The following is a 55,574-nucleotide window of genomic DNA, read 5'->3' as shown; positions in this document are numbered from 1 at the left end:
CAAAATACACAGTTATAATGATTCATTTCTTTGTGAACCCCAGCAATACCGTTTACGGTGTGCAAACCCAACAATATCTCTCAACCGAAGATATTTCTAAACTCAACTGGCTCTTTGGAAACGCTAAGAAACTTGATGATCAAACCCTTAGCAACTGCTATGTGGGGCCTCGCGCAGCGATGATCACCCCGTGGAGCACCAACGCCGTTGAGATCACGCAAAATATGGGTATCGAAGGCATTCTACGCATCGAAGAGTTTCAGCCGGTTTCGGAGGATTTTACGGATTTCGACCCTATGATTTCGCAGAAGTACACCGCTTTAACACAAGAGATGTACACAATTAACATCGACCCCGAACCTATTCTGGAGGTCGACGATATTGCTGCGTACAACCAGCAGGAGGGGCTGGCACTTAGTACCGAGGAAGTTGAATACCTGAATAACTTGTCGGCAAAACTCGGGCGTAAATTGACGGATTCCGAGGTGTTTGCTTTTTCACAGGCAAATTCCGAGCATTGCCGGCATAAGATCTTTAACGGCACGTTTGTCATCGACGGACAGGAACAGCCTACCTCCCTTTTTAAGCTCATCAAAAAAACGTCAGAAACCAATCCAAACGAGATTGTTTCGGCCTATAAAGACAACGTGGCTTTTATAGCCGGACCGGAAGTCGTACAGTTTGCGCCGCAGTCGGCCGACAAACCCGATTTTTATACCGAGAAGCCTTTTCAATCTGTCATTTCGCTCAAGGCGGAGACGCACAACTTCCCGACCACGGTCGAGCCTTTCTCGGGCGCGGCGACGGGTTCTGGAGGAGAGATCCGCGATCGCCTTGCGGGTGGTCAGGGAGCCCTTCCTTTAGCAGGAACAGCTGTCTACATGACAGCTTACTCGCGCTTGTTACAGGACCGTCCGTGGGAAACGGCTATGGAAGAACGCGATTGGCTGTACCAAACACCAATGGACATCCTGATCAAGGCGTCCAATGGAGCGTCCGACTTCGGCAACAAGTTTGGACAACCTCTCATAGCGGGCTCCGTACTTACGTTTGAACATGAAGAGCATGGCCGACGGTTGGGCTACGACAAAGTAATTATGCAGGCCGGCGGTGTGGGCTATGGAAAGCTCGACCAAGCAAAAAAACAAGAACCAAAAGTGGGCGACAAGATTGTCGTTCTCGGCGGAGAGAACTACCGTATCGGTATGGGAGGGGCAGCCGTGTCTTCGGCAGACACTGGAGCTTTCGGTTCGGGTATCGAGCTCAACGCGATCCAGCGCTCCAACCCCGAGATGCAAAAACGGGCGGCGAATGCTATCCGTGCTTTTGTAGAGTCAGACCACAACCCTATTGTATCTATACACGACCATGGTGCCGGCGGACACCTTAATTGTCTGTCCGAACTCGTAGAATCTACGGGCGGACTGATTGATCTGGATAAACTACCAGTTGGCGACCCCACACTTTCTGCAAAGGAAATTATAGGAAACGAGTCGCAAGAACGGATGGGACTTGTTATTGCGGATAAAGATATTGCACAGCTGCAACGGGTGGCTGAACGCGAACGCGCGCCTATGTATACCGTCGGCGACGTCACCGGCGACCATCGCTTCACCTTCGCCTCTAAAACGACAGGTGTAAAACCGATGGACTACGATCTAGCCGACTTCTTCGGTTCGTCGCCGAAGACGATCATGAACGACAAGACGGTAGCGCGTAGCTATGCCGATCTGTCGTACGACGTGCAACAAGTGCCTACCTACCTAAATCAGGTTATACAGCTGGAAGCCGTAGCCTCAAAAGACTGGCTGACCAACAAGGTGGACCGTTGTGTTGGCGGTCGGGTGGCAAAGCAACAGTGCGCAGGACCATTACAGCTACCTTTAAACAACGTCGGTGTCATGGCGCTCGACTATAGTTCTACGGAAGGCATCGCAACTACCGTCGGCCACTCTCCTCTAACAGCGTTGGTAGATCCGGTAGCAGGTTCGAGAAACGCTATTGCAGAAGCACTTTCAAACCTCGTCTTCGCTCCTATAAAAAATGGATTGGCAGGCGTGTCGCTTTCGGCAAACTGGATGTGGCCCTGCAACAATGAGGGCGAAGATGCGCGCCTATACCAAGCCGTTCAGGGCTGTTCGGAGTTTGCCATTGAACTCGGTATAAACATCCCGACCGGAAAGGACTCGTTGTCCATGAAACAAAAGTATCCGGACGGTAAAGATGTCCTCGCTCCCGGAACATTGATTATCTCTGCTGCAGGGAACTGTACAGATATAAACAAGGTTGTGGAACCGGTGCTTTCGAAAAACGCCGGATCAATTTACTATATAAACCTTTCCAAAGACAGCTTCAAACTGGGGGGGTCGTCTTTTGCGCAGATCAATAACAAGATCGGCCCCGAGGTTCCTACTGTTCGGGACGCGGCCTACTTCAAAAAAGCATTCAACGCCATCCAGCAGCTTATTGCAGCAGAATTGATTGCTGCGGGACATGATATCGGCTCCGGCGGGTTAATCACGACGCTTTTGGAACTGACCTTTGCGGATGTAAATCTCGGCGCTCGCTACGACCTCAGTGGACTGAAAGAAGCGGATACCGTGAAGGCCCTATTCAACGAAAATATTGCTGTCATTCTTCAGGCGCGTGACGATGCCTCATTCGAAGCAGCGGCAGTATCTGCCGGATTGGAGGCCATAAAGATCGGTCATCCCACGGATACAGCCGAGGTGATTGTGAAAAACAATGCCGACACCTTCGCATTCGACGTGATGGAAACCCGCGACATGTGGTTCAAAACGTCTTATTTGTTAGATCAGAAACAGTCTAAAAACGGTATGGCGGCGGAACGGTACCGCAACTATAAAAACCAGCCGCTGTCTTACACGTTTCCTGCGCATTTTACGGGGAGGAAACCCGACGTTTCGGGCCTGCAGAAGCGTCCGAAAGCTGCTATTATCCGCGAGAAAGGATCGAACTCGGAGAGGGAAATGGCCAACGCCATGTACTTGGCCGGTTTCGACGTGAAGGACGTTCACATGACCGACCTAATCGCCGGAAGGGAGACGTTGGAGGACATCCAATTTATCGGTGCGGTAGGCGGGTTCTCCAATTCAGACGTGCTCGGCTCTGCCAAAGGTTGGGCGGGGGCTTTCCTCTACAACGAAAAAGCGAAAAAAGCGTTGGACAACTTTTTTGCGCGTCCCGACACATTATCGGTGGGCATCTGTAATGGATGCCAGCTGTTTATGGAACTGGAACTGATTAACCCTGAACATGAGGTTCACGGCAAGATGCTACATAACGTTTCTGAGAAGCACGAGTCAAACTTCGTTTCTGTCGCGATACAGGAAAACAACTCGGTAATGCTGTCGACCTTGGCAGGTAGCACATTAGGTGTGTGGATATCGCACGGAGAAGGGAAATTCAATTTACCATACGGTGAAGAGCAGTACAACATCGTTGCAAAATATGCTTATGAACAGTATCCCCACAATCCGAACGGATCGGACTTCAACACAGCCATGATGTGCGATAGAACGGGCCGCCATCTAGTGACTATGCCGCATATTGAACGCTCGACATTTCAGTGGAACTGGGCACACTATCCCGCGGGCAGAAAAGACGAGGTGAGCCCTTGGCTCGAAGCTTTCGTCAATGCGCGTAAGTGGATTGAGCAACAAAGCATATAGGCGTATTCTTAGCCGTGCCGAGCCCTAAGGGCAAAGAGGTATCGTTGCTCTACAGCGTCAGCCGGTTTACGGCACGAAAAAGTCCGACGGACAGATCTATATAATCCCCTTTTTTGCAGAGAGCTCCAGCTCGGGCAGCACTGCAAAAAAAGGGTTTTTTTCATTCCCTATCCTTAGGCTTCACGAAGGCATTCGCTTTTGCTGTTGTTATATCCGTCTCTACCTTTATAGGGTGACATTTCGCCATCGCGTATGACGTCAAAGGCAGGAACAGGAAGACAAATAGCCCCAGCCACCAGCCTAACAGCTGCGCGACAAGCACGCTGCAAAGTAGAACGAAAAGCGGGTACGTCAGCAGGAGGACGCTGAATAACAACGAGTCAAAAAATATAGTTCCTTCTGTTTTTTTCCGGATATAATCCCGCCACATGCGGTAAAACCATCTTTGGCTATAACGGCCAAGCGGAGCCAATAGCTGCCAAAACTGTTGCCCCTTTTCATTAGAAGGCTGCGGCACCAAGGGTCTTTCGCTCATAGCCCGTTTCAATGCTTGACGGAGTTCACGGATGACGGCTGCCGCATCGACCTGCCCCGCCTCAATATGATCTGTACTGTCAATCGGAGGCAGCGCGCGGAGGCTAACAGCTTTAGGCACAAAACGAAATGAGCTGTAGTCGATGGTATACGGTTGTACCTGCACGGGGATGTCTGCTTTATACGATCTTTCTAACAAAGACGTAAGTCCGCCGTTCATCAGGGGTTGTAACGTCCATAGGTTCAGCGACCTTCCCTCAGGAAAGATTAGAATGTGCTTCCCCTCTTTCAGTTCGCGTATACACTCATCGTAAGTAAAGTCGTTCTTCACAGCATACTCTTCGTCGTCGCCCCGTTTATATATGGGGAGCATGAACAACGATCGGAGCACGATGCTGACAAGCGGTGCTTTAAAGATATCCCCCCGCGCCAGATACCGTAATTCAACGGGAGCGTGGACAGCAAGAACCAGCGCATCAAACAATGAGTTTGGATGATTGGAAACGACGATGGTGGGCGCTGTAAATGCAGCCAACTGCAGTTCTGCTGTCCTCAGGTCAGGAACGTACCATCGCAACCCTAGCCGCACAAACTGTCTTAATAATGAATAAAACATGGATATTACAATTACAACTATCTTCTATATATGGATCTGCGTTAATATGTCCCGTAACCACCACGTACCATCGGGATATCCGTTTAACAACGATCTATAGATGGAAGCCATCTAGCAAAAAACAGACCTTTTTTTTCCGGCAACGGTCGCCTCTATACTTTGTTAAACTCCCTCGGGGAAAATAAGCCATCCCGTATATTGTGTGTTTTTCATTTTTTATTCCGGGAATTTCCTTGTTATTTTGATTTATGAGAATAATCGGAATTATCCCCGCTCGATATGCGTCGTCCCGTTTTCCTGGAAAACCATTGGCCGATATAGGTGGAAAATCGATGATTCAACGTGTCTACGAACAGGTGAAAGGTTGTGCGAGCTTGTCAGAAGTCGTAGTGGCCACAGACGACAGCCGCATAGAAGACCATATCCGGTCGTTCGCAGGAAACGTTGTCATGACGTCGGCATCCCACCAGTCAGGTACCGACCGCTGCGCAGAGGTCGTGAACAAAATCAGTGGTTTTGACGTAGCTATCAACATCCAGGGCGACGAACCGTTCATCAACCCCCTGCAGATCGAGTTATTATGCTCGCTTTTTACAGATCCCGACACACAGATAGGAACCCTGGTGAAGCGCATAGACCACAGCGACGACCTTTTTAGCGAGAACACGCCCAAAGTGGTCTTCGACAAACACGGAAAAGCGCTCTACTTCTCCCGTCAGACTATACCGTTTTATAGAGGCACCGACGAGCAACAATGGCTCAGTGATAGGCGCTACTATAAACATATCGGCATTTATGGCTATCGAACGCCGATACTACAGGAGATAACACAGCTCCCCCTATCCGGCTTAGAGGAGACAGAAGGGCTGGAGCAGCTTAGGTGGCTTGAAAACGGCTATGACATCCGTATCGCCGAAACAGAACATGACACTATAGCCGTCGATCGGCCAGAAGACATAGCAGTAATAAAAAGGAAATTTTTTAATGGATAGAGTGCGTGTGGAACAGACACAGGCGAGTAGTCGGGATATGCCCGAGTTACTTCAGTTCAATTATTTCATGTCCGACAACAGCGAATATACTGTTATCCGCCCGCTTTCGCATCATATATAGGCCCGTCCACCGGCCAAACGCCGGAAGCGTTAAAACCCTGCCTTCCAAATAAAAGCAGGGAAATCTAAAGTACTGTCTCGCCGTTGTGGCCACCTCACAGCCGGGGTGTATATGCCCTACAAGGTTATAGATAGGCGGTTTTAATCCCATCAACGGCTTATGCGAAAGGACAAGCCCCTCGGGCAGCACGATGTATTCTTTACAGTCAATAGCCGACGCCTCCCATAATTCGTCCTGTATTATATCATGGTTTCCGCGCGTGAGGGAGAAGCGAATCTTCGGGTAACGGCTGAGAAATTGCTGAAGCGCCACCCCCTCCATGTTCCATGAAGAATGAAAAAGATCGCCAAGGAAAACAACCCAGTTAACGGGAAGCTCCTCTAATAGAACGGCGAGCCTTCCGAAATCTTCTTCAAGCTGCATAGGCGGGACAAAAAGACCTTCCTTCCGAAAATGGCCGAGTTTGCCGACATGCCAATCGGATAGAATCAGCAGGCTATGCGCTGGAATAAAGATTGCTTTCTGCGGCAGCAGAAACACATCCAACCCATTTAGCACAAGCTTTTTCACTATTATCCGATCTTTCCTTCCAATTGCAATTTTAGCAGTTCCAATCGACTTTGCCAATCTTCGTTGCTATATTTTTCCCGGAAAGATTCTGAAAAAATCGGAAACGAAAAAGGTGTAAGCTGTTGCGGACAGGACAGAATGATGGTGTGGTTGGCAATACGCTCAAAAGCGAGTTGCATCCTGCCCTCTTCGAGCTGAAAATCGAACACCTCGTCGTAGGCCTCCCGAAGCAGCAGATTCGTTGGGTCATAGTCTTCAAAGACAGAAAAAAAAAGCCCGGCATTTGCCTGAAGATGGCGTGTTTTAACCGCTTTGCCGGGATACCCCTGAAACACCAGTCCGGCGATACCAGCTATATCTCTGAAACGTCTGCGCGCCATTTCCCGCACGTTAATGCCAGACGTTATATCTTCATGGAGATGATCTGGAGACAGCAGTGCTTTTATCATGCCGTCGTTTACCTCATAGCGGGTTGAAGACAAGAGCTCAAATCCATATTCATTGCTTGCGATACTAAAGCTGGCCGGCTGTATCTTTCCTAAGCGATACGCCAGTACCTGAGCCATCCCCTCGTGTACCAGCTTCCCGTCGAAAGGATAAACAAACAGATGGTAACCGTATTTCGTTGCTATATATTCGACCAGGAGTTCCTCTTCCTGAGGAAGTGCCGATCTCACTTTCTGCTCTTCGAATAGAGGCCTCAGAAAGGACAGTTCCGGACTGCCAACGCGGGCTTTATGAATATTTCTGAAGCTATGCCGGATAGCAGTTCCAAGATCCGGCGAGATGGAAAAGCGTCCTCCCATCCACGATGGCACCACGCCCTTTGCTTTTGTCGTAGGACGCACGATAACCTCCATGTTGCGGACATGCTGCAACTCGAGCTGCCGTCCCGAAAACCAGAAAACATCTCCGGTATTCAGCTTCGAGATAAAAGATTCTTCGATAGAACCGAGGAATTTGCCATTCATAAGTTTTACGCGCATCATGGCATCCGACACGATCGCTCCGATACTTAGCCGATGGCGCATAGCTAATCTACGCGACTCAACCCGATATAATCCATCCGCCAGCACCAGTCGTCGAAAATCGTCGTATGCCTGTAAGGTCTTTCCTCCATGGGTCAACATGGCTAGACATTCATCGTACTCCTGACGGCTTATAGAGGCGAAACAATGGGTAGATTTAATCTCGTCAAACGTTCGATCTGCCGGAAAGCCGTCGCCAACTGCCAAGGTCATCAAATATTGAAGCAGCACGTCGAAGCTGCGGATATACGGGATACGCTGTTCTATGATGCCTTCTTTTAGTGCATACTTCAATGAATCGCCTTCTATAATTTCCAACGAGTTTGTCGGTACATAGTAGATATAGGAAATTTCGTGCGGCCGATGGCCCGAGCGTCCAGCCCGCTGCAAAAAGCGCGCTACCCCTTTTGGCGAACCTATCTGCACCACACAGTCGACCGGACGAAAGTCGACCCCCAGATCGAGGCTGCTCGTACAGACAACAGCTTTTAGCTTTCCCCGATGCAACGCGTCTTCTACCCAGAGACGGACTTCGTCGCTAAGGGAGCCGTGATGTACCGCTAAGATTCCTGCAAACTCAGGATAGTGGGATATAAGCTGTTGGTACCATATTTCACATTGAGAACGTGTGTTGGTAAAAATAAGGGTAGAGCCGTGTTGCCGTATAATGGCCACGACTTTATCTAATAGATGGATTCCGAGATGTCCTGCCCAGGGAAACCGCTCCAGGCTGTCAGGCAATACGGTTTCCACTTTGATCTTTTTCTTAAGCGTGGCCCGAATCATCACCCCTTGATGTCCCTTCCCCAGCAAGATCTCCTGTGCTTCGCTTAGGTTTCCGATCGTCGCTGATATGCCCCAGATCTTAAGTTTAGGGTTTATGGCCTTGAGCCGGCTCAGCGCTAGCTCGACCAAGACGCCACGCTTGCTGCCCAGCAGTTCGTGCCATTCGTCAACAACAACGAACGCCAATTGGCCAAAATAGTCGGCAGCGCCTTTCGACGCAAGGAGGAGATGCACGCTCTCCGGCGTTGTAATTAAGGCCTGTGGAGGTTTGGTACGCTGGTTCTTCCTTTCGCTCAAACTCGTGTCGCCCGTCCGGAGTTCTATTTTGTAATCAAGATCCAGGTCGGTGCTGACCTGGGATACGGCTTTGTGAATCTCTTTTGACAAGGCGCGTAGTGGTGTAATCCAAATGGCATGGAGTGCCGCCTGTTTACCTTTACGTTGCCGGTAATCCTGATACTGGTAGTAATGCGCTAAAATACCAAACCATATGGCGAAGGTCTTTCCAAATCCCGTGGGAGCATTCAATAAGCCCGAATGGCCTTTTTCAATAGCACGCCATGCCTGCCGCTGAAAACTGTGGGGTTCCCATCCTTGATTAAAAAACCAAACGCTCGCGAATTGATTCATTTCGTGGTCTTTGCGATAAACAATCCATCAATATATAGCAAACTTAGATAAATTGCCGTTTAGATGCCTAATAATTGCGTTTATATAAAGGCAATTTATCGATCGCTCCTCTGCCATCAAGAACTTTCTTATAGCGGAAAATATAGCACTTTTGCTCAAATAGGCTAACGGGCAGTGCTATTACCCGAACCGGCCTTAACAAGAAACTGTTCCAGGTCTTCCCTGGTGTTGGCCTCGCTGGCTGGTTTATCCTGTCGCCATCGTAAGATGCGCGGGAACCGCAGGGCTACACCGGACTTATGACGGGTACTTCGCTGGATCCCTTCGAAAGCCAATTCGAACACCAATATAGGTTTGACACTTCTGACTGGTCCAAATTTCTCTATAGTATTCTGCTTAATCCATCGGTCTATCTGGAGCAGCTCCTTATCCGTCAAGCCGGAATATGCCTTCGCGAAAGGAACCAGTTCTCCCTGATCCCATACGGCAAACGTATAGTCGGTAAACAAGTTTGCCCGACGGCCGTGTCCCGACTGGGCATAGATCAGGACCGCATCAATTGTCATGGGGTCCGTCTTCCATTTCCACCACCCGCCGCGTTTACGTCCCACCTCATAATGGCTATCTTTACGCTTCAACATAATTCCCTCCGCCAGGTACCGCCTTGCTTCCCTCCGGTATGCTGCGGCAGCAGACCAATCATCAAAAGCGAGCTGCTGCGACAGCTTCAGCACATCCGAAACAGGAAAATCGGCCAGCAAGGTGATCAGCTTCCCCCGCCTTTCCCAAAGCGGCTTCGTTCGGATATCTTCTCCGTCCCACTCCAATAGATCATAACATACCATGACCAATGGGGCCGACTCCAGCGCTTTCTTCGATATATTTTTCCGTCCTATGCGCGTCTGCATCACGGCAAAGTCGAGGGGCGCCCCATTTTTCCAGGGGATAATTTCGCCGTCGATGACTGTGCCCGGAGGAAGAATATCCTTCAACGGCTGAAATTCGACAAACTTGTCCGTCATCAGGTCTTCGCCACGGCTCCAGACAAAGAGCTCTCCTGCCCGCAGCACCAGCTGCCCGCGGATACCGTCTAATTTAGGCTCCAATATCCATTCATCGATGGGCCCCAGGGCGTCAACATCGTCTTCCAAAGGATAAGCCAGATAAAAGGGATAGGGTAAAAAGTGCTTCTGGCTCTGTAGGTCCGGATTAAATAGTGATTCCATCGACTCCTCAAACGGATTCCATTTTCCCATGAGACGATGTTCAACAGTCGCTTCGTCCAAAGCTGTATACTTCGCTACAGCACGGACGACCAGCTTTCGCGAGACGCCGACACGGAAGTTTCCGGTGAGGAACTTATTGAACACAAACAAAGCAGTGCTGTCCAGCATTTGCCAATAGCGTAAGACGATATCCTGCTGTTCATCAGGGGAGGCCAGGCGCATATGGCTGACATCTGTAAATACTTGAAAAAGGGAAAGATCAACAGGGATAGCAGTCACCTTTCGCGGAGGCATCACGTGTGTCAATGTCTCGGCCAAGTCGCCCACGATATAATAACTTTCTTCCAACAGCCATAAAGGAATACCCGCTGCTGCGGCCGCCCACAGCCGTAGGTCCGCTGTTTTCACCGGCCTTTTGGGTTTATTACCCATCAGAATGGCGATCGCCCACACCTTATCCTCTTCGCGTGCCAGGGTAAGATATGTCAGGACTGCGTCGACTTTCGCGGAGGTCTTGGTCGTGGTATCAATAGCCTCAAACATACGAACAAAGTCTATCATAGCTCTTCCTCCTCCTGATCGCTGTATAAGGTTTTGAAGACCACGGCCTGTAAGCCGTGTTTTTCCCGTACCCATCTGCTAAAGGCTTGTTCATACCCGTGGGTGACGTAAATATTTCTGGCTTTCGTTTGCACGATGGCCTGGTTTAGCTGCTGCCAGTCGCAGTGGTCGGATAATACAAAGCCGCGGTCTACGCCCCGACGCCGCCGGGCGCCGCGTAGCTGCATCCAGCCGCTGCACATGGCAATACGGTAGGGCGTCCATGTCCGTAGCCAGGGTGTCGCCAAAGCTGACGGTGGAGCGACGATCAACGCGCCCCGAACCTCGTGTCGTCTAAGGCCGTCGCTGATTCTGCGTCCCGCGAATGAATAGCCAACGTCGATCAAAGCATCGTTGACGTTGGCCACCGCGCCGTGCAGGTAGATGTCGCCGATGGTTTTATCAACATGCGCCAAAACGTTCTGCGCCTTGCCTAGCGCATATGCCAGCAGAACGGTGTTGTACCCTTCGGAAGCATTGGCACGCCACCAAGCATTCATGTCGGCGTAAACTTCAGCAGGATCCGGAAAGTTATAGATGGGCAGTCCAAAAGTACTCTCCGTTATAAAATGGTCGCATGGTACACAGACATAAGGCGTGCTGACACCGTCCGGGACTATCTTATAATCGCCGCCAAATAGCCACACTTCATCATTGTAAGAGAGACGTATCTGCGCTGAACCGATGATATGTCCCGCCGGATGAAAAGATACCTGCACGCCGTTGATATCCAACACTTCGCCGTAAGAAACGCCCTGCACGATCTGCTCACTGCCGAGGCGGAGCTTCAGCAAAGGAACGGTATGATGGTGGCAAATATAATTTCCCATTCCGAAGCGCATATGATCGCTATGTCCATGACTGATGATAGCTGTCTTTACCGGCTTCCATGGATCGATATAGAAATCGCCCTGCCTGCAGAAAAGACCGTTCTCATTAACAGTAAGTAAACTCATGGAAACTATGTTCGTTGTGAATACGCTATTTTAATTAGGAACACCTGCCCGCTAAAATAGTTTTGACTATCTTTGCCGCATGAATAAACATGCGGTAATCTTTGACATGGATTCCGTATGACGTTGCAACTAACTGTTAACCAAAGTGTCAAAATAATTCAAAAATATGCTACACAACGTTTACAAAACATGGTTTTTCAGAAACACCGTCCACAAGCCTGTACATGATTATTTGGTCTATCTTCTTAGTTCAAATTTAGCATAGGGGAAAGACGTTGTTACTTCTGACTTATTCTGTAGTACGAGTATATCATTACCGTGGTCCATGCTAAACCTATAGGAAGAATTACTCTGCCTGAACAATATCTCGGAACCAGATACACTATAAGTCCCGGACCATCCAGTTCCCTGCTCTGATGTTATGATCCTTACATCGCTCCCCGAAAACACCAATTGAGGATAACCTTTTTCTCCATCTTGATAGGTATACCAGTGCCCCTGAATGTCTCTCTTATTATCGTCCTTAGAGCATGCGCAAAAAACGAATGCTACCACTATTGCCGTTATTATTGCTTTCATAAACTACCAATTCTTGTCTAAATTCGACTTTCTACTTACTTTAAATTCTTTTTCAATTGCGTGGCCCATAGGTCGAAGTACTTCATCCATAACGTTTAGCTTAGCCAAAACTATCTCTTTTATGGTTAAGGTTGCTTTATTATCGTATACATCAAATTGAAGAGTAAACGTAGGTCTGGTTGCTGCTCCTACAGCCCAATTAAAACCCTTTTTAGATTCGTTGTCAAAAGCAGATACCCCCTTACCTATTATTTGACCACTAGTGAAATCTTCCGTGTGCAATATTACGTTCTCCGGCTTTAAAACTTCATCTATGAAACTCTTACACAATGAAAACATTTCCATCTTATCAGCATGATCATTATATACATCAATGGAGTATACTACCTTTCCATCTACCTGGGGCAGATCTTGACTAACACCTAAAATAGGAATGGTTAATAATAGTAGTAGTATGCTTTTCATTAATTAAAAAGATTTTCGGTATCTGAATTTTTGCTCAATGATCTTTGCATCATGGATACATCAAGTTTATCAATAAGTTCTTGTAAATCTTCTGGGGTAGCGAACGGCATGAAAAGACCCTTGCTTTGTATGTAGCTATTAGAATTACTATAAATAGTACCGGTATATATGTAAATTATTGGATCGCCTTCATTCACCGCAAACATAGATTTTAATTTTACTCTTGAATCCATATACCAATCATCATAAGCGAACCCTACCGAATAGTAATCTCTTAAATCAGCATCAATATCTTTCGAGAAATCATCTACTTTATTTTTTATAGCTGTTTCGCTCCATTCCTTAAACTTTGTATTTACATATTTGAGATAATCTACAAACGTGCCTAACTTTTTTGCTTTCACTACTAACACACATTTATCATACGTGTTATCTACAGACTTGGAATATATATAAACCTCGTCGACAACGCCTTTTTTTTCGGTAATTTGTATTTTAAACTCTTCTTTGTTGTTCCCGGCGGTAGCGAAATATGTATCGTAATCCACCTGCCCATATATAAATAGGCATATCATTGATAGAACTATTGTTAATATTGACTTCATAATATTTAGTTTTTAATAATCATTTCTCGTTGGTATACTCTTTTTACCTCTTTTAGATATATAGGCCTCACTGGATTATAATCTTCATTATGTGACCTCAAATAGATATAATCTCCTTCTATCTTTACAAACTCCTTTAGTATAATCCCGTCTATGGTTTGAAATACATATACACGACCTTTTACCAAGTGATTGAAGTTCTCTATAGGTGTCCCTACGAAATACTCCCCAGGTAGATATTCAGTTATCATACTCAATCCGTCTATTTCGAAAGCAAAACATTCTTGCCCTATAAACGGGAAATATACTTTCTCTATGTTCTGTTCAAGTAAAACACTATCGCCATAGCCTTCCAAGAATCCGCCTTGTGCCTTAATAGGCACCACCCACATATTTGGCTTCCCAGTACCTTTAAATGCTGCTGGTCTTGCATTTGATTTACTCAAGTCGTCTCCCCATAGTTCTTCTTCCGTAACGTTAAAGGTAGCTAAGATTGTTTTTACCGAGTCATAGTCTAACCGCTTCGACTTGAATTTGGAGTAAAGATTCTGTTTACTATAACCTAACATCTTAGCCGCCGTTTCCATGTTGATAGGCTCCCCGTTAAATGTTACTTTCTTACTTTTAACAATTTTCTTTAAAAATTCTTTAAATTTTTCTCCTTGATTTTCAACGCTTTGCATAAAATTAGTAAAAATATCGTTTACCAATTTTGCAAAAGTAAAAACATTATTTACCTTTGAATCAGTGAACGTTAAGTATATATTTAAATCGCAATGCAAATGTACACTTTTTGTTCACTTTTTCGACAAACAGTAAATATAAATATGTACATCTATGCAAGTAAATGACATTGAAGTGACAAAAGTTCCTGATTGGGTAAGGGATAAAATCAGGAAAGGTTTAAAACCAAAGTGCAGACTTTTAAAGGTCGGTCAGGCTCTCCCTGTAAATACGTTAGGATGGGCAAGAAACCTAAAAACACAACTTAACGCGGAGACTAATAACGTCTATGAGTACTGGATAGACAACGGGAAAGTTTATATAGGGAGGATTGCGTAATGAACCAACTAACAAACATACAACAAACCATGTCAAGCCGTGAAATCGCGGAGTTGACAGGAAAAACACACGACAATGTGTTAAAGGCTATCCGCAATATGGAGGAAGCATGGGTAAAAGTTACTGGCGTTAAATTTAACGTGAGTGAATACAAAGACCCAACAGGCAGGAAACTACCCATGTACGAACTAACCAAAAAGGAAAGCCTGTACGTAGCTACGAAGTTTAACGACGAGGCTCGCGCTCGATTGATCCTAAGATGGGAAGAACTGGAAAACAGCAAGCAATTCCAAGTGCCGTCATCCCTATCGGAAGCTTTAAGGCTGGCGGCCAACCAAGCCGAGCAGATCGAGCAGCAGCAAAAGCAGCTGGAAGAACAAAAACCAAAGGTGCTATTTGCGGACGCCGTATCTGCCTCCAAGACTACCGTTCTGATAGGCGAACTTGCTAAAATAATCAAGCAGAACGGTTACGACATTGGTCAAAATAGGCTTTTTGATTACATGAGAAAAAACGGATACCTAATTTCTCGATTCGGCTCTGACTATAATATGCCAACTCAAAAGTCTATGAACCTGGGTCTGTTCGAAATCAAAGAAACTTCTATCACCCATTCTGACGGGCATATATCAATCAGCAAAACACCAAAAGTAACCGGGAAGGGGCAACAGTACTTCATCGACAGGTTTCTATCTGCGAAAAAGACGCATCCAAATGTAACGGTACACCCAGAAAAAAATGGGTACAGAAAAATAACATTCAGAGCATAAACTAAAAACTAAATAACATCTGAATAACAGACAGTTAAGCAACTAAAAACAGGTTGCTCAGGCGCTAGCCATGCCTTAAAAGTTGGCTAAAACAGGGGTTTACTGGCGAAGCGGTTCGATTCCGCACTCCCCTACGACAGTCCGAATAGCACGTTTGGGACTATAATCAAAAGCAATAGTTATTTGACGTACGGAAAACCACCATGCACGCATGAAAAAGCAGATAAGGGTTAATCTTCTCCCCTGCCAAGTGGTAAAAAGATAACGGAAGCTAGTTTGGTTAGCGGTGTGTTATAGGCGACACCTTAATTCTTATCCGACCGATAAGTCCTAACGACTAGCGACCTGTGTAAACACCATATCCGTAAGGTACGGCAAGGGCTGGGTTCGATTCCCACGTATGGTGCAGTTAAAAGAGATGTTCCCTACGGGTTAGGGTGAGTGAATTAAAACACAAGAAGTGTCGGTAAACGCTCCGACATGGGGGCTTATGAGGACTCCGCCTCCTGTTTGACCTGCGGCATCTCTTTTTTTATTTGGACAGGTGGCGGAATTGGTAGACGCTCGCTTTAAGGTGCGGATAGTCAACGAAATGTAAAGCTATCGTGCAGGTTCGATCCCTGCCCTGTCCACTCCAAATGAGGAAGGCAAATTTAAGACGTTTCTAGCCGCCTAATAACTTAAACGTCACTAGCCCGGCAAATAGTCGGGCTTTTCATTTTAAATCAATCAGTCACATCATATGGATTACAACGAACTAGAGCGGATAGCCGAGCGCATCGCATTGCGTTCACTGTCCATCCTAAGCGAAAAGCGAAAGCAGGAATTTGCCGACAAGATCCAGGTTACCAAATCCGAGATAATCGAGGCTTTCGATCTGGCCACGTTCAAGGACATAACCGGCCGTTTAGGTCTCATGCCCATCCGTAAGAACGGAGGAAAGAACGGCAAGGTATACTACAGCACTAAGAAAGTGCTGGAACTAACTGAAAAATGGTATCACGATTAAAAACCAACAATAATGAAAAAGAGAAACGTTTTCGATTGGTTAGAGCTGCAGTGGTTCTACCTATCACCATCCACAAAAAATGCAATTGAGTTCATTGGCGGCGTCGTCCTGTCGATATTGATCATCGGAATAGCAATGACGCTAGCTTATTGTTTTGGTAAAGCACAGGTAGGGTTATGAGCATATACAAGAAATTACATACAATACAGCAATCCGTTAGAGGCTTTTCTAAAGACAAGAAAGGCCACGGATATGAATACGTATCCGGTGAGAAGGTTTTATCGCACGTACGGTCTAAAATGGACGAACTAGGCGTGCTGCTTAAGCAGGAGGTATTGTCCATTGAAAATGAGAGGATGGACTATAGAACAGGAGTCGGCACCCAATACGAGAAACCAAAGTCAGAGATACTATCTAAAGTATCTATGCGGTTTACGTGGGTAGACGTCGAAACCGGAGAAAAAGACGAAAACCTTTTTGGAGCCAACGGGCAAAACGACTGGGACAAGGGTGTCGGCTCCGCCCTCACATACGGAGAACGGTATTTTATCCTGAAATTTTTCCATATCCCTACAGATCAGGATGACATAGACAATCCCGACCGTAAGCCGGCCCCTACAGATCAGGATGACAAGAAGGCTAAAAAGGTAACTGTAAGCGAAGCTATAAAAATGATATCCGATGCTTCTTCGACAGAGGAACTTGTAAAAATCTACAACGAAAACGGACATCTCCATAAAAGCAAAGACTTTACGGACATCCTAACGAAGCGTAAACTGGAACTAAAACAAACAACGTAATGGAAAATCAATTTGAATTGGAGGTTTCTACCTCTACCCTATTAGACCTTAATAGGTCTTATATTAACAACGTATTGCAGCAAACTAAGTGCAATCTTCAGGAAGGACAGGTGGACGCTCTACGGCTTTTCATAACAGCAAAGAAAGGGCAGGAGTTGTTTACGCAGCTTGAAAAAACAGTACGTCCATACGCAGAGCAGGAAACTAGACTGTCAAAGGGCGAGGTATACAAAAAGTACGGTTGTGAAATAACCGAGCGTATGACCGGAGTATCCTACGATTTCTCTAACTGCGATGATCAGGAATGGAACGAACTGACCGAGCAGATCAATTCGCTGACGGAGAAGCGTAAAGAGCGTGAAAAGTTCCTAAAGACGATCACTAAGCCAATTTTCGACGAAAACGGGGTTCAGATAAATCCTCCCCTTCAAAAAGGCCGGTTAGGACTAAACGTGAGTATTAAGTAGATGGCCAATTGGAAGCTTCACAAGTATTATAGAGGCTTCTGTTTACCGACCATCAGAAGCCGTCTCATACAGCTCAACGCCTGCACCCCTATCCTTAAGGATGATGACGTACACGAGCTACTTAAGCGCGTAACCAATACGCCAAGCAACGCAGGCCTTTCAAACAAAGAGTTTTTAGATTTTTTAGAACAGATATGGTGCATAGCAGCGCACCTGGATATTTATCTGCCGTACCCCGAAGAAATAACCAAAATGGAACAATTACACCGAATAGTAGATAAGCTGGAGAACAAGGTTTTCCCTTATCGAGAACTTATAGAACGAGGATCATATCCGCTAGATTCCGAGAGCAAACTGAGCATAAACAAGGCCGGCGTTGGAATTACAAGCCGCGCGTTCGACGCAGAACACCTAGATATATGCACAACTGGCTCAGGATCTCTAGTCCAGACTCGGATATTCTTTGCCGGAACCTATCTAGATGACATCGAACGAGGCCTAGACCATTTCATTTCCTCCGTGGTCGATGATTTAAGTTCTCCACATACTCGTAAGAAAGTGATCGAGCACAAGATTAAAGAGCTACAGGAGGAGCTTTCAAATATATGCGAATAAAGAAGATGGTTCACAAATCTGAGATTCAGAGTACCGAAACTATAGACGCTCTCAGAAAAGAATTGAAAGAAAACATATCAATACACCTTTTCATGGGAGATACTGCCTTAGAACTAATGAAAACATGTTTCACTATTGGTTTACGTGACATCAACAATAGGGAAATGCAGATACGTACTGGAGTAGTTCTGAACTCGGTCAACAGGGATCTTGAAAGAATCCGTAAAATTTTATCTCCCCTGTTCACCATGAAGCCTGAAAGCGAGGATCACATGAAGGGCGATCACAGCTTTGAACTATACAGGTTATTCAGACACTTTGCATTCATGCCCACGGATGAACTACGAGAATTTAACGACGGTTGCGAAAAAGCAAATCAAAAATCACTAAAAGAACAACAACATGGATAGAGCAACATCGGCTATAAGAAGCCACAAACAGAAATACCTCCTACGTCAGGACGACTTTGAATACCCCTACCGGATAGTAGCACCGACTTTCAGTCTGGACGTACAGCGCCTGCAGACGAAGGAAGAAGCCAGCAAGCTTTTCCTTGCCATATCTGACATGGGCCATCAAGCAATTATGTCTTATGTAGACATAAAATCTTGCAAAGTAAGACTACTTGCGTATAGTGGGCCAACCAAAAGAAAGGAGTAGCGTATGGCAGAGGAAAAGAAAGCTTTCGTTATGTATGCGGACTGGATAGCTACTTTCAATCTATTGTCAGATGAGGAATCTGGGCGGTTAATTAAGCATATTTTTTCCTATGTAAACGATGAAAATCCAGAGTTCCCTAAAGAGGATCGTCTTTTAGCGATCTCCTTCGAACCTATAAAGAACCAGCTAAAGAGGGATCTTAAAAAGTATGAGAGCAAAAAGGCTCAGTTTTCAGTGGCTGGAAAAGAAAGTGCCAAGGTTAGGAGACTATCAACTACACAAGTCTATGTGCTTAGGTTTTATTCTTCTTCTGAACAGTTTATAAAGGTTGGAGTAACCGACAATTCTATAGGTCGTAGGTATTCTTCATCGGGCATAGGTTCGTCAAAGTTAGGGTATAAGTTTGACATAATAGCGCAGTTTTTCCCGAAGGAAAATGGATACGATGTGCTAGAAATGGAGTCATTTATAAAAAACAAATACCATCAGTTTCAATACACTCCAAACAATAAATTCGGTGGATATACCGAATGCTACTTGATTGATTCCTTACAAGATATAATAACAGATTTAACAAAACTCAACGACGTTGAACATCGCTCAACAGATTCAACTGTAAAAGATATAGTTAAAGATACAGTAACAGTTATAGTAACAGATACAGTAAAAGAGAGTGTGATAAACAATATAGGGAACTCACCCACACAAAATTTTTCCTTCGGTAAACAGCCAATTGAAGTTTTAAAAAAAAATTGCGCGGGCCACACGACGTGGTTACAGTCGATCGGGATGAAAAATTCTCTTTTGATGCCGCAGGTTTTGGAATGGTTTGAAGCTTTCTGTTTGCACTTGGCCGCTTCGGGTAAAACGGAGGAAACAGAGCAGGAGTTTAAACGCTATTGCGCTTCATGGATCGCTTCGGAGGTAAGGCAGGGCCGGAAACCGATAACCACACCGCCACCGGAAAAGAAAATGAAAATTGACGCCACAACCGCAATCCAATCAGCTTTAATTAAAAAATATGGAAAACAAGATAGCAACGCGTGACCAGAATCTACAGTCCGTACATCTGTTGAGCCGAGAGCTCGAAGCCTTGTCTTCCGAACAGATATGCAAAGTTCCGGAAATTGATTTGGATAAGGTTTTGATGACAGCCGTACACAAGGCTTTCCGAGACAAGGGGCAAGAGGTTGACCCAAATCAGATGGATCACATCGTCGACAATCTTCTACCAACTGTTTTGAAGTCCTGCCCATTCATCCGTATAGCCGAAATACCCATTGCAATCGAAAAAGGGATTTTAGGCGATTACGGCGATTATTTTGGACTGAACGTGGTAACATTCACAAACTTCATAAAGTCTCACTACGCGTCAGAAAAAAGGGCAAAAATCGCAAAACAAACGATGTATGAAGAAGAAGAAAAGGAACCTCCGTCCGAACAGGAGATTTTGGAGAAAGACAAGCAGCTCCTATCCTACGCTTTTGAGCAGTACAAAAAGTCAGGTTACTACGAAGATCACGGGAATTACATGTACAAAGTCGCAGTCAAAAAACTGGGGCTTTTTTCTTTATCAGCGGAGAGGCAAAAGGAGTATTTGGATAATGGGCGAGCAAAGGCAGTAGAGAAACTTAAAACGGAGCTTATACAGAAGCCGCACGAGCGTCGAAGGATAACCTCGTGTATTCAGCAGGCCGGTGCTATGGAAAAGGGTAGCGAGGGCGTAAAATTGGTCTATAAGGAGTCTTTGCAGCTGGCCCTTATGGGATGGTTCAAGGATCTTGTTGAGTCAGGGATTGAAATAACAGAATTATTAACTAAAGAATAAAAAGAAATGGCTAAATCAGAAACAACATTCTATAATCTTGCTGAACTTAGTGAAATAGCGTCAAAAGCCGCTAAAGCAATCAATTCAGTAAGCGAAAGACTAGAAGCAATCGAAAGACATATAGGTATTGCTAAGGATGAACCGAAATTGGATAGGTGGTACAAAAGAGCAGGGAGATCTCTTGTTTATTTAACCGGAATCACAAGAGGGGTTGGTTATGGTTACGGGTTTGACATAGATGGAAATTGGTTTGATAGATGTAATGGAAATCCCATATTCATTGATTGCTTGGTTGAAGCCACTCCCCAAGAAGTAGAAGAAGCCTTGGTGAAGGAGGCTAAGCGGAGGGGCTTCTTAACACAGGGTACATTTTTCAAATCCTTTACGGATGGTGGTAAGGTTCGGGAAGTTCAGCCTTTTGAATGTTATGACGGGAAAATGAACCCTATAAAGCTATCATTTAGTAGTGGATTTTTGTACTACGAAGAAGGACTTAAAACTAGTTACGGTTTATGTTCTAACCCTCGTGTATTTGAAGACGGAAAATGGGCTGAAATAGTCAATCAACCCGTTGACAAGTTCGCTGAGCTTAAAGAAGCTCATAAAAAAGGAGAGGTGATACAAGTTAGATATTCTAGTGGTGATTATTGGCATGATTGCGATTACCCGCGTTGGGATTCCTGCCTCGAATACCGTATCAAACCCGAAGAAAAACCTAAGGTTGGGGATGTGTGTAAGTTTTGGGATGATGGAGAAAATAAGTACGTAGTGAGTGTTCTTACTAAAACAAAGGAAGGTGATAACTATCCATATCACACTAATTTTGATTCCTTTAAATACGCCACGACCATAACCAAAGAGGAAGCTATAAACCTGCTTTTCGGCAACCAATAACACTAACCTATTATGGAAAACAACTTAAACAACGTACACGTAGTAATATACGGTCATGAAATGCTTAAGGAAGCAGTAACACGAATAAGACGAGAACATCTTACCGTTGAACCAAACTACCACGAGGAGTACGATGCCGGAAACGACTGTTTAGTATTCAGAAATAACGAGTTTAGTCTCGTCGCTTGTCCTGTACGTCACCCCGTCGAAGTAAGCCTTAATCAGTTAGTGGAAATAATAGTAGGAGGTGAAGATGATCGAGATTAAAGTACTCGGAGAACCTAAGGCATTAAAGCGCCATCGTATGGGCAGAGGGTTCAGTTACGATCCTTCGGCCGGCGACAAACAGACTTTCGCACAGATCGTTCAGGCCAACGCTCCTGAAGAACCTCTTTCTATACCGTTACGTGTGGAGATGATATTCTACTTCTCTCGACCAAAGTCTCATTTCGGTACAGGTAAGAACGCGGGTAACGTAAAGCCGGGGATGTCACTTTATCATACCTCTAGGCCGGACATCGACAACCTGATTAAGTTCGTTCTCGACTCCCTGAACGGTATATTCTGGAAGGACGACTGCTATGTTAGTCAGACGAACGCAGCTAAGGTCTACACAACAGGAACACCTATGACAATAGTTAGGGTGTACGAATCAGATTTACCAAAACAATCAAAATAGAATCAGTATGAAAAAGTTATCACTAATCGGCGCGGTATTTTACTTTGCTGCCTACGCTTATTTCATTATCGCTTGGCTCGTTAATTTATACAACTTCTTTATTTGTGACTTCGAGCCTTCCTACAAAGAAGAGATCATCCGGTTCATGGGTATAATCATACCGCCAATGGCTGGTGTTACGGTTTACTTTTAAAATTCTGCATATGGTATGAAACGTAAAACATCCAACTGCATATCCTGCGGAAACTACCGCCCTATCTATGCAAAGAAGATGTGCGGATACTGCTACGAAAAGCAAAGAAAGAAAACTCCCCTACCCCGTCCTAAAAAGCGAATAGCCAAATTTTCCAAGAAGACCTTAGATCAGCTGAGGCGATATCGAAAGCTAAGAGACAAATTCTTGGAGGAGAATCCTGTTTGCCAATATCCAGGATGTACCAGCAGGGAGGTGACTTTGCACCATAAAAAAGGAAGATTAGGCGCTTATTTAACAGATAAGCGCTTTTTTTCTGCCTTATGTTGGCCGCACCATCAGTATATAGAAACACACCCAGAAGAAGCTAGACGCTTGGGCCTTTCTTATTCCAGACTAACAAAAATCTAAACAATGCTAGAACAATTTAAAAAGCTAATGGGCTACGGCTCATTTCGCCCCTATAACGGGGGATACGAAGTAAGGGTAAAGGATCTCGATGCAGCCTTTAACCATGCACAGGAAATAGTATCAAAACACAATCTACAGCTAAAAGTATACGGACGAGATGTAAGGCTTAGATCCTTCTTTGTCGCTCCAGAGAGAGAGGAGGTGGCAGGTGGGTAAGACACTACAGCAGATAAAGGATGAGGTTGCCGAGGGGTTTGGGTATAAATCAAACTCGGTTTTTAATGCTTACGAACAGTTACTAATAAACCCACATGGACTTACTTACAAAGTATTAAACGCTAGTGTAAATCAAGTCGCCATCCGCTATGCAAACGAGCAGAATAGGGAATTGGTGGAGATGTTGGAAATTATCAACGAGGGGATCAACACGATGGACTTCACCCAATTGGAAGGACTTCACAACGAGATCGAATCATTAATCAATAAACACAAACAATCATGACACTTATAAAATACTTAAAACAGATTGTTTGCAAACACGAATGGGAAGTGGAACACAACTATTTGTACTGGTGGAAGCGCACCTGTAAGAAATGTTCTAAGGTAATAGAGAGTTAAAAATGTCTAAAGAAACAATTAACAATTACATGAGCGTCATAAGATCTAAATATTTACGTCGGGCTGGATCGAAAGCTAAATCCGAGCACCGTAAAATTAGACGGTATGCCAAAGGTTTTGTAAAGGCCAACCGGAGATATGCAGTAAATGACTACTGCTTCAAGTTAGGGTTAAACAATGCATTTATGATGCAATCATCAACCGAGGGCTAACCGGCCCGAAAAGAAAGGAAGGAAAAAATGGTAACATTTGAAAGACCACATAAAAACCAAACGGTAATGCATAAAGATTTGGAAGAACAGCAATTACTAGACCACTTCGCCGGATTGGCGATGCACGCATCTTTGGCTAATGAGGAATTGCGGATGGCATTAATACAGGATTCCCGTAAAGAAAGTGGAATCAGCGTAACCGATTATGTTGCTATTGATGCTTACGAAACGGCTAAAGCTATGCTAAAAGCAAGAAAGGAGGCTAACAATGCATAAAATATACAGATCGGTACCCGTGTCAGAACGGTTGCCGGCACACGGTGGATATATATTAACGGACATTGGGTTAGTTCAGTTCTTTCCTAAAGACAAAAGCTGGCTAGATGACGAGTACTTCTTTTGCAATCCTGATCACTGGCTCGAAGAAATAGACCTTCCTACCGAAGAAGCAATGCGTCAGTTCGCCAATGAACTTGCGCAGGAAGATGTTTACACCAGCGAACAAGAAGTGGAAGCATATGTAGACGGCGCCAACTTCATCCTTAACCACATTAAGGGAGAATAATTATGAGGCAAGGAGTAACTAGGCTGGTATTCTTAATAGGTAAGTACGCCATTAAAATCCCAAACTTCACATATAGTCACCAAAACTTTCTATCAGGATGTTTAGCCAACCATAACGAACGTCTGTACTGTAAACAATACAAAGGTATGCCCCAACTGGATAAAGTAGCATACACATATTACAGCTCGTTGTTTGGGCTACTGAATATCCAGCGGCGAGCAGAAATTGTACCCTTCGACATAAGTTCGGACAGATCGATTAGAGAAAGTTTTAGAGGAGTCTGCCACGATTTCAAGAACGAAAATTTTGGATTTATTAACGACAAAATAGTATGTATAGACTATGCTTAAGACTACTAACCATATTAAGGGAGGAGGTGTGTGATGAGCCACCGCTATCCTCTCCAAACACGGGCCCGAGCAATAGTGATGATCACCAAGGGCAATTCCATCGCTTCCGTAGCGAAGTGGTTCGGATGCCCTACAGCCACCGTTTCTCGCTGGTATCTGGACTATCTCGGCTACCGAGGTAAAGAGGGGATAACGATCACGCTGCAGAGCCGGATGGACGATATCACCATAACGGATGATATTATCGAATAACAATAAATTTAGTGATAGAACTATTAACCACTCTCTTCATCGCTGTAGCGGTGGGGAGGGTATGGAGGAAATAAAATATGAGTATTACGACAGTCAATATAAACGGCCAACAAGTAACTATTGTTTGGGCATCAATAACTTGTGACGACCAAATTATTCACTATCCAATTAAGGAAGAAGAATTATGATAAACGCTTTCATACTACAACATAAACCTTTCACACCACAGATAGTAGATAACCCGCAGGCAATACGCTATATCGTCGTAGATCTATTCTGCGGCGCTGGCGGAACGACAACAGGATTCGCTCAGGCGAAAGACAAAGACGGAAATCCTATAGCGTTAATTGCTGCTTGCGTCAACCACGATCATAAAGCCATTAGGAGCCATTGGGAAAACCATCCGGAAGTATACCACTTCGAGGAAGATATACGTACACTGGAACTATCTCCGCTGGTCGATATAGTTACACAATATCGCAAGCTTTACCCATGGGCCAAAGTCGTCCTTTGGGCATCCTTGGAGTGTACCAATTTCAGCAAGGCGAAAGGCGGTCAAGCTCGTGATGCTGATAGCCGGACATTAGCCGATCACCTCGACAGATACATCAAGGCGATTGATCCAGATTACGTGCAGATTGAAAACGTTGTTGAATTTATGAGCTGGGGGCCACTTAATGAAAACGGTAAACCTGTCAGCATGAAATCCGGACAAGACTGGTTGAGATGGCGCGAGCATATCAATTCATTTGGATATCGTGACGAATGGCGGGAACTCAATTCCGCTGACTTTGGCGCGTACACATCCAGGAATCGGCTCTTCGGATGTTTTGCAAAACACGGCCTTCCGATCGTCTGGCCGGAACCAACGCACTCAAAAAATGGAGGAAAGAAAGATACACTTTTTGGCGACGGACTAAAAAAGTGGAATGCCGTTCGGGATCTGTTGGACTTTGAGGACGAGGGAATAAGTATATTCGGTCGAGAAAAACCCCTGGTTGAAAATTCCCTTAAGAGGATCTATGCAGGACTGGTCAAAGAGGTGGCTGGCGGAAAGGAATCGTTCTTAGTAAAATACAATTCCATGAATCAACGAGGAAAAGTTGCAGCACAATCGATAGATGATCCGTCACCTGTAATATCATGCCAAGGTAGGCTAGCATTAGCTCAAACTTCCTATATAGTAAAACACTATTCAGGAAGTACAAATGATAAAATTTCATCTATTGATTCCCCAGCTCCGACCATCACTACGATACCTCATGAATCGTTGGTAAGCGTAAAACCCTTTGTACTTACAAGTAATTTCAAAGGTATATCCCGGAGCATAAACGAGCCGTGCCCTACTCTTCTTGCAAGTAGAAAGCACCACTATTTTGTCAACCCTGCATTCTTGGTTAACTACAATCATAGTAGCAAGACTAACGACCTGAACAATCCTTGTCCTACTATTTTGACAAGAGATAAACTTGCGCTTGCTACCCCTTGTTTCCTTGCTAAATATTACGGAAATGGTGAAAATGTACAATCGGTAAACGAGCCGGCTGGCACGTTGACGACAAAAGATAGATTTACTTTAATCCAAACCAACTGGCTGGATAAGCAATACAGTGGAGAGCGAAACCATCAATCGGTGAATCAGCCGGCCGGCTCAATACTCGCAAACGACAAACATTGTTTGATGACCGCCAAAGGCTTTATATACAACCCTTCGCACGGCGGTCATACTATGCATATCGAGCAACCATGCCCGACGATAATTGCAAGACAGGACAAAGCGCCACTTTATTTCATCCAATACGTTATCGATCCCAATGTCCGGATAGAGATATACGAGGGCGATTCCGAAACGATGATCAAAATAAAAGAGTTCATGGCGCTTTATGGTATCTCGGATATCAAAATGCGAATGCTTAAAGTATCAGAGTTGAAAGTTATCCAAGGGTTCCCGGCAGATTACAAGCTATACGGCAACCAGTCCGACCAAAAGAAGTTTATCGGTAACAGTGTGGTTCCACATGTCGTGCAGGCATGGGCAGAGGCACAAGGAGAAAAATTATTACAAATGGTAGCGTAATGGAAATCTACACAGACATAGAAGTTATTGAAAGCTTCGTTAAATCCGAATGGATTGACGGCAAAATAAACGACGAAGTAGCCAGGGAGCTGCTTCGTCTTACCTTAGAATTAAAAGATAAAGTATTTAACCATGCAAAAAACTAAAACAATAACCCTCCCCCACCTCGATCTGCTGGTGGTGGAGTTGCCCGAGGGGGCAATATACCCTGTGATAAGTATGGGGTATATAACCGCCCGAGTGCCTAATCATACCGACGGAGTAAATGACGATTGGGTTAAAAAGCTTGATGTTGGGGGAGACTGGAAACACCTAGGTGCTGTTGGTGATGTGGCGGAGAAAGTTGCTAGTAACGTTGTTGAGTTCAAAACTATCACGAGTGCTTGCAAATGTGAATATTGTGGGTTTGACATTGATTGCTATAGGAACTATTTAGAGCAGTCGGAAGACCCGACAAACGTATTTACAAAAAACTTTTCGGTAAACTCCCTTTACTCCCTCCTACAAGCCAATGAGGTTTATTTTGAGAACAAATATGGAAAAGAAAAACCAACTCAAATAGGATTTATAGGAAATGTTCTAGAAGTGGAGGCAAAATCAGCATTAATGCTGCATCAAATGAAATGGGAAAAAGCACAATCCAAAGTATGGGATAAAGAACGTACTTATTTATTTATTAAAGTAGATTAGATATGAAAGGGGCAATAGAATACCTTGACGAATTAGATAAAAAATACCCTAACCGAAGAAAAGAAATACATAAGCAGTGTTGTAAAAAATGCCCTACTGATAATATTTACAAAAATGGAGGTCAAGATTGTGAGGTTGAGGATTTAAGGGGTTTATCTAAAGAAGTTTTGGCTAAGGAAATTGTTTTTGTATGCGCTTGGAGGAATAGCAAGTTATGCAAAGGTATTTGTGACCAATACGGGATTACACAAGATTATCTTAATGATTTATACAAAGAAAGTTAAACAATGATCGGACTTATAGCAATAGCAGTCGCTTACGTAGTGGCTAAGAAATTGGATGATTCGTCAGATTATAAACTCCCGAAAGGGAAAAATAAAAACAGATACAGATGATACAAGCAACAGAATTACGCTTAGGAAACTACGTAAACCTAAACGACGGATCAGAACACGATAAAATTAGACAGATAAGCGGTATAGAGCATAAAATCGTATATACTCTTATAAAAGGATGTAGATTTGCCCAAGTTCATCAAAGTTTTGACCGTATTTATCCCATCCCCCTAACAGAGGAAATAATAATAAAGTGCGGATTCGAGAGGTCAGAATACAACGATTACCGACATCCTATTTTATTTGGAACTTTAACGCTTTACGAAGGTGTAGCTGAACTTCATATAAGTGATATGTACAGCGTATGGGTAAATAACCTCCACCAACTCCAAAACCTATATTTCGCATTGACAGGAGAAGAATTGGAGGTAAAGATATGAAACTTACAAAACAACAACGCCTCCAACCTATCGGAATTAGGAGGCGTTGGATAGGTTTAACCGTTCAACGGCTCTCCTAAAATAAGTAAAAAATCAGTTAGTGACACCTTTGTATCATTATGATAATGTACATATCCCGACGCTGAACCATTTCCCTTACCGCGTCCTAAGTAAGCCCTAATCAAGACACTCCCGTCTTGTAGGGTATAACGCTCTACAATTGCGTTATTGGACAAATATATATTTGCCATATTACAAAGGTATAGTGTATCTAGGAAGTATTTTACAGGGGCTAATCACACCCAAACACTACCCCTCAAATCCTCATCCCGGATGATCTGCAAAGCGTCATCGATAACCAAAACGTTAGGCTCCTGGAACGGCGCGCCAGCAAGATCATCGAGATACTTCCATATATCGTCAACTTTTTCAGCATACCACGTAGGATCTTCATTATCTAATGGCAATGGCGATTTAAGTATGTTATACCCCTTATCTTTTAATGCCCATCGGACTTTCCGTGTCACCAGCGCACGGGGGATCAACACTAACCGACCGGATATACAGCAGGAAATTTAGTGGATACGGGAAACCGTATGGTAACCATCCCCAAAACACGTATTTTCCGCACGTTGCACTTGCTAATTTTCTTAGCAAATTTGCAAATATGGAAACGCTTAAGTTCACATATCGAGGTAAAGAAATAACGGCCCCCATGGAGATCGTGCAGAAGTACGGAAACGTTATGACATTTCACGTGATCGGCAAGAATGGGCAGCGGTTCATCTTTTTGAAATACGGCAACGAATGGTCGCATATAGAGGGGACATTGTCCGCAAGCCTCCGCGAGGCTATATTGGACGCCCTGATCATGCGGTTCGAATTTGCCGCAGTCAAGACGTTCATCTATCAGGGCAAGAGGCAGATAGTGACCGTAAATTGGGTCTATGGGGGCGGTGTGTGGGATGTAAAAATAAACCACATATCGCGAGGGTGGATAGCTTTCTACGAGAACGAAGGTTTCCGCTGGCGGATCAGCGAGGGGGAAACGTGGCTGAAACCTCGTCACATGGAGTATTTTATTGAACTGATAAAGGCCGGAAAAATAGTATCTACAGATCCGCTGGACAAGAAAATTAGGGAAGCTGAAAAATAATTTAAACTTTTTTCATTTTTCTCTTGCATGAATAAATGTTCATGCGTATATTTGTAGTGTAATCAATAACATAAAAGGACATGGACATTTTCTACAGGGGTATAAACGGCGAATTTAACATCAATGATGTCTCGATAGAGTTAGCATCAGATTTCGACGATATTCTATACGAAGCAAACGATCAATTCGGTGAATCAGGCTCTTACGATTATGACGAGGATGCTTTAAATAGATACTTCGAAGCGAACGGAATGCCTTATGAAGCAAAGAACGGAAAATTCATAGCATTCGGTGTCAACGCAGTTGATGATATAGATTTAGCAACGGACTTTACTGCATGCCCAAATGCTACGAAGATTGTGAAATTTGAAGGCCGATATATTGGAAGAAATCTTTGTGATGACGGTGATATCGTAAAAATCACTAGAGTATTAGAAATTATTGATATCGTGTAAATATCAAAGAATCAAGTTAATCCTACCGGTACGATTACATTGTCTTTTTCAGACACCTAAAGATTTCTCTTTTCCAATTCCTTTGTAGGATTAACTTGACCTTATAGCAAATATAGAAAAAGAAATTATAATGTCAATAGAACTCCCAAAACTAATAAACAAAGCCGAGCTAGCCCGTCAGCTCGGCCTCTCACCGGCCCAGCTGATCAACAAGCTGAAAGGAACTCAGCGAAATAGCTTCACCGACGCTGATAAGGAGGCGACGATCCGCGCCTTGCAAAAGGCTGTTGAGGAAGTGGAGGGGCTTTATTCGAAGTAAAAGCCCCTCATTAGAGTGGGTTATAATTCAGTTTGAACAACTCAAACTCCAAACTATCTATCCTTTTAAAGTGCTCTAATTGCCTTTTTTGCATCTCGTCGATCAATGAATCCCTATAGTCTATGTGGTATTGTAGCTTAGCATTATGCCTGATTATAAAGAAATTCATAGCGATTGAGATCGGGCATATTACAACCAGTCCAAGTAACACGCCAAAAATAATCTTATAAATCGTTTTCATCCCGCTTTATTTCTTCCTCCCAACCCCAAAGAACCACCAAGCCAAGAATACCACAACCACTCCAAGACCTATCCACCATCCAAATCGGGAAAGGAACACTGCAAGCCGGTCGGGGCTGCTCTCGCTGACGGAAGACGACGCACCCTCACTCCTCCTACTCTCCCCCGAAACAGCTACATGCTTCTGCTGCTGCTGGTCCTTGCGCTCCTCCCTGTTGGTCGTGTTGTCTTTACGCTCTGTGATCCGCTCTTTCTCTGTCCTAGTGATCCTTTCGGCCGGCGCGTTCACTTCCAGCGTGAGCGTCTTGTTTAGCGTATCCAGGATTGCTTTCACCACAACGCCCGCACTATCCTTAAGATAGTTGTCGCCCGGCTTAAGGTCTCCCTTCTTTACCGTAACCTTCGACTTCCCTCCTTTCTCGGTTACGGTCGTAACCTCCCTATCGGTGACGATAACACCCTTATCCACGGATTGCTCTTTTACGTTGGTGGTGCTGACCGCCGAGGAAATCTCGGAACTATCCCTTTTCTCGACGGATTCCAGCTCGTAGGCCTGTTTACTCCTGAACTTCTTGGATAGACCGCACGAAGCAAAGGCGGCCACCATGACCGCCAGTGCTAGCAATTTAGTTAGATTTCTCATCGAGTACGCGGTTTAGGCTGTCTAGTGAGCATTCTAGCTCCTGCAGACTGCTGTTTAGTTCTACCATCCTTACAGGCGGTACCTCATGTTTTCTACCTTTATTATACGACGAGGCGATCACTCCGAACACCAGCATCGATATTAGTATTGCTCTTTTCATTTCAATCTTTTATTAATGTTACTGAATGTCGAATCTGCTTTTTGCTTAATCGTATCTACTTTCTCCGCAATAGGCGTTATCTGCTCGGTAATCTCCTGCTTAGATTGCTTGCGCACCTCCTCGATGATACGGTCATACAGCTTAGCTTCCCGATCAAGCTGACTATCCTTGCTATCAGCTATATAATACAGGACAAACCAAAATACAGATACCACTACCATAAGAGCATACGTAACCGGATGCCTTACGATTTGCATAAATGTTGGCTGCTTTGCCGGCTGATTCTGTTGCTCTTTTATTTCGCTCATTACTTCTCTCTACTGAAATATAAATCTGCTTCTGCTTTCCTGCGCCGTACAAGCCCTTTAAGGACTTTCCCTCCGGCTTTATTCCACTTTTCGAACTCCGCCCTTATCGAAGGATCGCACGGGTTCGCGTTAATCTTCTTTAATAGCGTAGACCGTCCGAGGTTGGCCCCTCCTAGGTTATACGTAAAGCTCACAAGCGCATCGAATTGGTTTTGGTTAAGAGGCGCTTTGACTAACCTGTTAACCTCCTTCTCGTATGTCTCCTCGAGCAGCTGGGCAAGCAATTCCGTTGCCCTAGCCTCTGTTATCGGAGCATCCTGCATAGTCACACGCTTGCCGTTGGGGTATTTTATTACCCCGTAACCGATTGTGGGGATGCCTACCGGATCTAAGTACGGCTTGCTGTAGAATCCCTCGAAAGTCTTTATAAGCGATAATCCTTTATTTCCTGTTTTCATAATTTCAAAATTTAATGCCAGCACCTACCATGCGCTGTAGGTGCTGGGTTAATAATTACTTACTATTACATCCGTAGAACCAGAAGCTATGTTATAAATACTCCCGGTAGTGCCTAGGTTACGGAGTTTATTTATCCTTACATTATTTACCGGTACAGCCATATCCACTACATAGTTTGAGATTTTATTAGCAATAATATTATTCATAGATACATCACTTATATTTCCGTTAATATATCCCGTTCCATAAGAGGAATACGCCCTTATTATTTCTGTTTTAGTAGATTGAGAATTTAAGTCAGATATATTGGATATATTAATACCTTTTATTTTTGTGCTCGTAGCAAGTAGGATGATAACGTGATGCGCACCCGAGCAATGAACGTTGTCTATTTCTATATTCTCGATTCCATTGTCCAAGCTGTACTCGAATCCCATCGTCTGTAATGGGAAAATATAAGGGCTGCTCGGGGTATCCCAATTAAAAGAAGCGTCTAGTGCGGTCATAGCTACGGTATCGTCGCTCGTTTTTCCAAAAATATTCCACACCTTGCCGTTTCTACACCCGTTTCTAAAATCTATGCCGTCTCCGTTTTTTACATTTGTATCAAACTCAATATCGTGTATTTTCATTCCATCACACCCCCACTCCTGAGATATCCCCCAGCAGTGAGTTTTAGACATTTTGAACCCAGCTATTTCGTAATCTTTGCCGTTAGCCACTAAAATACCTATAGTCCTCCATCCGTAATAATCTCCTACCCACGGTTCATTTACGCCTGTTTTCGGGTTTAATGCTGTGTAAGGAATATCGGCACCTTCTATCGAACTTCCGTTCAGCCCAAGAATTTTAAATTTTTTCGTCTCGCCAAGGGACAAACATAGTCCATTTGGATTGGCGGGGTCGGGGTTAATAGAGTGCGTTCGTATAATGTTATCGAAAACACCATCTTTAAGTTTTAACTTTGCATTATCTAATAACAGTTCTACATTATCTCGGATTATAATAGCCTGGTTTAGAAGATACGTTCTATCTTTTACAATAACAGCTCCTCCATTCATAGACTGTGCTTGGTGGTAAATAGCCTTGTTTATTTTGTCAGCGTCTTCTTCATCTACCCAATCGTCTGCGTAGACCACATTTTTTCCTTTTAAATCAAAAGATTCGCGACCGATAACTTCCTCTATGTACGCAGCTACGTCTTTCCTATTAACGCTTATATCTATACTATAATCCGTTCTAGTCTGATATGCTGGGTGTTCTAAGGTAAACGCAACGTATTTAATTGTAGAAGATATATCTCCGTTATAACTTCCGTTTGTTGGAACCCTGAGTTCTACGAATTGTTGATTTTCGTTAAAAAGTATAATGTTGAAATTAAACAACATGCCTTCTATCCAGATATGATTTGTATCTACTGGAATAAGAGGACTCCTGTACATGCCTTCTGCACCAGAATTGATCACCTGTCCTGTAGCGTTATATATCCCCGGCAATTTCATATCGGATGTGACGACAACTAGTGAGGATTTAGATTCTGGTAGATTAATTAATGGGAATGTTGAGGAATCTACATATTGCTTTACGCTTGTTTTTTGTTCTTCTATCTCAATATTGTAAGTAGTACTCGTTTGGTATAGCGGGTGTTCTAAGTTGAAGGCAAATTTCGTCGCCCCGGCAGGAAGATCATAAACCCCCTCCCCAACCTTCAACAAGGTAGACGCTACAAAAACGTTCTGTTCGTTAAAAAACAACAAGCTGAATGCATACAAAACATTTTTTATTTTAATCTTGTTAGATGTCGCCGGTAAAATATTAGTCCGACGATATCCTAACTCCCCCTGATTAGTCACTACACCGACACTATTGTAGACTCCCGGAACACTCGAGCTGTGATTTATTGTATACGCATTATAAAAGACATTAGGAGCTATTCCAGCTGTAATCGGATCTACCGCCCTGAATACCCCGTCCTGATTTACTATTTCGGTTCCGTTTTTTACTACCAAGTTCGTCCCCTCAGGCACCGGCAACTCCTGTGTAGTAAGAGACCAAGAAGAGCCGTTCCAAAAAAGAGTTCCTGTATACCCTTCCGGTACTGTGTAGGTATTGCCGTTCCATGTGTAGGAGCCGGGAATTACATTTGTTATTCTCCGGTTTTCACCAAGCGGCCCTGTAGGTAAAGCTGATCCAGGGGGGTAATCGCTAGGATTTAGATCTATCCCCGTTATACTCAGATACTGTTTAAGCTGATCAAATTGCGGAGCCATAGACTCTCCGTTGTCACCGTTACTCATCAAAACCTTATCCGTACCTTTTATCGTGGTAGGAGTAGGCATTTCGCTTGGAAATTTTACTGTTGCCATTTTCTAACGTGTATTTAACTTATGTCACCCTGTTCGAAATAGGAGTAAATGAACTCCTGGTGCTGTACATCGTTAGTTCTTACTTGTGCCAGTTTACCTGTAAAGTGGCTTCTTAGGTAGTCGATTGTTCCTTCGACAAATACAAATTTTTTGCTGTTAAGGTATTTGCCGATTTTGCTTGTTATGTATGTTCCTTCTTTGTCCTGAAGGTAGTCGTCGTCTGGATTTACCAGAATGTATCTATCACTAAAGCACTTTACTGCGTATTTAGCAAATGGATCTATTCTAGGTATATCAAACCCTATATTAAGCTCGTCGTGTGCTTGTCCATAGCTTCGGGTTAGTTGCCGTAGCGAGTGAACGAGAACTGGATTAGACTCCGTGTCCACCGGAGTGGTCCACGTTGCTAGACGCTGTCCATCAGCGTTGTAGTGTATGCTTAAAGAATCCTCACGATACTTGTAGAAATATCCATTCTGTCCGTACGTCTGATAGTCACCAAAAGGTACTTCTATACGATCGGTAGGTTTCGTATATTTTGCATCTAGCTTTGTCTGGAAAACAGTTCCAGTTGGGGTTTGATTATCTGATTTGAAGTCTAACCGGATCTCCTTTATCATATTCGCTGTAAGATATCCTGTCGTGGATGTCCCCTGCGTTTTGTTTGGATAAATACGGATAAACATTTTCGCCGTTGTTAAATCTAGATGCCCTTGGTTTACACCTCCGGCAGCGTCAACAGATATTTTGAACTCCTGTTCTACGGCAAGATCTGTATTTTTATACTTATCTTCAAACCCGAAAACTATCAGGTTATTTGTTGGGCCGCTAGTTATATTGTCGTATGGCCCGGTATCTCCTCCGAACTTTGAAAATGAGAAAATGTACTTGCCTGTCGGTTTGCCTTCTTCGTCTGACTCGGTACGTAAACCGGCATATTTATAATATGAGTCTGTAAACTCTAGCCCTACCATTAACATGATCGAGCTATTTGGTTTGCCCACCGCCTTTATTGTCAAGTCAAAACTCATTCGTTTCCTATCTAGTGTAGGCACCAAAAACGGTTGACTCTGGACTAGATATCTACCCTGATCATCAATAGCGGCTATGCTTGGTAATCCATCCCAAGACACGATGTCATAAATACATGCTTGATTAAAAAACCACGCTCTACTGTCTACGTCATAGTCAACAACAGTTCCTGAGTCATTATACTCCGTAGGTATATTGCTAGTCATGACATATGACACCACTGGAGCTCGTCGAGCCCATCCGGGTATTTCAAGGGACGTGCCCTTCAATGTCCTGTTCACTGGATAAAGGCGGTCGTCTCCATGACTTAGAAGATAAGTATTCTTAGCCCCAGCTGGTATGATAGTTCTTTGGCCGCCGGTATCTATAAGGTTGAATGTGATTTCCTTTTGATCAAAAGTAGATACATTTTGCAGGTTGCCTTCAAAATCAAATGTCCACAAATTCCCATAGCCTATTTCTATCTGTTCTTTATTTACGATCCACCACTCGCCTTTATACTGAGTAAATAGACAGTTGAACACATCGCATATGGACTTTATGACGTCATAGCAGCTCATTGTTTCTTCGTTCTCTTCGTCGGTAATGAACCTTAGCTCACTAACATACGTATCTAACAAAGGATGGGTATCTCTACCGGACACGGACGTAAACTGCAAACAATCGAAGTCAATAATCGCGTTTATGTTAAGTTCTAATCCTGTTTCGTATAAGCATTTAACCAATATATCCATATAGGTAACCCTAGAGTCGGTGTAGTAATCATCTATAGGGTATTCTACGTCCTTCAATATGCCTATACGGTCTGATGCCGTCAGGTTTACCTGAGGATTAGCCTCAATGGCTACGTTAAAGAAGTCGGGAGTAACGAATCCTATCCACTCTAATTCGTTGTTGTAATAGAACTTAACACGAAGTTCCGTCTCGTCTGATGTGGCTAGGTCGTCTATATTAAATACGTTGTTCTCAAAGAACTGCATATCGGCATATGTCGCCCTCATCACTCCTCGTTTTTCGTTAACGTCGTTCTGGAACTTTAACAGGAATGGATAGGCCGTACCATCAATCGGGTTTTGGTCACGATCGGGATCATAGGTTCCGTCTATGTTCATAACCACGTAGCTACCTTCACTATCCAGAAGATAGTCTTCCTCATTCACAATAATAAAGGCTTCGCCGACGTAGTCTTTTACCTCTATCTCCACACGTAGAGGTGTCCGGTCTCTATTGCAGTATCGTAAAATATATTTGGTATTATATGCCATTAAGAAAGACGCTTGTTACGTGTGTTAGATAATTCTAAAGCACCTGTCAATTCGGTGTTCTTCAGCTTTAGCTCCACGACTTGTTTGTCGTTGTTATAAAGTGCTCCTCTCCAATTTGAGTAGTCATTTGTTAACTGACTACCAATATTAGCCGACGCGTTTGTGCCATTAAATTGGCTGGTCTGCCTGCTGACGGACGATTGCGCGAACGATCCAAGGGCCACAAGGGCAGCACCAGCTGCTAAAGCCAAGTAAGGATTCATCATCAGCTTTTTAAGCGCAATACCTGCTACCCCGAACGCGATCATTTGCTCACCTATAGACCTAGCTAACCCTCCTAAACTTTTGATTATACCCGCCCCTATTGCGTCTATGATATTCCCTCCTTGCGCTAGAGCATCCCCGACTGCGGACATCATAGTCGAGACGCTGTTTCCTACTAGATTTTGAAGATCTAATTCTATAAAACCTTTCAGGTCAGATTTTAACTTCGTTAGTTTATCATTTAGCTTAGTAAAGTCAGCGTCAATTTTAACCTGTGCTGGTATATCAATAGTCCACGGACTTTCAAATCCGTCAACATCCATATTTCTTAATATACGATCCAAGCTTAATATTGCTTTTTCTGACCATTCCCTAGATGCTATCGTCTGAAACTCAGCTAGTGATGCCCCGGCGTTCTTGGCCAGCTTATTGAAATCCCTAAATGACGTATTGATAACCGCTATTTGAGACTCGTATATTCCCCATGAAGCAAGTAGCTGATCCAATTCCTTCCGATAATCCTGAACTCCTTTCCCTGCTTTTTTGGTAGCTTCGGCATTGCTATTTAGGGCAGCAGTTTGATTTGTTATTTTTGTAGTCGACTCCTCAACCTTCTCCGATACAGCCTGAGTTTCATTTTTGACAGGCACTAAACCATTAGCCCAATTTTCAAGTCTCGCTCCGAGCTCATCGGCCCCGATAGACTTCAAGAAAATAGACAATAAATGAGAAATAGAACTTAACGTATTTCTGGCTATATTCAAGATGGATGTGAACACATTTTTAAACAGATTCCTAACTGACTCCAAAGCACCGCTGAAATCACCTCTCAGAAGTTTGGCGAACGTCTGGACAATTCCTACGATAATATCAAAAGTTCCGCTGATAATAGTTAGTATAGTATCAAAAGAATCCCGGACGATAGATATAACATTATTATCTATCTGTTGCCAAGTGTATATGAAACTATCCCGTATATAGGTCAGTATAGGTTTAAGGGTATTCCATAGCTTCTGCGCGTTGTTTGAGATCGATGTCCAGAAAGCCGCCCCGTTTCCCGAAGTAAAATACTCCTTTATAGTCTCCCAATTCTTTATAATCAAAACAGCAGCGGCCGACACAGCAGCTACAGCAATACCTATTGGCCCTGTGATGGTAGCGAAAGCAGTTCCAACCAACGGAGCTAGTTTAAGCACCGAACCTATACCCAACAAAAGCGGACCAAGCGCAGCCGCAAATGCGCCGATTACCACTATCATTTTTTGAGTTTCGGGAGACAATGACCGAAAAGCCTGCACGATCTCTTTGAGGTTCGAAATTAACGGAGTTACTACAGGCAGTAGAACAGAACCAATTTCAGTACTTAGATTAGCTATTTCTGTCTGAAATGCACGTATGGAACCGCTAGCTCCGTCAGCCTCCCTCGCCGCCTGACCCTGTGCCGCGGCCGTCTGCTCGTAAATAAGGGATAGAGTAGCTGCCTGCTTGGCTGATAATGACATCTCCTCACCCTGACTTATTAACCCAAGCTGTAACGCCCGAGTTTTTATAAGCGCCTCGTTAACCGCCATACCATAGTTGTCCAACATGGTATTATTTCCCTTCAGAGCTCCGGTCAACGCGTAGACGGCGTCCTTAGTCCGGCCTCCATACATGGCGGTTAAGTCGCCTGCTAACTCGATAAGCTTGGCACCTTGTTTTGCTGCCTGATCTTCAGTCAGCTTGCCGATATTCACCAGCATGGAACCCATTACATTGGAATATTCTAAAGCTTCTTGCTTGGATATACCGAAATATGTTTCAAGACTGTCCGCCCAGTCCTTAACTCCTGATGCTGAATCTTTGAAAATCTGATCTGTAGCACCTAGAGCGTCCTCAAATTCAGCAGCCATATTAAAGGCAGCTACCCCTGCAGCTGTCAACGGAGCCGTGACGCCAAGAGAAATAGCACCACCGACAGCCTGAAATGTAGACCCTAATTTTGCCAATTTTTGGCCTACGCCCTGCGAGAACTCGTCAAGCCTAGCCTGCGCCCTGTCAAGGTTCGCAGTAAAATCGTCTATGTTTGCCTTTATTATCGCGGTTAAACTCATATCCGGTTCTTCTTGCTATTGTAGTGCTTCATTGCTTCGGAAATAAACTTATCTCTTTGGCTTTGGGAGGCTTTTGTTACAGATTTCTTTCCTAAAACAAACTGCTCAAAGGACGGTATCTTTTCAAGCCTTGTGCCTACCATCGAATGCCAAGCTATAAATTTGATATCCTCTATTTCGCGTTCCCTTTTCTTAGCATACCCCTGTGACATAATCGAAAATTCTTCCCAAGACATGTCATAATAATCATACAGCCTAATGCCGATCTCCCCAACAGCAAGTTCAGCACAGGCCGTATAATCTATTTCGTAGTCGGTGCTTTCTTCGACGTCTTGGGAACCTCCTTTTTTGCCGATGATCCCAACGAATTGGTGAGACAGGTAATTGCCTTTGCTATATCCCCGTGGCCCACGCCAACCTCATCGACAAAATCCCAGAACATTCCTTCGTCATAGGCACTTTCATCCCTGCCTGATGCATTACATGCTGCAGCGTGCAGGATGAGCGGAATAAAGTGGAAAGGGTTATCGTTAATATCAGTGATCTTCAAGCCTTTTTTGGCTACTAACCCTAGAGCCCACATACCAAATAGCAATTCTACTTCCTTGCCGTTAACTGTTATCTTAGTTCTGTTCATATTATCCTCCTGGTTCTGCGTGTGGATCGACTTCTGTTGGTTCACCCTGTATTCCCAGCTGACCGGAAAACGTTGCATCTGCATCCGCACTATAGGTGTCAGATATGCTTAAAAATTGTCCGGGGAAATATAGATCTCCGTCGAAATCTCGTGAGAGCCTGAAATCATCAGTCTTTTTCTGCGCAACTTCTGCACGCATGAGAGCCTTTATGTCTGCTAACGATGCTCGTGCTGATTGCCCTCCGACTGCTGTTGTATCAATTACCTCTCCCTCGAAGTCTACCGTTTCGGTAATGCTCTGAAGGGTGGTAATCGTTTTTCCTTCCGTACACATGTTTACCTTTTCAACTGTATTCCCGCTCATGGAGTGAGATGTAGAGGTGAGACATGCTAAAGGCTTATATGCCCCTGCTGCTTCATCCCAAACGGAAAGAATACCCTTCCAGCCGTTTGCATAAGTTTCATTTGCCATGATTACTGATTAACTACGTTATTGTAAATTATTACTTTGTTAATTGCTGTTTTGCTGCTAGTATTTTCGGTATATCCTCGGCTTAATTCTTTTTCTACCCTCTGGAAAACATATCCGTTCGCGTTTACCAGCGCGTGCGTTTTACCCGTAGGCTTTATTCTTCTTTGCACTTCATCGCTGATCGCTTCCGCATATCTCTTAGCCACCACTCCTCCGGTGTTAAATATGGTTACTATCCTTAAGGTTATATTGCAGTTCTGGCGGTAGTTACAGAAGTTCTGCTGTCCTTCCGTTTCCTGCTGGTCCTGAATAACTACGTATACCATCGGTGCCTCTTCTCGTGGATCGGTAGTAAGCTTCAATACCGGCAACGGTACGTTAGGGTTAACAAACTCGTCGAATACAGGAATAGCAGTACCATTTACGGTAAGAGTGCCGATTGCGGCAATATATGCTCTCCTCAATGCTTCTGATACATCCATTATGCTCTAGTCTCTTTGTTAAGTATTTTTTCCAGATCTCTTAGAAAGTCATTCTTATACCGTAAGTAATTGTTATATAGATATGGATGACCTTTTAATGTACCTTGCCCGTTAATGTAGAATTGCTTAGCTATATCTTTAATTTCTTGCGGATACGGTGCTAGTATTTCCCTTGCGCTCAATCCTGTTCCAAACTCAAAGTACGCGGCCAGCTCGTTATCTCCGAAAACCCCTACCTCACCGGTGAGTCCGCCTTTGGAAAACTTCTTATCAATATGGATAAAGTTTAGACTGTCAACACCTGCTCTTTCCATATTATCACGATCCATACTGCCACGGTTTAAGTCCCTGTACGCAGCGACCTCTATTGCGGAAATAACCTCGGCTACAAGCGCTATAATCTTTTTAACACGGTCTTTCCGGTAACTTTCCAGTTCTCGGGTTACTGTGTCGATTACAACTCCGCTCCTAGCCATTCGATTGAGTTATGTCAAAGATCCATTCCTGCTGCATTCTTACGTTTTCAACCTGCGGATCAGTAGTAACCGCGTACGTTTTCCCTCTCCATTCTACGTTTGTGCCTACGCCCGGCTTGAACTCTTTACGTACCATCATTCTAACACGGAAAGCCGATTTTAAACCCATGCTCACCGCTTCCAAGTCCTTGCGCTGCTTAAGCTGTTCGACCGATGCCCAAGAAGAAAGGATTACCTCCCGTGTTGGGATGTATCCACCTGCTCCGTCCGGTTCTTGTCCGTACTTCACAAATTCTATACGTTGGTCGTACTTGCCTAATTGCATTAGAACATTGGTTTTTTACTATTCTGCCTATAAGCATAAATAGACGCGTTTACAGCTTCTCTTTCGTTGTCCTCGGTGTTGTTCTGCCGATTTGAAAATCCGGTCGCCACATCCATCAATACTGCTTGTGCTACTTCTGCAGGCATATCCTCGTACGTTTCAGCGTCAAAAGGGTTCGTATAATTACGACCAGTCATATTCTCTGCGTGGTGGATAGCTCCTTGTAGCATCAACTCGATCTCCCCGTCAAAATAGTCTACTTCGACACGAAGAAAATCTTTAGCTTCGATTAATGTGGGTATCGCCATAACTAGCAGGTTTTACAGGGTTCCGATTTAGCTGTGGCAGGCTTTGTCTTTGCCTTCGCTTTCGATTGCTTTGTAGACGTTTTAACTGATGTTTCATCCACAAACTCGGCCACTCCTACGCGCACAAGATAGTTCGCTCGGCCGTCGTTAAACTCACCCTCCTGCCCTTTCTTTATGCCGTTAACATGGTCTTTTAGGAATCTTACTTTTCTCATGTGTGATGTTTTTAAAGAAAGGGCGGGTTTCCCCACCCTTCTCTTCTAACCTAAAATATATGAACTAACTAACAGCCTGGATTACGGTGCCGGAGCAGCTAAAGGCCCTGTCACTAATGCATTGTCGTTGAATATTGCCAATGTGGCCCTACCCTCGATACGGAACATAACTTTGTTTCGCTTAGCTAATGCAGCATCCTCGAACATACGTAGCTCTGGCGCTAGGCGCGTAACGTATGATAGCGCATTGCGGTCAAACGTTAAGAAGTCAGTAGCAGCTATTCCTGTCGTTGTAACTACATCTAGACCGCCAATTGACAACCGCCCGTTGCTGAACGCTACCGATCCGTTAGGTAAGTCATACTCGCCAGATCCGTCAGCTTTGTTAAGCCCTAACGACACCGCTGCTCTTGGATTAAGGATGGTATGTGTAGGCTGATAGAACTCCTGCGTGTCTTCAACGATCTGACCCCAACCAGCGTCGATAACGCGGTCAACGGGATTTTCGAAAATTCCATTGTACGCAGTAGCGGCCGCCAACATACCGGTTACAGGATTTGCGTCAGTCGACCCATTAAGGATGAAGTTGTTCTCTGCTGTCTTATACGAGATAAGAAGCTTTGCCTGTAGGTACGACTGCAACCACGCTATATCGTCAAGCATTTCGCGTTCGATAATGACGTATCCTGCGATCCATTTGAAAAATGCAGCCTGACTTGTCAGGTCATAGTCTACCTGCGGCTTGTCAACAGTCTTATCCGTCCACAGGCCAACTGCTCCCTCTCCTCCGTTTTCCTTTGGATAAAGGATAGAGTTCCCTGAAGAAGTTCCTCCAGGTATGATATCCGACAACCATACGCGGTTGTATGGGTTAACGATCAAACCTGTACGAACGTCCTGAATCCACGGAGTAGCGCCCGGAAAGTTGTTAGCAATAGACATATCGCCAACTGCTTTCAAAGCTATTGTTAGCTCTGTGCTTCCTTTTTTGAAGCCTTGGATAGCCTCTTTATTTTCCTCGATAGCCTCCGCTAAGTATTCGTTGAATGATTTTTCCACCTTTTCTTCCGGTTCGATTTGTGATGCCTTTTTGATTTGTGCGGACAGCGTATCGAATCGCTTGTCGTCCTCAGCTTTCTTGTCTTCTAACGCCTTTTTTACCGCTTCTTCAGCTGCCTTGTCGGCTTCATCTCTGGTAATAAAAGCTTTTTCCTTAAGAGTCTTCTCGACTGCTTCGGCTGCTTTTTCCTCAGCTGTCTTTTCCGCGGCCGTTTTCGCAATCTTTTCGATGTTCTCCTGCGCCGCTTTCTTTACTTCTTCTTCTGTTAATTCTGCCATGATCTATGGTAAAAATTGTGAATAAATAGATTTTATTATCTGCGTCGGCTCTGAAACAGGAGTGGTGTCGGCTGCGCTACCGCCCGGCTCTCGGTTATCGAGTGACATGTTTAAAAACGATTCCAATGACTTCAATACGTCGTCACTGAACTTGTGATTGTCATAAGCTTTAGTAACTACTTTCCAGAATGTTTCCTGTGTTATTTCGTCCATATCCTGAAGGGACTTTACTATCTGGACCATAGATCCGGGGCTTGCCTGTTCTTTAGTAAGTACAGACACCTCATTAAGCCTGTACTCCATAACCTCCGCCCGCATCTTAGGATTTCTCTTTACCACATATCCGCCTATGGAAAAACCGCTTTCAAAACCATTCTCTACAAGAAACTTAGATTCGTAATAGGTATCTCGGCCTAATGCTGTTTCCATCAGCATTTTTGCAGTAAGATGTAACCCTACCGGATCATAGGGATTAAGCTCCTGAGGAACACCTACCAGTAGATTATTGTCGTGGTTTTTATAGATTTTGATCTTAGCCTTTCGCTCGCTAACAGTCTTTACAAACGAGGAAGGATTGGATATGTCCCCAACGAGATCCTTTTGGGAATAAATATTAGCATAGCCTATCAGTAGACCTGTCGTGTCATCCATGTCCTTGAAAGGAACCGATGCTGATTTGTATACCAATTCACTCATTGCTAATTAATTTAGTACCAAAGCTAAATATTTTAGCTATTCGAACCAAATTTTTTTAGCAAATTTTAGCAACAACTTATTTAGTGGCGTTGACTCTACGGGCGTATCCCTCCGATACATACACAGCTACACACGAACAATTGATATTCTGTTCTCCCCCTACGTTGGGATCGTGGGGCCTCATCATCTCGTCTAAGAGCCCTGTTTTTGGATTCCTAACCAAGAAGTATTCGCTTTTCGGAATAGCCTTCCCGTTGTCCTGCTCGTGATGGAAAAGACGAGGTTCTTTTGCATAACGGTGTATCCACATCTTGTACACGTTCTCTCCGGTTTCCTGCTCCCAGTCCTGCGAGCTCTTTTCTTTTGCTACATTAGCAGCTTCGGCGATCTCTGTTCTAGCAATCATGGTAGCTCGGTACCGGTTGAAAGTGCCGATACGTTGCCTCAGGAACGAAGATATCTTTTCTATAGTCATCCCTAAGTTGTTACCGATTGCTATGGTCTCCTGGATCTTCTTTCGGGTTGTCTCGTTTATACGGGACACTCTTAGACCCATATTGGCCAAGATATAGTTGGTCATGAATTCAAGCCATTGGTTGAGAAAGAAGTTCGATGCTTTGGTATGGAAGGACGTCAGGGCGTCGTACTGATCATTAGCCAGATCGACCCCCACCTCTCTATACAGATCACTCAGTCTATCATACATGTCATAATCCAAGAACATGGCGCCATGCTGGATGTTGCGAATTGCCTCTTCCAGCTGCTTATCAAGAATGGAATAGATAACCTTGGCATACTTGCGTTCATATGCTTTTAGCTTTCTATTCTCCCTGTTGGCGTATCTTCTTAGTTGTAGGCGTGGGTTCATTAGTTATAGTAATTGTATTTTATCACACGCTTTATCTTTTAAAGTAATCATTTGGTGATCTAGCTCTGATTCTTTGTTATTACAAAAATGTATAACTCGTTTAGATTCTTCTCCATTATTCTTTAATACCCTACCTTTCTCAAAGAAAACGCAATGCTTACATTTAGCCTCGTAAATAATCTCTGTGATCATAATTATTTATTTAAATCATCATTTAATGTTATACCCATTTCATATTCGCTCAAAGGAACTTTACCCTGTGATATGAATACTTGGTTAGCCACTTCCTCCGGCAGCTCCTCCCACCCTTCCAGAACTCGCATTTCGTTGATCGAAAGTATCTCAGCTAATGCTTTCCTTTCCTCTAGATCAAGTTTCAGTTCGTCGTATACGCTAGTATCGTAGTCCAAGACATAGTTGCGCTTATCCTGACGTCTAAACGGTTCTACAAGCCATCTATTTAGCGCATCTTCTTCTTTGGATAGATATGGCAAAATAACTTCGTTGACAAACCTTTCCCTTGCTTCCTTCATGTTCTGATATGTCGGATTAGGATCGAACAGCACCGGAGGAACGCCCCATAAATCGCATAGCTTGATGTTGGAGTACTTAAGACCATCTATCACCGCTAGCGCCTGCGGACTTAAACCGATTGCCGTGTACTGCAAAGGCATTGCAGACGCGATAACCTTGTTCTTGTTTTCGGTCCCGTGTATTTTCTTCTCTATGCTGTCTTGAAGGGCATCTACTTGGGTAGGGCTAAGCCATAATTTGGGATCGGCATGGTTAGGACTGATCAAACCTTTAGCTCCCTCATTGACTACCCCATTTAACCAAGCCTTAACCGCTGAATCGTCGAGCTGCAGATATCTTTGCCCAGCTTCAAGTGGAGACATACCTCGCAACTGGCTACCCATGCTATCAAACTTGGGGTTTGCCATTTTGAGTTGAAACACGTCTTTAGCGTCCAGTTTGCGGATGGAGCCGTTTAGCATATTCAGCTTCCATCCGGTTATAGGCCCGTCTATTGTTCCTCCGAATACCGGTTCCATAAGGTTCGCCGGACAAACATGAACTGATTGCGCGATGTCACTACCCTCCGCCGTTTCCCGGTATAGAAATGCCTCACCCTGCACAAAGTAGAAGATACGTAACAGCTCAACCAATTCGGCCCAGGTCTGTTGTTCATTGGGCCTATCTATTAAACGGGAAAGATCATTGTTTTCCGGGGCAAAGTCCAGCGACTTGGTTCGGTATATGTTGTATTTGGCATGCTCCACCCTATCGATAGAACGCTTGCACGACTTATACCGCATTGCCTTCTTATCTTCCTTATCTATGTAGACGTACATGGGAGCAAAAGAACACTTATCGACTATCTTGCGGACAATAGAATACACCTCTGCATTTGCCATATATCCTTTCGTGATAAAGTCCTCTTTGCAGTAGTTGTAAAATACCACGTCCTTGAAGTTGATCAGGTTCCCGTAGAGTATTTCGTTAAGCTGATTTTCCACGCGTCGGCGGTCACTGTTGAAGCCTAGAGCCTTACTTACCAATGTTCCTAAACTAGACATTTTCCGATTTATTTACAGTCACAAACAAGGAAAGGGTTGATAGGACAAAAGTAAGTCTGGCAACCCAATGCCAATTAAATACTGATGCATCCGCTATTACGAATGCATGCACTAGGTAGACCATCGCTACCGATATAACCAGCCGTATGGCCAGAACAATGTTTTTTTCCTTATCTGACATAGAACTCGAATTTAAATCTATACTCAAACCACATCCTCATCATTATCATATCTGCGTAATCGGGGGATCTACCCAACAACTCTTTAATCTTTTCTTTTGGCAATACTGATTTTTTAGTATCCTTGTCCATGTTGTGTTGCTTAACCTGTTCCAGTTCTTGGATTATAGCATCCTTAATTTCGCTGTCATCGCAGTTAATGTACATTCCTACCTCATTTATCTTCCTAGCTAAAGCATAGTACATTTGACTCTTTAAGTTGCTGTAGTTCTCCGGCTCTTTACTATCAGGGTTGTCTAATGGACTGGAATTGTTTACAAATCCGTTGCACTCCAAAATATCTACAACACCACCACCTACACCGTCCTCATCTACTACTATATTGGACGTGGGAACGAAATACTGATCCTTCAATTCCTTTATGGCTTGGGCCGCCTCGGTAACCTTATTTTTACCAATCGTAACGATACGAATTAATCTAAACCCATTCCATACACCTATAACCGTTCTATCCCTACCAAACCGGGCTATATCCGCTGTGATATACCTTTCTCCCTCTTCTACAAAATCATTACTGAAAAGGTCTATTATCTTGTTATAGTCGATAAGTACAGCCGGATCATCGTCGTACTCCCAATTACCGTATAGAAGTCGCTCCTTTTCATTTGTTGTCAAAGTACGTTTAAGGTTTTCCAAGTAACCGGACGGGAGCTTTTTATTATCCGACGGCAAAGCCTGAACGAATCTACGCCATTCCTCAATCATACCCTTCTTATGCTTCATGTAGTAGTCGCGGTAGAGATAGTTCTTAGAAGGATTACAGGTCTGCAACAATTTAGGTGCTAGATTATACGTGTCGTTCTTCCACCTACCGATAGAAGCGCTTAGATTATTTTTTGCCGCTTCTTCAAATTCTCCCGCTTCCTCAATCCAGCCCCTTGTCATTTGCATAGAACCGAATCGGTAATATTGTGGATCGGATGGCAGGTATTTAGCTTCTAATAGATACACGCGACTCTTATTGTACAGCGTAAAGTAGTTGTCCTGTCCATTGAATGAAAAATACCGATCATTGAGCCCCCAATGCCCAAACACCTCGTGAATTGATGGTATTGTATATTTCCTAATATCATTTAGCTTTTTACGAGCTATGAAATAATGTGTTTCAGGATACATACAAGCATCGCCAAATATCAAAGAACACCCTAAATATGATTTACCCGATCCTTTGGAACCGCCGTAAGCTATATCCGATACTATTGGATCATTCCATAGTACGCAGACTTCTTTTTGCTTTTCGTTCCCATTGGTATCAAATACAATTTGCATTACTTAATGACCATTCCCGTAATCTGTTCTATTTTAGCACTTACGTCATGCTCCTGTTTGTCTGCCAAACCTAAATCCCTTGCAATGATATTGGGATTGAAGGCACCTACGGCAGCACCTTCGAATTTTTGCGAGTAGATTGTTTCCCGTATACGTGTAACGACTTCGGAAAAATCTTTATCGGATTCCTTCAAACCCGATTCAAAATCGCTGAAATACTTTGTGTTGCAATCTAGGTATAAGCATAACCCCGTTAATGTATAAGGTCTTGATGTCGGCACTCTAATGATTGTTCCAGCTAAATCACCTGACTTTACCGCTTCGTTCTTTACCCAAGGATTTTCATCGCACCATTGGAAATATTCGCAAGCTGCATCCCATAGCATTTGGGGGGATGAGAACAACTTATCCCGTCCATGTTTAGATCGTAACTTCCAAAACTGATTCCCTTTAGGTGCTGCCATTGCTAAAAATTGCTAAAACTAAATCAAATTTATGCTAAACTTTTTAGCTTTGCAAGTTTTGTTTAAAGGCATACAAAAAGAAAAAGCCCTCTGTCAATTTAAACAGAAGGCTCACCTAGTAATTTTGTACTGTCCGTATATGCCGATTATGGCAATAATGATTGTATGGCTATTGGTATAATTGCTTTCACTGTTTCGAAGGTTAAAGACATGCCACTTTTCTTGGCTATAGACTTCGTCTTGCTCCATATTGTATCATCTAACATTTGCTTCAAAAAATCGTGTCCCTGAAAGGTTAGTTCTACTGTAAAATAATCATAATCACTTCGACTCCCTTTGCCGTGTATTTTATGCTTTACATAGCCTGCCTCGCCCATCTTCTTAATCTGGTAGTATACGAAATGGTCGTCGTGACCGTCTATGCTAGGAAAATCTTCCATACCATCTATACCTCCCTCATCCTCAATTTTCTGCAATATGACCCTGCAAAGCTCTATGTCTAGTTTCATAATAAATTATTTTTAACTAAATAATTTTTATTTTTTCTTGGTAATTACTCGAATCAAAGTCTTTTCCTCTTTGAGTAATTCCGCATGATGTTGTACGAAAACTACTTCCATATAATAATCTTGCGGTTTTACCTTTTCCTTGGTTAGGAATGATGATGCCTTGTCCCGAATATACGATGATAAAAACTCGTGATCATCCAACATCTGGTTGTCTATCGTCAACTCAATGATATATTCATCCTGCCCCTGCATATAGTAGTCAGGTTCACTGGCAAATTTTACGACGCCGTCGAAAACAAGAACGTTTAGTTTTTGTGTATCCATACTTCAAATATACTAATTTATTTAGTGTGTATATCTTCATTTATTTTATTAATTACCTTTTCTTGTACCTCATCTATTATAGACCAATCCGGCGCCAGATAGATGTCGGTTACCCTGTTGCCTGAGCCAACGTGATTAAGCGCTCGTGATATATACTCCTCCGGTATCCGGCAGTCGTTACGGCCAATAGTTGCAAAAGAGTGCCGGGCATAGTAGGTAGAAAGATTTGGGTCGATATCCAGCTTCTCCGACATGCTCTTAAGTCCCTTATTGGCAGCAAAGGTCATGTTCTTGGAGTTCGACCAACGATCCTTAACCTCGATATACCACTGCATGTAGGGCTTGGCCTCCTTCGGGATCTTAATGCTTATAAAGCCTCTGTCGTTTCGTCTTTCTACTTTTGACCTGTAGTATTCCAATCGCTTACCTATAGAGGATATGTTGTTTCTAATATCGATCATGTTGATGCCGCACAGGTAAAACGATAGCATGAACAGGTTCTTGGCTGCCATCTCCGTCGAGCTTACCGGCTGATAGTCCCTTATCTTGCGTATGTCCTCTACGCTTATGCTCCTTTTCTTTGTTGCCTGCATCTTTGGGGCCGGAACTCTGTCGAACGGGCTATTGGGTATTCGTATTATTCCCATATCCTCGTCATTATACCGCTCCTTGCACCAATCGAATAGCTTCCTGAACCGGAAAAATATCGTGTACAGTGAGTTGCCAGATACTGTTCTACTCTTTCTAAGCGAAGTCTGACGGCTCCCCTCGCCTACCATTCTAACGATGGTTTTAGGCTCCTGTACGTACTCCATGAACCTCTTGACATATGCCGAGGTAATTTCTCGGCAGAATAACTTTTTATTACCCTGAAAGTCCTTAAGATGGTTTATGGTAGTCCGGTAGGTGCCTACGGTGTTAGGCTTAAGCGTCCTCTTTAACACTTCGTAATGCTCGTCACAGAATTGCAGAAAATCAACATCCTGATCCGAGGCTAAGATATACTCTTTGAGCTGGGCCGCTGTGTACCTCTCTGCTTTAAGGCCTAAAGAAGCGATCCTATGCTCCAGGAGCTTCACTTCCGACGCCAGATAGTCGATTACGTATTTCTGCTTGATAGTATTATCTTTGTTGAGCTGTGACGGACCTATAAGGTTTGAGGTCTTTATATACACCGATTGCCGCCGGTGTGTAAGCCTGTAAACAACAACCCATCGCCCGTCTTTGCGCCGATTGTTTTGTAGAATTGTTGGTGTGATTGTCGCCATTGTTTTTATAAAGCTTTTACAAAACATTTCGCTTCAAACGTCATAACAAAGTGAGTACGTTTGATAAAATTATTAGTAAATATATAACAAAAAAGTGTCTTTAAATGCATTTAAACGATAAAACTAAAGATTTTAGCCAAAAAGCCGTCATCTTTGACATGGACGGTGTTATTTGCCACACAAACCCATACCATGCAAAAGCATTCGAAGCGTTCTTCGATAACTATCAGATCCCGTACACCGAACAGGAGTTCGAAGAGCATATGTACGGCAAACATAACAGCTACATAATGACCCATTTTTTTAAGCGGGCGATATCTGGGGAAGAATTGAGAAAGCTGGAAGAGGAAAAAGAGGGGTTGTTCCGCAGCATTTATAGGGAAAAAGTGGAAACCCTACCCTACTATATAGAGTTTTTGGAAGATCTAAAGCTTCACGGTTTTAGGACAGCCGTGGCTACCTCGGCTCCGCGGGCGAATCTAGATCTGATACTAGATGTGCTAAAAATTGAAGAGAAGATGGAATCACTCCTGGCAAGTGAAGACGTGACCCATCATAAGCCCGATCCGGAAGTGTATCTGATGTCGGCGGAACGGTTGGGAGTCTCCCCCGCTGAATGTGTGGTTTTTGAAGACTCTTTTTCCGGCGTTACGGCAGCACTTCGTGCAGGAATGAAAGTTGTTGGTGTTTTAAGTAGCCATACCCGGGAGCAGCTGCCTCCCTGCGACTTCTATATACACAACTATAGCGAAATAAACGCGGACGGCGTTTTAAATTTGTTGAATAGTTGACCGGGCACATGGAAGAAGCGCTGCAGTTAATTTCCTCTCCTTCCGGATGGGTGCTGTATTTCGTATGCGCCATGTTGATCGGCATGTCGAAAACAGGAATACAAAACGTGGGAACGCTTGCTGTTCCTTTGTTTGCCTTCCTGTTTGGTGCCAGGTACTCTACGGGTATTGTTCTGATTCTACTCTGTTTTGCCGATCTGATAGCTGTCGTCTATTACCGGAAGGCGTTTCTATGGATGGAAGTAAAAAAATTGCTGCCTGCCTCGTTGGCCGGTCTCGGTATCGGACTATTTTTGGGCGGAAGCGTAAACGATCAGGTCTTTAAGGTGCTGATCGGTGTCTGCATTATCGTGGGCATGGGCATCATGCTCTGGCTTGAAAGGGCTTCCAAAGATGTACAGGACCGGTTGGTCGGCAATCGTTGGTACGCTCCGATCTTCGGTCTTATACTCGGTTTTTCGACAATGATCGGCAATGCTGCAGGACCGGCGCTTTCGGTCTACATGTTATCAAAAAGGCTACCGAAAATCAGCTTTGCCGCCACGTCTGCTTGGTTTATTATGATACTTAACCTCACAAAAATCCCGTTACAGGGCCTCGTATGGAACAACCTAAGCTGGGCGGGACTTTACCTCAACCTTATAGCGCTCCCGTTTATACTGGTGGGTGGTATAATCGGCATTAAGATTATTAAAGTGCTTCCCGAAAAGGGTTTCAGAATATTGATTATGATACTGGTCCTGCTATCTGCTCTGTTGCTCATCCTCTAGGAGATGCCCCGCCCGTCGTGCAGACGATAATTGGTTCGAAAAAGCGAATACCCGCCCCCCTTATTCAGCTAAAACATCGCGCTGGTCGGGATACCGCTCAAAAACTGTTACTGCAAACGAACAGGCGGGAACAACTTTAAGATTGCTTTCGCGGGCCTGTTTGATCGCCGCTAACACCAGTTCTTCTGCTATTTTGTTCCCTCGGTAGAAGGGTTCGACCTCGGTGTGCGTAATCGTCATTACACCGTTGGCTATCTCATAAACAAGTTCTCCGACTTGCACCTCATCATTCAAAGCCAGCCACTTAGCTTGCTCCGCAACATGTATTAATTCCATAACCGCTATTTTTTCTTTAGTTTAATTACTGTGCAGACGGGACACCGACACGGCTCCGGTAAAACCCGGCGCTTACCGCCCGTTTTCCTCCAGGAAATGTGCTAACGAAGCACTCAGAATCGTATTCCATCCTTTCTCATATTTTGCACGGGCAAAGTTGTCGCCGGCGTCAGAAAAGTTCTCGACCCCCTCATGCACCAAGCGCACAGTAGTAGCACTACCCCGTGGCATCAGGTGCCAGCTGACAACCGATGATCCTTCGCTGTGTGAAGGATGCGCCCAACTGTACCGCAGCAGCTCCTTAGGCTTAACATCCAAAATTTTACAATGATGTCGATAACGCTTGGCATCACCGGGCTCATAAAACTCGAACTCTGCCCCCTCTTTTGGTTCAAAGTCTGGTATCTCGAAATACCATGCTTTTATTTTCGTCTTATCCGTTAAGGCATCCCACACGGCATCAAGACTAGCGGAATATGTCCGCTCTACTAGGACTGGTACGGTTTTCGTCATGACCTCCATTGTTTTTCAATAAATATAACAAAAATTTCTTATAATAGTTTTTCTTTTAAAGGTAAAAAATATCCGGCGAGCGTGGTGTTGGGCAGGCCGGCGATGCCCTCCCCGGTCGCTGCAACGGCAGATTGATGTTGCTTTACTGAATCTACTTCTCCCCGTTTACAGCATAGACCACAGATCCAAATAAGCAAACCGCCTGTAGCCCTGCCGGCCGTCATCGAAAAAACTTTGAAATAGTGCCTCTACTGCGTTTGAGGTATCTGCACGCCCGTAGAACGAAATCTGTCATACTCCCTATTTCACACTAACAGAAATCCTACGTATCTTTGTTTTGATGAATGTAGATAAATTACTTGAGCGGGCGTTAACCTTTGATTTTCTAAGCAAAGAGGAAGGGATATTCCTTTATCATAACGCAGCAACCGCAGACCTGACATACGTCGCGAACGAACTGAGAAAGATGCAGGTTCCGCACGGCAAGGTTACCTGGCAGATCGATAGGAACGTAAATACCACCAATGTCTGTATTGCGAACTGCAAGTTCTGTAACTTCTTCCGCCGTCCGGGACACGACGAGAGCTATATAACGGATATAGAAACATACAAACAGAAGGTCGAGGAAACATTCCGCTATGGCGGCGACCAACTTCTCCTGCAGGGCGGCCACCATCCCGACCTGGGGCTGTCGTTTTATGCTACGTTATTCAGACAGCTTAAGGAGCTATATCCAACGCTTAAACTACATTCATTAGGACCACCGGAGATAGCTCATATTGCCAAACTCGAGGGACTTCCGCATATCGACGTGCTACGCGAATTAAAGGATGCCGGATTGGATTCGCTGCCGGGAGCAGGAGCTGAAATTTTGAACGACCGGGTGCGACGTCTCATCTCAAAGGGAAAATGTGGAGGCCAGGAATGGCTTGATGTAATGCGCGCAGCACATAAGATTAACCTGCCGACGTCCGCCACCATGATGTTTGGGCATATCGAGACCATAGAAGAACGTTTCGAGCACTTGGTCTGGATCAGAGAGGTACAAGAAGAAAGGCCTGCCGACGCTTATGGTTTTATAGCTTTTATTCCGTGGCCGTTTCAAGATGACGGCACGCTTCTAAAGCGACTGCGCGGTATCACCAATACTATAACCAGCGAAGAATATATCCGCATGATCGCTTTGAGCCGGATAATGTTACCCAACATAAAAAATATTCAGGCGTCCTGGCTAACGGTGGGTAAGCGTACAGCACAGCTGTGTCTGCATGCGGGGGCGAACGACTTCGGTTCAATCATGATCGAGGAAAATGTCGTATCGGCTGCCGGGGCACCACATCGGTTTACCTCCCGTTCCATACAAGAAGCTATACGCGAGGCCGGCTTCGAGCCCCAGTTGCGCACACAAAAGTACGAGTTTAGAGAACTTCCGGATATGGAAGAGCAGATCATTAACTATTAAGGAACACTAGAGTGAAAGACATCTTATTGAATATAGAAGCTGCCATATTCGCTGCCGAAGAAGGAATAAGTGCACAAGAGTTAAAACAGGTGTTACAGGACGCCTTGGCTATCGACATAAACAAAGACGAGGTGGTCGACCTGCTGAAGAAGATACAGGTAAAATACGAAGATGAAGACCACGTATTCGCACTTAAAACCATCAATAACCAATACCAATTTCTCACGAAAGAAAAGTACCATGAGGTGGTCAATCAGCTGCAGGCGCACAAAGACCGCAAGAAGCTGAGCCAATCGGCCCTGGAGACGTTAGCTATTATTGCGTACCGCCAACCTATAACAAAGCTCGAGGTCGAACAGATACGTGGCGTAAACTGTGATTATTCCATCCAGCGCTTGCTGGAAAAGAAGCTTATTCAGATTGAAGGAAAGGCCGATACGATCGGAAAGCCTTTGCTTTACGGCACCAGCGAGCAGTTTATGCATCATTTCGGCCTGAACTCCCCCAAAGACCTGCCGCAACTAAAAGATATCGTTACGGAAGAGAATAGTATCGGCGAGACTTCTGACTAGGCCATACGCCACATAATCACCTCATTTACAAACGATAAAAAAATAAAAAAAATTTAAAGTTAGAAGATTCTTAACTAATTTTACGCTAGGTAACAAACAATAGATTTATCATTTTTTAACACGAGAAGACTATGATGCAAGTGGCAGAACAAGAAGTTTTAATTGATGAGATCATCAATTTTAACGGTCCAGAGGATGATGCAGATGATGTCTATGATGACGATTTCGGCATAATGGACGAAATCGATTCAATTGGGGAATTTGACGACTTTGATGATGATGATTTCTAATCAATCCTACCTGTTGAACTAGACAAAAAACTTACGGAGGAAAAAGAGGTTTTACCACCCCCATCGGAACGCCAATAATCATGGGATTCTCAATGACCTTCGAAACAGCGTGTACGGCGTTCATTGTGCCATCGGAATAAGCATTAATGGATTAAAGAAAAGACGTTCACAAAAAAAGGCACTGCGATCGCAAGGGCACTGAAAAAGTCCCCTTAGAAAAAAGGCTAAAAAAAGGAGTGGAAAACAGCAGTTTTCTGCTCCTTTTTTCGTATCTTAATGTAGGCTT

71 protein-coding genes and 1 tRNA gene are annotated in these 55,574 nt (G+C 44.1%); 36 read left to right on the top strand and 36 right to left on the bottom strand.

Features of this window, described 5'->3' with window-relative positions; genetic code table 11:
• Positions 1–17: 17 nt before the first annotated feature.
• Positions 18–3,692 (top strand): phosphoribosylformylglycinamidine synthase, encoded by a 3,675-nt coding sequence (gene purL / locus BC792_RS16220; protein WP_148910067.1) that lies wholly within the window; start codon positions 18–20, stop codon positions 3,690–3,692.
• 160 nt (positions 3,693–3,852) lie between these two features.
• Here the strand turns inward: purL and BC792_RS16215 are convergent, their stop codons facing one another.
• Positions 3,853–4,842 carry a 1-acyl-sn-glycerol-3-phosphate acyltransferase gene (locus BC792_RS16215; RefSeq protein WP_148910066.1) on the bottom strand — a complete coding sequence of 330 codons (990 nt, stop codon included), beginning with the start codon at positions 4,840–4,842 and terminating at the stop codon, positions 3,853–3,855.
• Between the two features lie 248 nt (positions 4,843–5,090).
• Between BC792_RS16215 and kdsB the strand changes: the two genes are divergently transcribed.
• Positions 5,091–5,834, top strand: coding sequence for a 3-deoxy-manno-octulosonate cytidylyltransferase (gene kdsB, locus BC792_RS16210; RefSeq protein WP_148910065.1), 744 nt, complete (start codon positions 5,091–5,093; stop codon positions 5,832–5,834).
• A gap of 46 nt (positions 5,835–5,880) precedes the next feature.
• Here the strand turns inward: kdsB and pdeM are convergent, their stop codons facing one another.
• From pdeM to BC792_RS16170, 8 genes are all read right to left on the bottom strand, one after another.
• Positions 5,881–6,525: a ligase-associated DNA damage response endonuclease PdeM gene (gene pdeM, locus BC792_RS16205; RefSeq protein WP_246155151.1), complete on the bottom strand. Its 645-nt coding sequence runs from the start codon at positions 6,523–6,525 to the stop codon at positions 5,881–5,883.
• Between the two features lie 2 nt (positions 6,526–6,527).
• A complete protein-coding gene (locus BC792_RS16200; protein ID WP_148910064.1) occupies positions 6,528–8,969 on the bottom strand; it encodes a ligase-associated DNA damage response DEXH box helicase in 2,442 nt (813 codons plus the stop codon).
• Between the two features lie 164 nt (positions 8,970–9,133).
• Complete coding sequence (locus BC792_RS16195; RefSeq protein WP_148910063.1) at positions 9,134–10,756, bottom strand: ATP-dependent DNA ligase; 1,623 nt, start codon at positions 10,754–10,756, stop codon at positions 9,134–9,136.
• A complete protein-coding gene (locus tag BC792_RS16190) occupies positions 10,753–11,751 on the bottom strand; it encodes a ligase-associated DNA damage response exonuclease (protein WP_148910062.1) in 999 nt (332 codons plus the stop codon). Before BC792_RS16190 ends, BC792_RS16195 begins: the two co-directional genes overlap by 4 nt.
• 237 nt (positions 11,752–11,988) lie before the next feature.
• Complete coding sequence (locus BC792_RS18540) at positions 11,989–12,330, bottom strand: hypothetical protein (protein ID WP_148910061.1); 342 nt, start codon at positions 12,328–12,330, stop codon at positions 11,989–11,991.
• Positions 12,331–12,333: 3 nt separating this feature from the next.
• Entirely contained in the window at positions 12,334–12,795 is a 462-nt protein-coding gene (locus tag BC792_RS16180; protein ID WP_148910060.1) for a DUF4468 domain-containing protein, read from the bottom strand.
• On the bottom strand, positions 12,795–13,400 hold the full coding sequence (locus tag BC792_RS16175; RefSeq protein WP_148910059.1) for a hypothetical protein: 606 nt from the start codon (positions 13,398–13,400) through the stop codon (positions 12,795–12,797). The genes BC792_RS16180 and BC792_RS16175 overlap by 1 nt, the downstream gene beginning before the upstream one ends.
• 5 nt (positions 13,401–13,405) lie before the next feature.
• Complete coding sequence (locus BC792_RS16170) at positions 13,406–14,083, bottom strand: S24 family peptidase (RefSeq protein ID WP_148910058.1); 678 nt, start codon at positions 14,081–14,083, stop codon at positions 13,406–13,408.
• Positions 14,084–14,237: 154 nt separating this feature from the next.
• Here BC792_RS16170 and BC792_RS16165 point away from each other — a divergent pair, with 154 nt between their 5' ends.
• From BC792_RS16165 to BC792_RS16050, 26 genes are all read left to right on the top strand, one after another.
• On the top strand, positions 14,238–14,462 hold the full coding sequence (locus BC792_RS16165) for a hypothetical protein (RefSeq protein WP_148910057.1): 225 nt from the start codon (positions 14,238–14,240) through the stop codon (positions 14,460–14,462).
• Entirely contained in the window at positions 14,462–15,232 is a 771-nt protein-coding gene (locus BC792_RS16160; protein ID WP_148910056.1) for a phage regulatory protein/antirepressor Ant, read from the top strand. Before BC792_RS16165 ends, BC792_RS16160 begins: the two co-directional genes overlap by 1 nt.
• Before the next feature lie 538 nt (positions 15,233–15,770).
• A tRNA-Leu gene (locus BC792_RS16155) sits at positions 15,771–15,864 on the top strand.
• Between the two features lie 110 nt (positions 15,865–15,974).
• On the top strand, positions 15,975–16,241 hold the full coding sequence (locus BC792_RS16150; RefSeq protein WP_148910055.1) for a hypothetical protein: 267 nt from the start codon (positions 15,975–15,977) through the stop codon (positions 16,239–16,241).
• 12 nt (positions 16,242–16,253) lie between these two features.
• Positions 16,254–16,421, top strand: coding sequence for a hypothetical protein (locus BC792_RS18425; RefSeq protein WP_170250060.1), 168 nt, complete (start codon positions 16,254–16,256; stop codon positions 16,419–16,421).
• Positions 16,418–17,041 (top strand): ERF family protein, encoded by a 624-nt coding sequence (locus tag BC792_RS16145; RefSeq protein ID WP_148910054.1) that lies wholly within the window; start codon positions 16,418–16,420, stop codon positions 17,039–17,041. The genes BC792_RS18425 and BC792_RS16145 overlap by 4 nt, the downstream gene beginning before the upstream one ends.
• The gene (locus tag BC792_RS16140) at positions 17,041–17,508 is read left to right on the top strand and encodes a hypothetical protein (protein WP_148910053.1); all 468 of its coding nucleotides are present in this window, start codon (positions 17,041–17,043) and stop codon (positions 17,506–17,508) included. Before BC792_RS16145 ends, BC792_RS16140 begins: the two co-directional genes overlap by 1 nt.
• A complete protein-coding gene (locus tag BC792_RS16135) occupies positions 17,509–18,123 on the top strand; it encodes a hypothetical protein (protein WP_148910052.1) in 615 nt (204 codons plus the stop codon).
• Positions 18,114–18,533: a hypothetical protein gene (locus tag BC792_RS16130; protein ID WP_148910051.1), complete on the top strand. Its 420-nt coding sequence runs from the start codon at positions 18,114–18,116 to the stop codon at positions 18,531–18,533. The genes BC792_RS16135 and BC792_RS16130 overlap by 10 nt, the downstream gene beginning before the upstream one ends.
• Positions 18,526–18,783: a hypothetical protein gene (locus tag BC792_RS16125; protein ID WP_148910050.1), complete on the top strand. Its 258-nt coding sequence runs from the start codon at positions 18,526–18,528 to the stop codon at positions 18,781–18,783. Before BC792_RS16130 ends, BC792_RS16125 begins: the two co-directional genes overlap by 8 nt.
• A gap of 3 nt (positions 18,784–18,786) precedes the next feature.
• Positions 18,787–19,830, top strand: coding sequence for a DUF6291 domain-containing protein (locus tag BC792_RS16120; protein WP_148910049.1), 1,044 nt, complete (start codon positions 18,787–18,789; stop codon positions 19,828–19,830).
• Complete coding sequence (locus tag BC792_RS16115; protein ID WP_148910048.1) at positions 19,805–20,611, top strand: hypothetical protein; 807 nt, start codon at positions 19,805–19,807, stop codon at positions 20,609–20,611. Before BC792_RS16120 ends, BC792_RS16115 begins: the two co-directional genes overlap by 26 nt.
• A gap of 6 nt (positions 20,612–20,617) precedes the next feature.
• A complete protein-coding gene (locus tag BC792_RS16110; RefSeq protein WP_148910047.1) occupies positions 20,618–21,505 on the top strand; it encodes a hypothetical protein in 888 nt (295 codons plus the stop codon).
• Between the two features lie 12 nt (positions 21,506–21,517).
• Positions 21,518–21,772, top strand: coding sequence for a hypothetical protein (locus tag BC792_RS16105; protein WP_148910046.1), 255 nt, complete (start codon positions 21,518–21,520; stop codon positions 21,770–21,772).
• Complete coding sequence (locus BC792_RS16100) at positions 21,759–22,184, top strand: RusA family crossover junction endodeoxyribonuclease (protein ID WP_148910045.1); 426 nt, start codon at positions 21,759–21,761, stop codon at positions 22,182–22,184. Before BC792_RS16105 ends, BC792_RS16100 begins: the two co-directional genes overlap by 14 nt.
• A gap of 7 nt (positions 22,185–22,191) precedes the next feature.
• Positions 22,192–22,377: a hypothetical protein gene (locus BC792_RS16095; protein WP_148910044.1), complete on the top strand. Its 186-nt coding sequence runs from the start codon at positions 22,192–22,194 to the stop codon at positions 22,375–22,377.
• Between the two features lie 414 nt (positions 22,378–22,791).
• Positions 22,792–23,004, top strand: a complete 213-nt coding sequence (locus BC792_RS16090) for a hypothetical protein (protein WP_148910043.1) — start codon at positions 22,792–22,794, stop codon at positions 23,002–23,004.
• Positions 22,997–23,290 (top strand): hypothetical protein, encoded by a 294-nt coding sequence (locus BC792_RS16085; protein WP_148910042.1) that lies wholly within the window; start codon positions 22,997–22,999, stop codon positions 23,288–23,290. Before BC792_RS16090 ends, BC792_RS16085 begins: the two co-directional genes overlap by 8 nt.
• A gap of 394 nt (positions 23,291–23,684) precedes the next feature.
• Positions 23,685–23,894 carry a hypothetical protein gene (locus BC792_RS16080; RefSeq protein ID WP_148910041.1) on the top strand — a complete coding sequence of 70 codons (210 nt, stop codon included), beginning with the start codon at positions 23,685–23,687 and terminating at the stop codon, positions 23,892–23,894.
• On the top strand, positions 23,887–24,183 hold the full coding sequence (locus BC792_RS16075; protein ID WP_148910040.1) for a hypothetical protein: 297 nt from the start codon (positions 23,887–23,889) through the stop codon (positions 24,181–24,183). Before BC792_RS16080 ends, BC792_RS16075 begins: the two co-directional genes overlap by 8 nt.
• Before the next feature lie 383 nt (positions 24,184–24,566).
• Complete coding sequence (locus tag BC792_RS16070) at positions 24,567–24,785, top strand: helix-turn-helix domain-containing protein (protein ID WP_148910039.1); 219 nt, start codon at positions 24,567–24,569, stop codon at positions 24,783–24,785.
• A gap of 184 nt (positions 24,786–24,969) precedes the next feature.
• A complete protein-coding gene (locus BC792_RS16065; RefSeq protein WP_148910038.1) occupies positions 24,970–26,862 on the top strand; it encodes a DNA cytosine methyltransferase in 1,893 nt (630 codons plus the stop codon).
• A complete protein-coding gene (locus BC792_RS18420; RefSeq protein WP_170250059.1) occupies positions 26,862–27,008 on the top strand; it encodes a hypothetical protein in 147 nt (48 codons plus the stop codon). Before BC792_RS16065 ends, BC792_RS18420 begins: the two co-directional genes overlap by 1 nt.
• Positions 26,995–27,552, top strand: a complete 558-nt coding sequence (locus BC792_RS16060; RefSeq protein ID WP_148910037.1) for a hypothetical protein — start codon at positions 26,995–26,997, stop codon at positions 27,550–27,552. Before BC792_RS18420 ends, BC792_RS16060 begins: the two co-directional genes overlap by 14 nt.
• Before the next feature lie 2 nt (positions 27,553–27,554).
• Positions 27,555–27,836 carry a hypothetical protein gene (locus BC792_RS16055; RefSeq protein ID WP_148910036.1) on the top strand — a complete coding sequence of 94 codons (282 nt, stop codon included), beginning with the start codon at positions 27,555–27,557 and terminating at the stop codon, positions 27,834–27,836.
• Between the two features lie 107 nt (positions 27,837–27,943).
• Positions 27,944–28,327, top strand: coding sequence for a hypothetical protein (locus BC792_RS16050; protein WP_148910035.1), 384 nt, complete (start codon positions 27,944–27,946; stop codon positions 28,325–28,327).
• A 296-nt stretch (positions 28,328–28,623) separates the two neighbouring features.
• Here the strand turns inward: BC792_RS16050 and BC792_RS16045 are convergent, their stop codons facing one another.
• Positions 28,624–28,875: a hypothetical protein gene (locus tag BC792_RS16045; protein ID WP_148910034.1), complete on the bottom strand. Its 252-nt coding sequence runs from the start codon at positions 28,873–28,875 to the stop codon at positions 28,624–28,626.
• A gap of 119 nt (positions 28,876–28,994) precedes the next feature.
• On the opposite strand from BC792_RS16045, the gene BC792_RS16040 reads away from it, so the two are divergent.
• The 3 genes from BC792_RS16040 (at position 28,995) to BC792_RS16030 (ending at position 30,257) form a co-directional block, all read left to right on the top strand.
• The gene (locus BC792_RS16040) at positions 28,995–29,483 is read left to right on the top strand and encodes a hypothetical protein (RefSeq protein ID WP_148910033.1); all 489 of its coding nucleotides are present in this window, start codon (positions 28,995–28,997) and stop codon (positions 29,481–29,483) included.
• An 80-nt stretch (positions 29,484–29,563) separates the two neighbouring features.
• Entirely contained in the window at positions 29,564–29,938 is a 375-nt protein-coding gene (locus BC792_RS16035) for a hypothetical protein (RefSeq protein ID WP_148910032.1), read from the top strand.
• 130 nt (positions 29,939–30,068) lie between these two features.
• Positions 30,069–30,257, top strand: a complete 189-nt coding sequence (locus BC792_RS16030; RefSeq protein WP_148910031.1) for a hypothetical protein — start codon at positions 30,069–30,071, stop codon at positions 30,255–30,257.
• A 10-nt stretch (positions 30,258–30,267) separates the two neighbouring features.
• Here BC792_RS16030 and BC792_RS16025 read toward each other — a convergent pair whose 3' ends face one another.
• The 24 genes from BC792_RS16025 to BC792_RS15915 all read right to left on the bottom strand — a co-directional run bounded on the left by BC792_RS16025 (position 30,268) and on the right by BC792_RS15915 (position 50,554).
• Complete coding sequence (locus tag BC792_RS16025) at positions 30,268–30,498, bottom strand: hypothetical protein (protein WP_148910030.1); 231 nt, start codon at positions 30,496–30,498, stop codon at positions 30,268–30,270.
• A 6-nt stretch (positions 30,499–30,504) separates the two neighbouring features.
• Complete coding sequence (locus BC792_RS16020) at positions 30,505–31,140, bottom strand: hypothetical protein (protein WP_148910029.1); 636 nt, start codon at positions 31,138–31,140, stop codon at positions 30,505–30,507.
• The gene (locus tag BC792_RS18415) at positions 31,124–31,300 is read right to left on the bottom strand and encodes a hypothetical protein (protein WP_170250058.1); all 177 of its coding nucleotides are present in this window, start codon (positions 31,298–31,300) and stop codon (positions 31,124–31,126) included. The genes BC792_RS16020 and BC792_RS18415 overlap by 17 nt, the downstream gene beginning before the upstream one ends.
• The gene (locus BC792_RS16015; protein WP_148910028.1) at positions 31,297–31,608 is read right to left on the bottom strand and encodes a hypothetical protein; all 312 of its coding nucleotides are present in this window, start codon (positions 31,606–31,608) and stop codon (positions 31,297–31,299) included. Before BC792_RS16015 ends, BC792_RS18415 begins: the two co-directional genes overlap by 4 nt.
• On the bottom strand, positions 31,608–32,066 hold the full coding sequence (locus tag BC792_RS16010) for a lysozyme (protein WP_148910027.1): 459 nt from the start codon (positions 32,064–32,066) through the stop codon (positions 31,608–31,610). Before BC792_RS16010 ends, BC792_RS16015 begins: the two co-directional genes overlap by 1 nt.
• Positions 32,067–32,114: 48 nt before the next feature.
• Entirely contained in the window at positions 32,115–34,433 is a 2,319-nt protein-coding gene (locus BC792_RS16005; RefSeq protein ID WP_148910026.1) for a glycoside hydrolase family protein, read from the bottom strand.
• Positions 34,434–34,447: 14 nt separating this feature from the next.
• Positions 34,448–36,730: a hypothetical protein gene (locus BC792_RS16000; RefSeq protein WP_148910025.1), complete on the bottom strand. Its 2,283-nt coding sequence runs from the start codon at positions 36,728–36,730 to the stop codon at positions 34,448–34,450.
• Complete coding sequence (locus tag BC792_RS15995; RefSeq protein ID WP_148910024.1) at positions 36,730–39,087, bottom strand: phage tail tape measure protein; 2,358 nt, start codon at positions 39,085–39,087, stop codon at positions 36,730–36,732. The genes BC792_RS16000 and BC792_RS15995 overlap by 1 nt, the downstream gene beginning before the upstream one ends.
• Before the next feature lie 301 nt (positions 39,088–39,388).
• A complete protein-coding gene (locus BC792_RS15990) occupies positions 39,389–39,724 on the bottom strand; it encodes a hypothetical protein (protein ID WP_148910023.1) in 336 nt (111 codons plus the stop codon).
• A gap of 1 nt (position 39,725) precedes the next feature.
• Positions 39,726–40,196, bottom strand: a complete 471-nt coding sequence (locus BC792_RS15985) for a hypothetical protein (RefSeq protein WP_148910022.1) — start codon at positions 40,194–40,196, stop codon at positions 39,726–39,728.
• A 2-nt stretch (positions 40,197–40,198) separates the two neighbouring features.
• Positions 40,199–40,678, bottom strand: coding sequence for a hypothetical protein (locus BC792_RS15980; protein WP_148910021.1), 480 nt, complete (start codon positions 40,676–40,678; stop codon positions 40,199–40,201).
• Positions 40,678–41,154: a hypothetical protein gene (locus BC792_RS15975; RefSeq protein WP_148910020.1), complete on the bottom strand. Its 477-nt coding sequence runs from the start codon at positions 41,152–41,154 to the stop codon at positions 40,678–40,680. Before BC792_RS15975 ends, BC792_RS15980 begins: the two co-directional genes overlap by 1 nt.
• Positions 41,147–41,479 (bottom strand): phage head closure protein, encoded by a 333-nt coding sequence (locus BC792_RS15970; RefSeq protein WP_148910019.1) that lies wholly within the window; start codon positions 41,477–41,479, stop codon positions 41,147–41,149. The genes BC792_RS15975 and BC792_RS15970 overlap by 8 nt, the downstream gene beginning before the upstream one ends.
• Complete coding sequence (locus BC792_RS15965; RefSeq protein ID WP_148910018.1) at positions 41,479–41,787, bottom strand: head-tail connector protein; 309 nt, start codon at positions 41,785–41,787, stop codon at positions 41,479–41,481. Before BC792_RS15965 ends, BC792_RS15970 begins: the two co-directional genes overlap by 1 nt.
• Positions 41,788–41,789: 2 nt before the next feature.
• Positions 41,790–42,002 (bottom strand): hypothetical protein, encoded by a 213-nt coding sequence (locus BC792_RS15960; protein WP_148910017.1) that lies wholly within the window; start codon positions 42,000–42,002, stop codon positions 41,790–41,792.
• 81 nt (positions 42,003–42,083) lie between these two features.
• Positions 42,084–43,340, bottom strand: coding sequence for a phage major capsid protein (locus tag BC792_RS15955; RefSeq protein WP_148910016.1), 1,257 nt, complete (start codon positions 43,338–43,340; stop codon positions 42,084–42,086).
• 3 nt (positions 43,341–43,343) lie between these two features.
• Positions 43,344–44,036 (bottom strand): HK97 family phage prohead protease, encoded by a 693-nt coding sequence (locus BC792_RS15950; protein ID WP_148910015.1) that lies wholly within the window; start codon positions 44,034–44,036, stop codon positions 43,344–43,346.
• 76 nt (positions 44,037–44,112) lie between these two features.
• Positions 44,113–44,904, bottom strand: coding sequence for a phage minor head protein (locus BC792_RS15945; RefSeq protein ID WP_148910014.1), 792 nt, complete (start codon positions 44,902–44,904; stop codon positions 44,113–44,115).
• A 194-nt stretch (positions 44,905–45,098) separates the two neighbouring features.
• Positions 45,099–46,481 (bottom strand): phage portal protein, encoded by a 1,383-nt coding sequence (locus BC792_RS15940; RefSeq protein WP_148910013.1) that lies wholly within the window; start codon positions 46,479–46,481, stop codon positions 45,099–45,101.
• A 170-nt stretch (positions 46,482–46,651) separates the two neighbouring features.
• Positions 46,652–47,989, bottom strand: a complete 1,338-nt coding sequence (locus tag BC792_RS15935) for a terminase family protein (protein WP_148910012.1) — start codon at positions 47,987–47,989, stop codon at positions 46,652–46,654.
• The gene (locus BC792_RS15930; protein ID WP_148910011.1) at positions 47,989–48,453 is read right to left on the bottom strand and encodes a DNA-packaging protein; all 465 of its coding nucleotides are present in this window, start codon (positions 48,451–48,453) and stop codon (positions 47,989–47,991) included. The genes BC792_RS15935 and BC792_RS15930 overlap by 1 nt, the downstream gene beginning before the upstream one ends.
• Before the next feature lie 146 nt (positions 48,454–48,599).
• Positions 48,600–48,962: a DUF2513 domain-containing protein gene (locus BC792_RS15925; RefSeq protein WP_148910010.1), complete on the bottom strand. Its 363-nt coding sequence runs from the start codon at positions 48,960–48,962 to the stop codon at positions 48,600–48,602.
• 27 nt (positions 48,963–48,989) lie between these two features.
• Complete coding sequence (locus tag BC792_RS15920) at positions 48,990–49,286, bottom strand: hypothetical protein (protein ID WP_148910009.1); 297 nt, start codon at positions 49,284–49,286, stop codon at positions 48,990–48,992.
• Positions 49,287–49,303: 17 nt separating this feature from the next.
• The gene (locus tag BC792_RS15915) at positions 49,304–50,554 is read right to left on the bottom strand and encodes a tyrosine-type recombinase/integrase (RefSeq protein ID WP_170250057.1); all 1,251 of its coding nucleotides are present in this window, start codon (positions 50,552–50,554) and stop codon (positions 49,304–49,306) included.
• 104 nt (positions 50,555–50,658) lie between these two features.
• Between BC792_RS15915 and BC792_RS15910 the strand changes: the two genes are divergently transcribed.
• Both BC792_RS15910 and BC792_RS15905 read left to right on the top strand, forming a co-directional pair.
• On the top strand, positions 50,659–51,345 hold the full coding sequence (locus BC792_RS15910) for an HAD family hydrolase (protein ID WP_148910007.1): 687 nt from the start codon (positions 50,659–50,661) through the stop codon (positions 51,343–51,345).
• A gap of 8 nt (positions 51,346–51,353) precedes the next feature.
• Positions 51,354–52,115, top strand: a complete 762-nt coding sequence (locus tag BC792_RS15905; RefSeq protein ID WP_148910006.1) for a sulfite exporter TauE/SafE family protein — start codon at positions 51,354–51,356, stop codon at positions 52,113–52,115.
• A gap of 60 nt (positions 52,116–52,175) precedes the next feature.
• Here BC792_RS15905 and BC792_RS15900 read toward each other — a convergent pair whose 3' ends face one another.
• Both BC792_RS15900 and BC792_RS15895 read right to left on the bottom strand, forming a co-directional pair.
• Positions 52,176–52,451, bottom strand: a complete 276-nt coding sequence (locus BC792_RS15900; protein WP_148910005.1) for a GNAT family N-acetyltransferase — start codon at positions 52,449–52,451, stop codon at positions 52,176–52,178.
• Positions 52,452–52,523: 72 nt separating this feature from the next.
• Entirely contained in the window at positions 52,524–52,964 is a 441-nt protein-coding gene (locus BC792_RS15895) for an SRPBCC family protein (RefSeq protein ID WP_170250056.1), read from the bottom strand.
• A gap of 340 nt (positions 52,965–53,304) precedes the next feature.
• Here BC792_RS15895 and mqnC point away from each other — a divergent pair, with 340 nt between their 5' ends.
• From mqnC to BC792_RS18410, 3 genes are all read left to right on the top strand, one after another.
• The gene (mqnC, locus tag BC792_RS15890) at positions 53,305–54,426 is read left to right on the top strand and encodes a cyclic dehypoxanthinyl futalosine synthase (protein ID WP_148910003.1); all 1,122 of its coding nucleotides are present in this window, start codon (positions 53,305–53,307) and stop codon (positions 54,424–54,426) included.
• A gap of 11 nt (positions 54,427–54,437) precedes the next feature.
• A complete protein-coding gene (gene scpB, locus BC792_RS15885; RefSeq protein ID WP_148910002.1) occupies positions 54,438–54,998 on the top strand; it encodes an SMC-Scp complex subunit ScpB in 561 nt (186 codons plus the stop codon).
• A 131-nt stretch (positions 54,999–55,129) separates the two neighbouring features.
• A complete protein-coding gene (locus tag BC792_RS18410) occupies positions 55,130–55,288 on the top strand; it encodes a hypothetical protein (protein WP_170250055.1) in 159 nt (52 codons plus the stop codon).
• The last annotated feature ends 286 nt before the right edge of the window (positions 55,289–55,574 follow it).

The sequence above is a fragment of the Sphingobacterium allocomposti genome, from assembly GCF_008124885.1.
Lineage (GTDB): Bacteria > Bacteroidota > Bacteroidia > Sphingobacteriales > Sphingobacteriaceae > Sphingobacterium > Sphingobacterium allocomposti.
Note: the sequence above shows the minus strand (reverse complement) of the source record. Positions and strands in the feature narration are given on the sequence as shown.

Coding starts and splice junctions, on each gene's coding strand:
- BC792_RS15915 (WP_170250057.1), bottom strand. CDS start 50,554: ATGGCGACAATCACACCAACAATTCTACAAAACAATCGGCGCAAAGAC.
- BC792_RS16110 (WP_148910047.1), top strand. CDS start 20,618: ATGGCTAAATCAGAAACAACATTCTATAATCTTGCTGAACTTAGTGAA.
- BC792_RS16120 (WP_148910049.1), top strand. CDS start 18,787: ATGGCAGAGGAAAAGAAAGCTTTCGTTATGTATGCGGACTGGATAGCT.
- BC792_RS15955 (WP_148910016.1), bottom strand. CDS start 43,340: ATGGCAGAATTAACAGAAGAAGAAGTAAAGAAAGCGGCGCAGGAGAAC.
- BC792_RS15910 (WP_148910007.1), top strand. CDS start 50,659: ATGCATTTAAACGATAAAACTAAAGATTTTAGCCAAAAAGCCGTCATC.
- BC792_RS16010 (WP_148910027.1), bottom strand. CDS start 32,066: ATGAAAACAGGAAATAAAGGATTATCGCTTATAAAGACTTTCGAGGGA.
- BC792_RS15895 (WP_170250056.1), bottom strand. CDS start 52,964: ATGACGAAAACCGTACCAGTCCTAGTAGAGCGGACATATTCCGCTAGT.
- BC792_RS16105 (WP_148910046.1), top strand. CDS start 21,518: ATGGAAAACAACTTAAACAACGTACACGTAGTAATATACGGTCATGAA.
- BC792_RS16095 (WP_148910044.1), top strand. CDS start 22,192: ATGAAAAAGTTATCACTAATCGGCGCGGTATTTTACTTTGCTGCCTAC.
- BC792_RS16090 (WP_148910043.1), top strand. CDS start 22,792: ATGCTAGAACAATTTAAAAAGCTAATGGGCTACGGCTCATTTCGCCCC.
- BC792_RS16135 (WP_148910052.1), top strand. CDS start 17,509: ATGGCCAATTGGAAGCTTCACAAGTATTATAGAGGCTTCTGTTTACCG.
- BC792_RS15980 (WP_148910021.1), bottom strand. CDS start 40,678: ATGGATGTATCAGAAGCATTGAGGAGAGCATATATTGCCGCAATCGGC.
- BC792_RS15930 (WP_148910011.1), bottom strand. CDS start 48,453: ATGGCAGCACCTAAAGGGAATCAGTTTTGGAAGTTACGATCTAAACAT.
- BC792_RS15950 (WP_148910015.1), bottom strand. CDS start 44,036: ATGAGTGAATTGGTATACAAATCAGCATCGGTTCCTTTCAAGGACATG.
- BC792_RS16145 (WP_148910054.1), top strand. CDS start 16,418: ATGAGCATATACAAGAAATTACATACAATACAGCAATCCGTTAGAGGC.
- BC792_RS16170 (WP_148910058.1), bottom strand. CDS start 14,083: ATGCAAAGCGTTGAAAATCAAGGAGAAAAATTTAAAGAATTTTTAAAG.
- BC792_RS16060 (WP_148910037.1), top strand. CDS start 26,995: ATGCAAAAAACTAAAACAATAACCCTCCCCCACCTCGATCTGCTGGTG.
- BC792_RS16200 (WP_148910064.1), bottom strand. CDS start 8,969: ATGAATCAATTCGCGAGCGTTTGGTTTTTTAATCAAGGATGGGAACCC.
- BC792_RS16040 (WP_148910033.1), top strand. CDS start 28,995: ATGGAAACGCTTAAGTTCACATATCGAGGTAAAGAAATAACGGCCCCC.
- BC792_RS16050 (WP_148910035.1), top strand. CDS start 27,944: ATGATACAAGCAACAGAATTACGCTTAGGAAACTACGTAAACCTAAAC.
- BC792_RS15975 (WP_148910020.1), bottom strand. CDS start 41,154: ATGGCTAGGAGCGGAGTTGTAATCGACACAGTAACCCGAGAACTGGAA.
- purL (WP_148910067.1), top strand. CDS start 18: ATGATTCATTTCTTTGTGAACCCCAGCAATACCGTTTACGGTGTGCAA.
- BC792_RS15995 (WP_148910024.1), bottom strand. CDS start 39,087: ATGAGTTTAACCGCGATAATAAAGGCAAACATAGACGATTTTACTGCG.
- BC792_RS18415 (WP_170250058.1), bottom strand. CDS start 31,300: ATGAAAAGAGCAATACTAATATCGATGCTGGTGTTCGGAGTGATCGCC.
- BC792_RS15935 (WP_148910012.1), bottom strand. CDS start 47,989: ATGCAAATTGTATTTGATACCAATGGGAACGAAAAGCAAAAAGAAGTC.
- BC792_RS15965 (WP_148910018.1), bottom strand. CDS start 41,787: ATGGCGATACCCACATTAATCGAAGCTAAAGATTTTCTTCGTGTCGAA.
- BC792_RS15945 (WP_148910014.1), bottom strand. CDS start 44,904: ATGAACCCACGCCTACAACTAAGAAGATACGCCAACAGGGAGAATAGA.
- BC792_RS16070 (WP_148910039.1), top strand. CDS start 24,567: ATGAGCCACCGCTATCCTCTCCAAACACGGGCCCGAGCAATAGTGATG.
- BC792_RS15900 (WP_148910005.1), bottom strand. CDS start 52,451: ATGGAATTAATACATGTTGCGGAGCAAGCTAAGTGGCTGGCTTTGAAT.
- BC792_RS16165 (WP_148910057.1), top strand. CDS start 14,238: ATGCAAGTAAATGACATTGAAGTGACAAAAGTTCCTGATTGGGTAAGG.
- BC792_RS18425 (WP_170250060.1), top strand. CDS start 16,254: ATGAAAAAGAGAAACGTTTTCGATTGGTTAGAGCTGCAGTGGTTCTAC.
- kdsB (WP_148910065.1), top strand. CDS start 5,091: ATGAGAATAATCGGAATTATCCCCGCTCGATATGCGTCGTCCCGTTTT.
- BC792_RS16130 (WP_148910051.1), top strand. CDS start 18,114: ATGCGAATAAAGAAGATGGTTCACAAATCTGAGATTCAGAGTACCGAA.
- BC792_RS16140 (WP_148910053.1), top strand. CDS start 17,041: ATGGAAAATCAATTTGAATTGGAGGTTTCTACCTCTACCCTATTAGAC.
- BC792_RS16055 (WP_148910036.1), top strand. CDS start 27,555: ATGAAAGGGGCAATAGAATACCTTGACGAATTAGATAAAAAATACCCT.
- BC792_RS16020 (WP_148910029.1), bottom strand. CDS start 31,140: ATGAGAAATCTAACTAAATTGCTAGCACTGGCGGTCATGGTGGCCGCC.
- mqnC (WP_148910003.1), top strand. CDS start 53,305: ATGAATGTAGATAAATTACTTGAGCGGGCGTTAACCTTTGATTTTCTA.
- BC792_RS16125 (WP_148910050.1), top strand. CDS start 18,526: ATGGATAGAGCAACATCGGCTATAAGAAGCCACAAACAGAAATACCTC.
- BC792_RS16025 (WP_148910030.1), bottom strand. CDS start 30,498: ATGAAAACGATTTATAAGATTATTTTTGGCGTGTTACTTGGACTGGTT.
- BC792_RS15970 (WP_148910019.1), bottom strand. CDS start 41,479: ATGCAATTAGGCAAGTACGACCAACGTATAGAATTTGTGAAGTACGGA.
- BC792_RS18420 (WP_170250059.1), top strand. CDS start 26,862: ATGGAAATCTACACAGACATAGAAGTTATTGAAAGCTTCGTTAAATCC.
- BC792_RS16215 (WP_148910066.1), bottom strand. CDS start 4,842: ATGTTTTATTCATTATTAAGACAGTTTGTGCGGCTAGGGTTGCGATGG.
- BC792_RS16000 (WP_148910025.1), bottom strand. CDS start 36,730: ATGGCATATAATACCAAATATATTTTACGATACTGCAATAGAGACCGG.
- BC792_RS18540 (WP_148910061.1), bottom strand. CDS start 12,330: ATGAAAGCAATAATAACGGCAATAGTGGTAGCATTCGTTTTTTGCGCA.
- BC792_RS16115 (WP_148910048.1), top strand. CDS start 19,805: ATGGAAAACAAGATAGCAACGCGTGACCAGAATCTACAGTCCGTACAT.
- BC792_RS16195 (WP_148910063.1), bottom strand. CDS start 10,756: ATGATAGACTTTGTTCGTATGTTTGAGGCTATTGATACCACGACCAAG.
- BC792_RS15985 (WP_148910022.1), bottom strand. CDS start 40,196: ATGGCAAATGAAACTTATGCAAACGGCTGGAAGGGTATTCTTTCCGTT.
- BC792_RS16065 (WP_148910038.1), top strand. CDS start 24,970: ATGATAAACGCTTTCATACTACAACATAAACCTTTCACACCACAGATA.
- BC792_RS16075 (WP_148910040.1), top strand. CDS start 23,887: ATGCATAAAATATACAGATCGGTACCCGTGTCAGAACGGTTGCCGGCA.
- BC792_RS16030 (WP_148910031.1), top strand. CDS start 30,069: ATGTCAATAGAACTCCCAAAACTAATAAACAAAGCCGAGCTAGCCCGT.
- BC792_RS16175 (WP_148910059.1), bottom strand. CDS start 13,400: ATGAAGTCAATATTAACAATAGTTCTATCAATGATATGCCTATTTATA.
- BC792_RS18410 (WP_170250055.1), top strand. CDS start 55,130: ATGATGCAAGTGGCAGAACAAGAAGTTTTAATTGATGAGATCATCAAT.
- BC792_RS15920 (WP_148910009.1), bottom strand. CDS start 49,286: ATGGATACACAAAAACTAAACGTTCTTGTTTTCGACGGCGTCGTAAAA.
- BC792_RS15925 (WP_148910010.1), bottom strand. CDS start 48,962: ATGAAACTAGACATAGAGCTTTGCAGGGTCATATTGCAGAAAATTGAG.
- BC792_RS16180 (WP_148910060.1), bottom strand. CDS start 12,795: ATGAAAAGCATACTACTACTATTATTAACCATTCCTATTTTAGGTGTT.
- BC792_RS16005 (WP_148910026.1), bottom strand. CDS start 34,433: ATGGCAACAGTAAAATTTCCAAGCGAAATGCCTACTCCTACCACGATA.
- BC792_RS15960 (WP_148910017.1), bottom strand. CDS start 42,002: ATGAGAAAAGTAAGATTCCTAAAAGACCATGTTAACGGCATAAAGAAA.
- BC792_RS15940 (WP_148910013.1), bottom strand. CDS start 46,481: ATGTCTAGTTTAGGAACATTGGTAAGTAAGGCTCTAGGCTTCAACAGT.
- BC792_RS15990 (WP_148910023.1), bottom strand. CDS start 39,724: ATGAACAGAACTAAGATAACAGTTAACGGCAAGGAAGTAGAATTGCTA.
- BC792_RS16100 (WP_148910045.1), top strand. CDS start 21,759: ATGATCGAGATTAAAGTACTCGGAGAACCTAAGGCATTAAAGCGCCAT.
- BC792_RS16190 (WP_148910062.1), bottom strand. CDS start 11,751: ATGAGTTTACTTACTGTTAATGAGAACGGTCTTTTCTGCAGGCAGGGC.
- BC792_RS16080 (WP_148910041.1), top strand. CDS start 23,685: ATGCATAAAGATTTGGAAGAACAGCAATTACTAGACCACTTCGCCGGA.
- BC792_RS16015 (WP_148910028.1), bottom strand. CDS start 31,608: ATGAGCGAAATAAAAGAGCAACAGAATCAGCCGGCAAAGCAGCCAACA.
- BC792_RS16150 (WP_148910055.1), top strand. CDS start 15,975: ATGGATTACAACGAACTAGAGCGGATAGCCGAGCGCATCGCATTGCGT.
- BC792_RS16160 (WP_148910056.1), top strand. CDS start 14,462: ATGAACCAACTAACAAACATACAACAAACCATGTCAAGCCGTGAAATC.
- BC792_RS16035 (WP_148910032.1), top strand. CDS start 29,564: ATGGACATTTTCTACAGGGGTATAAACGGCGAATTTAACATCAATGAT.
- BC792_RS15905 (WP_148910006.1), top strand. CDS start 51,354: ATGGAAGAAGCGCTGCAGTTAATTTCCTCTCCTTCCGGATGGGTGCTG.